The organism is Paraburkholderia phymatum (assembly GCF_038900715.1).
In the GTDB taxonomy this organism is placed as follows: Bacteria; Pseudomonadota; Gammaproteobacteria; order Burkholderiales; family Burkholderiaceae; genus Paraburkholderia; species Paraburkholderia phymatum_A.
Window position 1 is genome coordinate 170,108 of the sequence record NZ_JAYMRZ010000014.1, and the last position, 57,671, is coordinate 227,778.

Genomic DNA, 57,671 nt, shown 5'->3' on the forward strand with positions numbered 1-57,671 from the left:
TTCGTCAGCAGCGGGGCGCGCTTCGGCGCACCGAAAAGCGTCGTGCGAGCGGTCAATGATGTGTCATTCCTGGTGGAGCGGGGCAGCTCGATGGGCCTCGTCGGCGAGTCCGGCTGCGGTAAATCGACGGTCGCGCGTACATTGCTGCGCCTCATCGAACCCGATTCCGGCTCGATCGTCTTCGACGGGATTGATCTGAGGCAAGCCAATGCCGCGCAAATGCGGGCAGTGCGCCAGCGCGTCCAGATCGTGTTTCAGGATCCGTACGCGTCCCTCAATCCGCGCCGCACGGTACGTCAGACGCTGGAGGAGCCGTTGCGCGTTCATCGACGAGGCAACGCCCGCGCGATTGCAGACAAGATCGCGAAGACCTTGCTCGACGTCGGGCTTCCGCTCGACGCGCTCGACCGTTACCCGCACGAATTCTCGGGCGGGCAGCGTCAGCGCGTCGGTATCGCGCGTGCGCTCGTGCTCGACCCTGAACTCATCATCGCCGATGAGCCCGTGTCCGCACTCGACGTGTCGGTGCAAGCGCAGATCCTTCAACTGCTCGCGAAGTTGCGCAAGGAACGCGGGCTATCGTTTGTCTTCGTCTCTCACGACCTCGGCGTGGTACGTCAGTTCTGCGACACCGTGAGCGTCATGTATCTCGGCCGTATCGTCGAGAGCGGGCCGACGCGCCTGTTGCTGGACGCGCCCGCGCATCCGTACAGTCGCGTGCTCAGAGATTCGTCGCCGGTGCCGGACCCGGGCGAACGGATCCGCCTGTCGAAGATCGACGGAGAAATTCCGTCGCCTACGCGCCTGCCCGCCGGTTGCGCCTTTCATCCGCGCTGCCCGCGTGCGGACGGGCCGTGCATGGAGCATGTCCCGAACCTCGACGCGCTCGAACCGGAACGGAAGGTGGCCTGTCACTTTCCGCTGATGACTCGGGAGTACGCGTAGCCGGCGGCGCGGCAGCGGCCTTCGCAGCGCAGCCTTGCGTTGGGCTCACAGGTCACGGGCGCGATCGCGAGCTCATCGCCACGATTCAACGAATCAGGTCCTCACGTTATGGTTGCATCAAGCAAACGATCGCAGGCAGCGACTCAACTCGCGACAGGAGCCGGGGACTCTATCCGCGCCAACGGTATGGCGACGACGCGCATCGCCGAATACGTGGTGGCTGCGCGCGGACAGCGTGCGAATGAACCCGCGAGGCAAGCCGCATTCAGATGCATCCTCGACCTGTTGAGCGCGGCGGCAGCAGGTCTTCACGAGCCAGGTGCAGTCGCCGTGCGCGGCATGGCGCTCGAAACTTTCGGCGTAGGGCGCTCATCGATCTGGTTCTCGGGGCTGTCAGGGTCCACTATCGGCGCCGCGTGGGCCAATAGCGCTGCGGCGTCAGCGCTCGATCTCGACGACGGTCATCGTCTCGCGCGCGGGCATCCGGGAGCGGCGGTGATCCCGACCGCGTTCGCCGTTGCCCAGGAAACGGGCGCGAGCCTCGAAGAAATCATTAGCGCCATCGTCATTGGCTACGAGGTTGGCGTGACGATCGGCGCTGCGCGCCTCACGTATGGGAACACGGGCACGTGGTCAGCCTACGCAGTCGTCGCGACGGCCGCCGCATTGCGCCAGACGTCACGCGACGTGCTGGAATATGCACTCGCGATTGCGGGAGAGAGCGCGCCGAACCAGTCGTTCGCAAGCGCTCCCGCGCCTCGCACGCCCGACCCGGAGGGAAGCGATGTCAAGGAGGGCATCCCGTGGTCGGTTGTCACCGGTCTCATGGCGCTCGGTATAGCACAGGCTGGACATACCGGGCCTCGCAATATCCTCGACAGTGCACGCCACTACCGCTTTCCCGACAGGCTCCGACTGGGCGAAGCCGCGCACATCCGCAACGTCTATTTCAAACTCTATGCGTGCTGCCGCCACGTGCATGCGCCTCTCGATGCGCTATTGGCGCTGATCCAGCAACACGGCATCGACATGCATTGCGTCGACTCGATCGAGGTCGCGACTCATAGCGGGGCGCTGCGCATCCTGAACACACCGCGCCCGGCGAATCTCGTCGAAGTTCAATACAGCATTCCGTATTGCCTGGCCCTTGTGGGAATAGCCGGCCCATCGGCGTTGCTGCCCCTCACGCGTGAGCATTTGTTCCGTGATGACGTTGGCGCGTTGGCAGAGAAGGTGACGCTGAAGCAGGATTCTGAACTCGATGCCTGCTTTCCCGCGCAGACGCTGGCGCGTGTCACGGTGAAGAGTGCGGGACAGCGCTTCACATCGGATGTCACCGCGCCGGGCGGCGAGGCGACGAACCCGCTCACCTGGGCGGAGCTGGAGCAGAAATTCCGCGCAGCCACACGATTGATTTCAACCGTGGAACAGCAGAGTCAGGTGCTCGATGCCGTCGACGCGCTGGCTTCGGGTGATCTGTCCACCCTGATGGCTTGTCTGGGTACGCTGGTTCTGGACCATGGACTGTCGTCGAACGCGCCGGCGGTGAGCGCCCGATAGATCGGCGAGCGGGTTTCCAGCTTCGATTGTCCAGCGGACCGGCTGCACGTTGAATATCGCATTGCAGATGCCATAACGTTCGATGCATCATCCCACATTCAAGCACTAGCTCTTATAAATCGATTCGATAGGGTGATGCATGAAGCGTCAGGTGAACCTGCGACAGATCGAAGCGTTCAAGGCCGTCGTAGAACAAGGCACGGTGAGCCGCGCCGCCGAAATCCTCTACATCTCGCAACCGGCCGTCAGCAAGATGCTGACGCATCTCGAGTACGACTCCGGCCTGACCTTGTTCGATCGCGTGCGAGGCAAGCTCGCACCGACGCACCAGGGGATGCGTCTGTACGCGGAGATCGACCGGATCTTCGCCGGCTTGCGGCAGCTCGAGCAGGCCATCGATTCGATTCGCCGCGACGAGCAGCGCCACTTGACTGTCGGAAGCCTGCCCGCGCTGGCCGGCTCGTTCATACGGCGCGTCTCGCTCAATTTCCTGAAAACGCACCCTGACGTGACACTGGCGATCCACTCGCGCAGTTCGCAGATCGTGACGGAATGGCTCGTCACCCGCCAGCTCGATCTGGGCCTCGTGAACGGCCTCGTGGACAACACTTACCTCGTGCGAGAGCCGCTGATGGAACATGCACTCGTCTGTGCGCTCCCACCCTCGCATCCGTTGTGCAAAAAGAAGGTCATTCGCCCGCGCGATCTGGACAACGTGCCGTTCGTCACATTTTTCTTCATGAGCCAGACGCGCCAGCTGGTGGAAACGGTTTTCGAAGATCACAACGTCCGGCTGAATGTCGTGCTTGAAACCGACAATGCGCCAAGTGTGTGCGAATTCGTCGCCTCGGGCCTGGGTGTCTCATTGATCCATCCGCTGTTCGGCGGCGGCATGCAGGACCGCATCGTGCTGCGCCGCTTTGAACCAGAAGTATATTTTCGCTTCCAGCTTTGTCGTATGCCTGCATCGCAGAACTCGAGTCTTGTCGATGCGTTTTTTCATGAGGTCCGGCAAGTGGCCGACGAAGTCTTTCATGAAATGTTGAGCTCGTAAATTTACTGGCTGGAAGATTTCGTGCTGGAGCTCGGCGGCGATTTCACTTTCGTTGGGCACCAGCGTCGACTGCGCATCGGCGAAAGTTGGTTCCGCGTTATTTACTGTTTTTTCCACCGGCGTCTGCGCTGCCTGTTCACCATCGAACTCAAGCTTACCGAACTGAACCATCCCGACGTCGGACAAATGCACATGTACTGCAATTATGCCCGTGAGCACTGGGTGCTGCCCGATGAGAACCGGGTTTGATCCTGTGTGCTCGTACCAATGCAGCCTTCGCGAATAAAGACTTACATTGCCGTCGCCGCCGATTCGTAGGTCGTGCATCCACCTGAGCATGTGCTTGCCGCACCCGGGAGCTCGAGGAATGATCTGACTATAGCTTAGGGATGACGAAAAACTATCGAATAGTGAGGATCTCGTCATCGCCGTAAATCCCCTAAGATCGCGGTTTGCTGCAAACCGAATCGGGCTACATGATCTCGCCGTTTAGATTAGAAAATTACGTTAGTGCAGGTATTGTGTATTGCCCTTTGGGGTGAAAGCCGAACTTCAATGATCTGTGCATCGACGTAGCCATCGTCCAGATCGGCGCGTGCGTGCACTGTCCGATCTCGATGCGGGCGGCACTCACAAGAAGGCGGAAGCAATCGGTTGACAGACAACGCTTTGCTCGGTCGGCAGGATGGCGCCATCGATTCGGCCTGCCGCTCACGAGATAGCGGTACTGCCCGCAACCGCCGGCGATCACGCTCTCGCAACTTCTCATACGGAATCCAAAAGTCCGATTGAGGCTGGATTAAATCGGCCCACTCGGCATGTCGGATGCTGTCGTTATCTGGGTCACCGTCCGGTGACCGTGGAAGCAGACGATGCGCGCAATTGGTCGCTCCGCGCTGTGTGCTGAAGCGAGGAATGCCATGCCCGCCAAGTCCTATGCGCCATATCGCGGCTGCAAAATTGAAGTCCTCGTCACGCCAGCAAAGTGGCATGCGTTCGGTGGCATATGTCGGCGCTACCGCGTGTCGTGGATCATCTCTTCGCCTGGTAATCCAGATCAAGTGATTGCGAGTTTTCCAGAACAGTTCAACTTTCTTACTGAGCAAGAGGCGTTCAGGTACGGGGAGGGCCGAGCGCACACATTCATTGATTCCATCCTGTCTACCTCACCGCGGAGACGGATCGCGGGCAACAGTTCCGAGCACGCAGATGAAGCGCCCACGGTCTGATGGTTTCCTCGTTGCTCTCATTGCGACAGTAATCGGAATTTTGTGCGTACTCGCTTTGTGGGATCTCGCGATATCGCTCGGCGAGTATTAGGCGTCACCGGCACGCATTGCAGTAGGGCTGGTGACAGCACGTCGTCACCGTACAGCGATCACCATCGCGCGTTCGACGACGCGAAACAGCGCGGACGCTTCGCGCGAATCACGGTCTGCCTATCCACCATCCCCAGTTTTTTGGCTCGCGCATGTGAGCGAGCAGCCGTGACGATGAAAGCCCGCGAACTCCGATCGCCGAACCGGCGGTCGAATCCGACATTCCATGCGGCAAGCCGCAGGGATGTAAGCACGCGACCAGTGCGAGTGCGAGCCATACTTGCCGGGCGCATCATCCAGCATCGTACCCGCACCGATCGACAGCGGTGCGATCTGTGTTCTGTAGCGCACGGCGAGCCATCGTGTGCAAGCACGACCACTATGAGCCGGATTGCACCGGCGTTGCTGCGTACCACTTGTCCGGATCAATATACGGATCGCTCTCTCGTCGGATGCGAAAGCGATAACAACGCCGGCGTCGCCCGGGGCCACTGTCGCGCTTCATCCCGTCGAGCGTAACCGTGACCGTCTGCCCATCATGAGTCGCGCGTGGATACCGAGCCATCCGACCACGCCGAATGCGGCGAGCGGAACAGACCAGATCCAACCCGGCCACGCGCTGTCCGCCGCCGCAACAGGTGTGTGGTGCGGACGTGCGCCCGTCTGCAGGTGCTGCATGATGGCGACATGCTGGCCGTACAGATACCCGGCATGCCACTGTTCCTCGTCGAACATGCCTTTGCTGGCGGTGTATGGGCACCTGCGCGCCCGACCAGTAAAGCCTGTCTCGTAGCCCTCGCTGAAGCTACGATCGTAGAGCTTCGCCTCGGTCACTTTCCTCTCCGTAATACTGCGCAAGGTCGACGCGCCGTGCTCAACGACTGAAGTCTCTCGTCGTGTGCGCGCAAGCATGTTGCTCTCGCGCGCAAGCGGCTTACTCTAGCGAGCATGGCGCGTTCCCGGCACGCCAGGTCCCAGCAGACTCTTTGGCGCAAGCCTCCGACTTCATGCATCCTACGGCTAATGATGTGTACTCGATGGCGGGAATGCTCGAGCCGACGGGTGCGGCCAAAGCGCCTCCGGCTTTTGTACGCTATCTGTGATCGTAACGGCGAGCTACGCTGCGGCGCCTCTACTAGGGGCGAGAGATGTCGCTGCTCCGGTGAGCGAATCGGCGAGCTCGATAACGTTCCTCGCGAAGAGCGTGGGCGTCCAGCGACGGACTGTTGAAACGGCGTTCTGCGAGAATCGCTCTCGCAACGCATCGTCCGTCGACAGTTTTACAAGCCGGTCAGCCAGCGTTGCAGCGTCGCCCGGCTCGACGATGAAGCCGTTGATACCGTCGAGCACCAGCTCGTTTGCGACGCCACAGGTCTTGGTTACGATGGCGGATTTCGCTGCTGCGAACGCCTCGCTGATGCAAAGCCCCCATTGATCGTACGCGCTCGGCAGCACGGCGAATTCGGCCAGTGAATACAGGGCCGGCATTTCGCAATAAGGGACGCTACCAAGGATCTGGATATGCCTGTGCATCCCGAGTCGATCAATTGCGTTGCGGACTTCCGGGCCGCACGGCCCCTGCCCTACCAGCAGCAGGGACAGTCCCGCCCCGTGCAGTTGTGACCGGCAGAATGCCTCGATCAACAGATCGACGTTCTTGCGCCTTATGAACCGGCTGACGCAAATGGCGTAGCGCGCGGGAAGGCCGAAGTTGCAACGAATCGTCGACGCGCTCGCGAGGGCTACGCGTGAAGCCGCCGAAAAATACTCAACGTCGATCACATCAAAGCCCGTTCTGGACCGGCTCATCGGCATACCCAGTGATCGGGCGTAAGCGCGGTGTTTTTCGCCCGCGACCAGCGCCCCATCAAAGCCCGAGACCAGTGCCTGTTTCAGGCGCTCCTTGAGCGCATATCGCCTGCCGTCATCGGCTTTTGAGTCCGACATGTAGATAAGCGTAAAGCGTTTTCCCAGCACTTTCAGTAACCACAGGAAAAGAGAGTAGTACGTGTTATAGCCAAGCGTCACGACGACGTCTGGACTGTATCGACGTAGCGCCATGAGCAATCCGTTACCGACACGCAACCAATGATGATCTGTCTCGCTGGCACCTTCGATCAGCGTGACAGCATCCGGTGGGGAGCCCTGAAAAAATGCGATGCGACCCTCCTGCGGAAAGCAATAAGCACCAGACCTTCCAGCCACCTCGACTAAGGAGACCTTGTCTCCGCGAGCGATCGCGAGCTTGGCAAGCGCTTCATACCGCGGGACGTGGTAGTCGCTCAGATTGCCGATGACGAAAAGGAAGCGCATCTGGAACAGGGCAAACACGGTCGAACAACAGGGAAGGTCGGACGCGACAAGCATCCACCACGCAGCAGAAACCCTGCCTGAGGTGCATGCTGCCTGCACGATGGAGAATGCGCGCCAATGCTGCATCCTGAACGGGAGCGCTGGCGAAATCGCGGATCGGCAATGGGCGAGCAACAGACCCGCGACGCCTAGGCTCCGACCGGCGACGGACTCTCCCGGATTCGATTACCCGTGACTTGTAAAAAATAATCGATCCCCGGCCATAGGCGGCATTAGATCTGTCACCCCTTGGACGAAGATCGAGATGCGCGGCGCTAACGGCCCTGAGCGGTAATACTCGTTTCACTGCTTCCACCTTGAAGTCGGCGGACGGCATGATTGCCAGGATCTGGTCGAATTCGCCCGCTTTATCGCGTCGGCGGTGATGTGTGCCGCATCGTCGGAGATGTGAGCGCAGACCTGTAACGGCGGGTGAAAGCGTGACTCGTATTGCCGCGCAATCCCGCCAGACATTGTCTGGAAAGAACCGTACCGGCCTCGCCTCCGAGCAGACGGGACCGGCAATCTCCACAACGTCAGTCGAACAGCCTCCGTCGGCGCCCAGAACTCCTGCTCGCTCGGTCCGCCCGTTCCGGCTATGCCCATGCCATTCCCGTTAACGCTGAACGCAGGCTCCATGGATATCTGAAGATTATCTGGCGCAGGCATTGCTCGCGTCAGCCGCATCGCTGCTGTGTATATCCCGAGGACGTCCACGATACACGGCGTCAGATGAGGCGGTCAAAAATCATCGCTGACGATCACGGTCGACGATTTGCACGCGACCCAAAGCGATCAGCGCGAGAGGCAAATCGACGAAAAGGTCGAGCGACGAAGTCGCATTTGCTGCGATTCATGTGGTCCAGGAAACAGGCCGCGGTGTGCCTGTTTTGTCCACTGGTCGGCGGCCCTCGAACAGACCGGTGCGTCCGTAAGGTAGAAGATACGGACAGGCCAAGCGAACACGGGGCCACATAAAGTCAAACGTCCCACGATGTCAGCGCGCCGAGGCACAGCAGATATCGAATGGCACTGAAAAAGTGTGGCCTTTCTATAGGCAATGCGGGATCGATTTTCGACTGGAGCTGGCACTAGGCGCGTCTTACATCGAAAGCTGTCGGACAGAAAATCTGATCGTCGGCGGAAAGCGGAGAGAGCCCGGTTGGATGCCTCGCCAGCGTCGGGCAAGATAGGGCGAATGTGCCGGCGGCGAGGGCAAAACCGACCGCGCGGGACACCCGGTGAAGTCGTGTGGACATTGTTGACCTTGTTCCGCTGCACAAAATTGAGCCAAAGCTTAGGCCGCGAAACGGCGAAAAACACCGGACTCAGCCTGCAATTCGGCCCTTTGCGGGCGGATGCCTGTACCACCCCGGCACTTGCGTGTTCGCTTTTTCGTTGCGTAGGCCTGGAGCAAAGAATGTCCTGAATGCGATGCAGGCCGTCGTGGCCGGGCTGCTCGGTTCAGAGTGTGGGTTGGTTGTTGAACCCAAGCCCAGCCACCAGACGGCGAGTCCAGGGGCAGGGACGGAGCCCCCGCGTTCCCGCGCGCCGCGTGCGGGCCGCTCTTGCGGACGGTCGCGATCGTGCCGATCGCGCCAGTTGTCTGCTTTCGCACCACGTTGCGTTGCAAAAGAGGAAGGGCGAGCGTCCACTCGCCCGCGCAACATCGGGCCAGCCGTTTGCTCGATGCCCGATGAGGGGGCGCGGCGCGACGTCGACGGTAAGCGGCACGTCCGTCAGTGTCTCCCGAAGGGAGACGTCAGGTCCATCTCATTAAAACCGTCGCCGGCCTGGTCAGTCACACGGCGGTAGCAGCAGTGCTAGCTGCCATCGACGCGCCACGACGGCATCAGTGAAGCGTGCGGCCGGAACCAGCCGCCGCGCCCGTGACGATCTGCTCCAGCACACGGTAGCGGCATTCGTCCTTGATCTGGCGGGCAACCGCCTCGACGAAGGGGTGTCCACGAAACGGCGCGATCGCGGCGTCGATGCGTGCGTCCAGTTCGCCGAGCGCCGCCTCGATGCTGGCCCGGTCATCCGGGTCGAAGCTGAGCGTGAGGGTGACCTGTTCGAGTGCCGCGAGCGCGGCGGCCGCCTCCGCATCGGCCGGGTCGTCTGGCCATGCCCTGTAGTCCACGGCGCTCCTCTGCGTTGACCAGTTATATGTTGTAAGGACCTTATCACACATAGGCAAGGCAACACAGGCGTACAGGGAAACGCATTCAAAGCCGGGCTTCCCAGAACGGGGAAAACGATGTGGACAGGCACCGCCCAGGTCCGCCGTTTGCTATTGGTTCCTTGGACCGATCAACTGGCGAAAAGCGCTTTGAACCAGCCAACATCAAGGCGCGTCGTTCTGCTCGCCGAGGATGACGAGGCGACCGCACGCGCATGGACTGAGGCACTCCGCCTGAACGACGTTGAGGTCGTATGGGCTCGTGCCGGCGAGTCTGCACTTGCGCTCGCGATGAACGCACCTCCGGATCTTTTTGTCACCGACTGGCTCTTGCCGGAGATCGACGGTATAACATTGCGCCGTCTGTTTCGGGACACCCCGGCGCTCAATCATGTACCAATCATTCTCGCACTTGCTTCGCCGCTGGCGCTACCGGACGAACCTGCATCTGCGTCGGAAACTGTTTATCTCAGCAAGCCCGTCGATATCTCACTTCTGTGCGCGGCCGCCTCTGACCTTTTGGATAAGTCGAGCGGGGCAGGCAAGCCGCGGGCGGTCGATGATTGTGGGGCGCGTACGGATGGCCCTGAACCCATCGCGCGCGCTTCCCTGCGCACGTGAACGGTCCGTGCGTAGTCTGCTGCAGCGGTGCCGCCTGTTCCTCGGGTTGCTGTGACAGCTCTCCGGGCAGGCGTAGATAACTGGACCCGAGCGATTATCTGGACGCGATATTCGACCAGATTGAGCGACTGAAGGCCGGCATCCGCGCCGAGGTTGAAGATCCGCTCCGCGTGCTGAAGCAGCGGTTTGGCTATACGAAGACCCCATACTGACAGCACGTTCGAGCGCTCGAGATGCAGATTCAAACGTGGCACCACGACGACCCCAACAGCCGCAAACTTGCCGAGATTCCCGGGATCGGTCCCATCACTGCAAGCGCATTCGTCGCGTCAATTGGCAATGCCAGGAACTCCAGACAGTTTGGGCGGGGCTTCGGCGCGGACAATCTGGAATTGATGCGCCTGTTCTACCAGAGCTATCCGGCGGGCGACATATCCGAATCAGTGATTCGGAAATCCCGGACCCGGGCGTCCAGGGCAAATTCCGAATCGCTGGTTCGGCATTTTTCGCTCCAGCAACTCGCAGAGCGCTTCCCGCTGTCCTGGACGCATTACGTGCGGCTGATGCGACGGACGCGATCGCCCGAAGAGCGGGCGTTCTACGAAGCGGAAGCGCTGCGTGGCGGCTGGAGCGTGAGGCAGCTCGAACGTCAGATTGGCAGCCAGTTCTACACGCGCACACTGATGTCCAAAGATAAGCGCGCCATGCTCGAGAAGGGCGCCGTCGCGAAACCCGGTGACACGGTGTCTCCTGAAGAAGCGATCAAGGATCCGTATGTCCTGGAGTTCCTTGACCTGAAGGACGAGTATTCCGAAAGCGATCTTGAAGAGGCGCTCATCCACCGGCTGGAGGACTTCCTGCTTGAGCTGGGCGGCGACTTCACGTTCGCGGGCGGCAGCGAAGGTTGCGCATCGGTGACAGCTGGTTTCGCGTGGATCTGCTCTTTTTTCACAGGCGTCTGCGATGTCTGGTGATCATCGATCTCAAACTGACCGAGCTGAACCATGCTGACGTCGGGCAGATGCATATGTACTGCGACTACGCGAAGGAACACTGGACGCTACCCGGCGAAAATCCGCCGGTCGGCCTGATCCTTTGTGCGAGGACCAATGCAGCGATCGCACGCTATGCACTCGACGGACTGCCCAACAAGGTGCTCGCGGCGGAGTATCACACCGTACTTCCAGACGAGCAATTGCTCGCCGACGAATTGGCGAAAACCCGTCGCGAATGGGAAGCGCAACATCCCATCCTGCCGGACAGCGATTGCGCGCGACTGAGTAACCGGAATCCGTTCTAAAGACGGAGCAGGGCGACAAAGCTAACGCTTCGCAAGCGCTTACTTCGCGGCAGTGGAGCGCCTGACTGAAAACGAGTTGGCGCCAAGGCGCGAAATAGTGCGCACGCCATCGAAACCTCCGCCATGGTCTGAGCGAGACAGCATTTCGATGAATCCTTCCTCATGTATAGAAGCTCATGAGTCGAGTTATTCAATTATCCTGCGCACTGAATATTTGTCCCACATACGTGATAAGGAATCTAGTGCGGGAAATGCTAACCAACAGGAATCCATAACAAATATCGGATGCATATTTATTTATTCCAGCTTCATCGCTTAGATGTTTAATTGCCTGCCGAACCCTTCTCGTATTCGTTAGGTTTCTCCGGGTCCGTTGTCCGCCGCATCTTGAGGCCATGAAGCCGGTGGCAGCCTGGGCGTCGTCCGCCTTACGCGCGGCGCGTCGGTCTGCCAATCCGCTTCGTCGCGCACGTTTAACTGAGCTCCAGCGGCAGAATAGTCAAGAGAGCCTAGAGTGATTGGCCAATCTGTTGCGCAGCATTGCTGAGTAGCGGTAGGAATTTCTTTTCGAAGGTCTCGCGATTTGCGCGACTATCCATCGCACTGATATTGATTGACGCTATAGCCTGGCCTTCGCGGTTGCGTATAGGTACGGCAACCGACCGTCGTCCCTCATATACCTCGTCTTCTGTTATCACATAGCCTTTGTCACGTGTCTCGTTGACGATGCGACGGATTTCGGCAACGCTCGTGATTGTCCGGGGGGTCAGTTTCTTCGGCTGCAGCGCAGCGAAGTAGTCTTCAAGCTCTGCGTCACCCAATGCCGCCAAGAGCACACGGCCCATCGCGTTGACGTAGGCGGGCATACGTGAGCCTACCTGCATATGGATCGTGTAAATGTGTCGAGGTGGAACCCGCGCAATGTAGACCACTTCGCCTTCGTCAAGAACTCCGAGCGAGCACGACTCGTCAATCGTGTCGACGATCTCCTTCATGAAAGGCTGTGCCTTTTCCCACAAAGGAAGGGATGACAGATACGAGTAGCCTAGGTCCAGCACCTTGGGGCTCAATCTAAAACTATTTCCATCCTGGGTCACATAGCCCAGCGCCTCCAAAGTCAGGAGAAAGCGCCTTGCAGATCCGCGCGTCAGGTTGGTCCGGGCAGCTACCTGGCTAAGCGTCAGTCGATCCGCGCCGTGTTCGAAGGTACGGATGACTGCAAGGCCGCGTGCGAACGCAGTTACGAAATCTGCGTGATGTTCATCGATGGGCATGAGGCGAACTTATTCGAATGTGAGCAGATGCTTTTGGGATACGGCGAACGGTCTGATCTTACATGATCAGGAGGCGAGGGTTTTCCCCCGCTTGACCGGGTTAAGTCAAAGCATACATCATTGTCCGTAACACGTACATACGTCCGTTAGACGGACAATACCATAGAAACGAGCCATGAAGGTCGAAAAACCCAGTTTCTTCCAGTGGGAGAAGTATCCATTCGAAGTGCCGCCTGAGCTTGGTGATCGGCGCGGCAAGAAGTTCCAGGTCGCTGTCGTCGGTGCAGGCCCTGTTGGATTGGCGACAGCGTTGTCCCTGGCCCAGCAGGGCGTGAGCGTTGTCGTCCTGGAAGCGAGGGATCAGCTTTCTGATAGCAGTCGCACGCTAGCGGTATCGCGTCGTAGCGTACAGGTACTTGACCGTCTTGGCGTGGCTGAGCAGTTCAGGGCGTTGGCGGTGGTGAGAGAGCGCAACTACATCTATTGTGGCGAGAATCTGATACACAGCGCGCCTTATGAGCAGTCGCCCACCGAGAAATTCCCGGATGTGAGTGTGCTGCAGCAGCCGTGGACGGAAAAAGTTCTACTTGATGCGGTCGTGGCACATTCAGACATCGAGTTGCGTTGGCTGAGTGCTGTAACCGGCGTTCGCCAGGACGAGGGGTCTTTTCCGGCCGTGTCGGTGCAGACGGAGCGCGGTAACTACGAGTTGCAGGTCGACTATGTCGTTGCGGCTGATGGTGCGCGTGGGCAAGTGCGCCGCAGCCTTGGACTGGCATATGAGGAAGTCGGTGACGGGGTGGTGCAGCGTAACTTCGTGATCTGCGACTTCGAGATGAAGACTTCCCATCCCGTCGCACGGCGACTCTGGATCCGTCCTCCCTATAAACCGCAGTCGGCGGTCCTCCTGCACAAGCAGCCTTTTGACACGTGGCGACTTGACTACGCGCTGGAAGATGATGAGCAGTTGGAGGACGCCCTCAGACCGGAAAACGTTGCAGAAGTGGTGGCCGACCAGGTCAGGCTCCTGATGGGAAGCGACCCGCTGCCTGAATGGCGGATCGTGTGGATCTCCTCCTATCGCCCGATGTCGCGCAGCCTGACGAACTATCGCCATGGCCGTGTTTTTTTCGCGGGAGACTCGGCGCATCAGACGCCTATCTTTGGTGGTCGGGGAATGAACCAGGGGCTGCTGGACGCGAGCAACCTTGCGTGGCGACTGGCTACGGTGCTCAACGGTGGCGCGCCCGATGCACTCCTGGATCGCTATGACGCCGAGCGCCGCCCGACCATCGTGCGCAATCTGCACGCGATCGGACAGGCGACGCTATGCATGACTGCGCCGACGCCGGGCTCGGCGCTGATGCGAAAGGCCGCGTTCGATCTGCTGCCCGATGAACCGTTCATCTACCCACTGATTGATGCATTCAATGCCAACCGTGCCGAATCTTTGCTGACTCCGCCGCCGGAAGAGGATCCCGTTCGTGGCGCGCGGGAAGGTAGTCCATTACCCGACGCATCAGTGGACGACCGCGGTGATGGTCAGCCCGGCTTCCTGTACGACCGGCTCGCCCGGCACGCGTTCACGGGTATTTACTTGAGCGCCGACGGAAACGTACCACGGGAGCTGAAGCACACTTTTGACAACTTGCAGGCTGGCGGGGTGCCTGTATCGACAGTCGTGCTTGCGCGCACACATGCGCCGACCGTCTTCGAGAAACTCGACGGGCAAGATGGTACATGGGTACTCGTTCGCCCGGACGGGTATGTCGGCGCGCGCATCGATGCACCGTCACCGGAGACTGTCACAGCCGCTGTTGCCAGCGTGTTGTGCCCGCAGCAGCCGTCGGGGCAATGCGACGGGAATCGCACGATTTTCCGAGGCTCAAACCTGAATGCGGCGATGGAGCAATCGTTCCGTTCAGTCGCCTTGGCGCTCGACGAGCTTCAACCTGCGGATGCCGTTGACTTCCTCGCGAGATTGACGTTATTGCTCGCCGATGAAATCCGGGATGGGCAAAGGTTCGCGCACGCTGTCGATCGTGCTCGTGATATCCAGAAGCAGGGAGAACAAGCATGACGCAAACCGGGAACGATCTTCCGAGTCCTGACCGTTGGGGTGGCTATCGGATCAGTGAGTTGACGACCCCGCGAGTTCTGGCACGAAAAGCTGAGCAGAATGGCGACAAGGTATTCCTGCGCTATCTGCCCGATGGTACCGAACTGTCTTACCGTGATCTGGATCTCCAGTCCAACCGGTTGGCTCATGGGTTTTCCTCACTTGGCATCGGCCACGGCAGCCATGTGGCACTGCTGATGGAGAACAGTGTCGATCAGCTGCTGAGCTATTTCGCGTTGGGCAAACTGGGTGCGGTATCGATTCCTCTGAACACGGCCAGCCGCGGTCAGCAGTTGCGCTATCTGCTGACGCATTCGGAAGCATCGGTGCTGATCGTCGATGCAGCGCTCTGGGAGCAGTATGCAGAGATCAGTGCAGACCTTCCGCTGTTACAGCAGGTGATCGTGCTGGGCGAATTGCCGGAACAGCGTCTTGCTGAAACTGCACAAAGCGTGGAAATTCGCGCGTTCAAGACGCTTTACCCGGAAGTTTCTTTGCCGCCAGAGACGCAAGTCCAATTCAGTGACCTTGCATACATTATCTATACCTCGGGTACCACCGGTCCATCCAAAGGCGTCATGCTTTCACAGGCTCAATGTTTTCTATGGGGCCTCAGTCACGCTATGGCGTTCGGTCAACGAGATGACGACATCGCGTACATCTGCTTGCCGATGTTCCACGTCAATGCCTTGCAAGGTGCGACATACAACGCGCTGATGGTCAATTCGAGCATCGCCGTGCAGAAGCGTTTCTCTGCATCAGGCTTCTGGTCTGACGTTCGTAGCAGCGGGGCAACGCTGACCAATCTGCTGGGCTCCATGATCAATATCCTCTGGAGTCGGCCAGCCAGCGATGACGACGTGAACAACCGGCTGCGCATGTGTATGTCTGCGCCCATTCCTGACTTCGGGCGGGACTTCGAACGTCGTTTTGGGTTGCGGTTCATCCAGAGCTATAGCCTGACAGATTTTGGCCCGTCTCACGCTTTTAGCCTCATCGATCCGGTCGGCAAGCTGGGATCTTGCGGCCGGGCGCGCAAGGGCGTTCACGCGCGCATCGTCGATGAGAACGATTTCGAGTTGCCCGCCGGGTCCCGTGGGGAGTTAGTTCTCCGACACGATGTGCCGTGGGCGCACTCGATGGGCTACTACAAGATGCCGGACGCGACCGTCAAGGCATGGCGCAATGGCTGGTTTCACACCGGCGACTGCGGATATGTGGACGAAGACGGTTATTTCTGGTTCCTGGACCGTACGAAGGACGCGATTCGCCGGCGAGGAGAAAATATTTCGGCCTACGAAGTGGAAAAGATCTTGTTGCAGCATCCGGCAGTTCAGGATGTAGCGGTGTTTGCTGTCAGATCCGAGATGGCCGAGGACGAAGTGGCGGCAGCGATTGTCTGCAAGGCGGGCGCGCAACTGGATCAGGCGGCGCTGATCGAGTTCTGCCGCGGGGAAATGGCTTATTACATGGTGCCTCGCTTCCTGCAGGTCATGTCCGATCTGCCGAGAAATGCAAGCCAGAAGATAGAGAAGTTCAAGCTGCGTGACGCCGCGAATGCGGATCTTTCCCAACTCTGGGATCGTGAGCGCGCGGGGATCAAGGTTAGCCGATGAGGGGAAGCATGGAATCGCGTCGTCTGCCGCTTCTGGACATTGAGAATCACGCGTTCTGGACGGGTGGCTCTGTAGGTGAACTGGCCATATGCCGTTGCCAGCAATGCGGGCACTTCGTTCATCCACCAAGCGCTGCGTGTCCCGTTTGCGCGTCTGTTGATGTTGAAGCCGAAGCCGTCTCCGGGCGAGCGAGCGTGGTGTCGTTTTCGGTCAATCACCAGGCTTGGGTGGCAGGCCAGGCGGTGCCGTTTGTGTTGGCGATGGTCGAGCTTGACGAACAAGCCGGGCTATGGGTGATGTCGAATATCGTAGGCTGCGAGCCGTCGAAGGTGTTTATCGGACAGAGGGTACGCGTGTGCTTTGAGGCGCACGATGATGTCTGGTTGCCAATGTTTATTCCCGAGGATGTCGCGTGACTCAGTATCCGGAAAAGCAGGTTGCTATTACGGGAATAGGGCAGTCCGAGGTTAGCCGTGGCTCGCCGCTGAGTCCCCTGCGGTTGACCGTTGATGCCTGCAAGACTGCCGTGAGTGATGCCGGATTGTCACTCAGGGATATAGACGGTCTCGTCACGTACCCAAGTACGGCGGAAGGGGGGGCAGGATTTTCGCCTGTCGGAGTGCATGATTTGCGTCTCGCGCTCGGTTTGAAGCTGAGCTGGTACGAGACTCCGTCGCTGGAGTCACCGGCACAGATGAGCGCCCTGTTTGCGGGCATTCATGCACTGGTCGCCAGGACTGCGCGTCATGTTCTTGTTTTTCGCGCTACAGCCGAGGCATCGGCTCGCAAGCGCGCCCGGGATGCCGTAGCCTGGGGCGGTGCCAATTCCCGCGTTGCGGGGATGTGGCAGTGGGCAGTGCCATTTGGCGCTCATTCGCCTGCGCCATGGTACGCAATGTATGCCACGCGTTACATGTACGACCATGGAGTCAGCGAGGCGCAGTTGGGGGCGATTGCCGTGCACGCGCGCCGGATGGCCGGACTCAACCCTGCTGCCGTTTATCGTCAATCGATTACGCTTGACGACTACCTGGCGTCTCGCGTTATCGCATCGCCTTTGCGACTGTACGACTGCGATGTGCCTGTTGACGGTGCTACTGCTTTCGTACTTTCTCGTGTCGAGGACGCTCTTGACATGCCCAATCCGCTCCTGCGGTTTGAAGCCATCGGCAGCGCGTTTACGACAGGCGGACTGCGGCAGCCAACCGATATGAGTTCTTTTGGTGCCGAGGCCGCTGCAGCCATGCTGTGGTCGAGGACTGATCTCCGACCGGCTGACGTTGATGTCGCGCAAATCTACGACGGCTTCAGCATTCTCACCATGCACTGGTTGGAGGCGTTGGGACTGTGCGGCAGAGGCGAGGCTGGCGCGTTTGTCGAGGGTGGCAAACGCATTGATCTGGATGGTGACCTGCCGATCAATACGGGTGGTGGACAGTTATCGGCGGGCCGTTTGCACGGCTTCGGCCATACACACGAAGCCTGTATGCAGCTATGGGGGCGCGGGGGGGCGCGACAAGTGCCGCGAGATCCGAAAGTGGCGATTGTCTCCAACGGAGCTTACGGCCTGGGTTGTCTTTTGCTTACCAAAGAATCATGAAATCTGAATTCACCAATAACGATCGGCAGCCTGTTGTGGCCGAAAGCGACCATTCGAGCGCACTGTTCCAGCCGCTGAACTTGCGGGGTCTGGCCTTGCCCAACCGCATCGTGGTCTCTCCCATGTGCCAATACAGCGCGTCAGACGGATGTGCGACTGATTGGCATCTTCTACACTTCGGTTCGATGATGACGTCGGGCGCTGGCCTGTTCATCATCGAAGCAACGGCGGTTGATCCGCGCGGGCGAATTACGCCGGAATGTCTTGGCTTGTGGAATGACGACAACGAACAGGCTCTGCGCAATGTGCTCTCGCGCGTGCGCAAGTACAGCCAGGTACCTGTCGGCATACAGCTCAGTCATGCCGGCCGAAAGGCAGCATCACATCGTCCATTCGTGGGAAAAGGTCCCCTGAAGTCGGATCAGGGAGCATGGCCGGTCATCGGACCGAGCGCCATTCCGTTCGCCGACGGCTGGCAAATGCCTCACGCCATGAGTCGCGCAGACATGGATGAAGTGGTCAATGTTTTTGTGCAGGCGGCAAAGCGGGCGGACCGATTGGGTGTCGACCTTATTGAGTTACACGCTGCGCATGGATACCTGCTTAGCGCGTTTCTCAGTCCGCTTGCGAATCAGCGAAGCGACGAATACGGCGGCTCCCTTGAGTACCGCATGCGTTTCCCGCTGGAGGTGTTTTCGGCCGTCCGGGCGGTATGGCCTGAACATAAGCCGCTGGGGGTACGGGCGAACGGCACGGACTGGCATCCACAGGGCTTGCAGACTGAAGACGCCGTTATCTTCGCCACTGAATTGCGCAAGCTCGGTTGTGACTTTGTCGACATGTCGACAGGAGGGAACGCCTACACGAAGGTGCCGATCGGTCCGGGATACCAGGTACCGTTTGCCGAGGCGGTCCGTCAAGGTTCGGGGTTGACGACCGTTGCCGTGGGGCTGATTCAGAGTCCCCGTCAAGCAGAAAACATCGTAGCCAGTGGACAGGCTGATCTTGTGGCCGTCGGCCGTGCTCTGCTGAACAACCCGCATTGGCCGTGGCAAGCGGCAGAAGAACTCGGATGTTCGGTAGAGGTTCCGTGGCAGTACTTTCGTGCTGCGACCAAAGCCGGCGTTCCGCCGCCGTATGTGCGTTGATGATCAACAAAGGATAACAGTTATGTCCACACCTTCTTTTGCTGAGTTGCGTTTTTACAGCGTGGAACCTGGTCGCATGCATGACATGGGGGCGCGGTTCCACGGACCTCTGCAGCGTCTGTTTGAAAGGCACGGTATTTCGGTGGTGGGAGGATGGCAGAGTTCTTACGGCGCACGGTCACCGTTGTTTGTATACCTGATGCATTGGCCGAGTCTGGAGGTTCGCAATCACGCGTGGAATGGCTTTTATGGTGATCCGGATTGGTACCAGGTCCGTACCGAAACGAATCGAGGCAGCGAACTGGTCGAACGTTATGACATCAATTTCCTTCGTCCGATTGTTCCGCTCGGCTCTGATGAGCTGAACGAATTCGAAGAGATCGAGCTTTACGTCACTCGTCTGCGGGTCGGGACATCTCGACTGGCTTCCCAGTGGATCGAGGGCACGGCGCCGGCCCAATTGGCACGTTCAGGTGGTCGTTTGCTGGGCGCCTACGAATATCTAACCGGCGATGACTTGCCTCGGGCCGCGCTATTTCTCGGCTGGAAAGGGGCTCAAGACCGTAACGGTGCGTTGTCCACAATGGAGGTCGATCCGCTTGGACGAGCCGACCGCTATCTACTCCATCACATTTGATACGGAGGTTCACGAAACCATTGAAAAGTTCGGGCACGCAGCCCAACCCTGTCTGGACTGGCTCGACAGTAGTGAGCCTGAGGCTTCGCGGACACGAGAAGCATATAACACATGGTTAGGAGAACGGTATGATTGGTGGAGACCAGGGAGCAAACGTTTTTGATAGCAGGCCGATTGGCCTGATGCAATGGCGGATATTCTTTCTTCTTGCATTGGTCGCGATGGTTGACGGTTTCAATGCTCAGGCATTATCGATTATTGCGCCTGCCTTGGCGTCCGAATGGCACTTTGATAGCGCCGTGATGACAAGGCTCTTTGTCGCTGCGCTCTGCGGCACGGCGATCGGCAGTTGCAGCTTCGGATGGATCGCCGATCGCGTTGGACGCAAGCCAGTCCTTCTGAGCGCATTGGCGGTGATGGGCATTTTTTCATTTGCCGCAGCAAATTCTTCAACGGTTTTTGAGTTAGGATCATTTCGATTCATCGAGGGAGTTGGCTTGGGCGCCGCATTGCCGAACATCCTCACCCTGACCGTGGAGTACAGCCCGGAACGGCATCGAAACATCATGGTCAACGCGGTCATGTGCGGGTTTCCCGTGGGTGGCGCGGTGGGTGGGATGATCGTCGGCCACCTGCTTCACCACTACGGGTGGCGAAGCGCACTTGTTCTGGGTGGGGTTGCTTCGCTCATGCTTGTTCCTATCCTGGCGCTTGGGTTGGTTGAATCGCTGCGGTTCCTGTCGACCAGAAACGACGCCGGCGCGAAAATCGATTCCATCATGCAGAAGATGGGCATTCGAGAAGCGATCAAATTGCCCACTCTCCGTCCTCAGCATACGCGGGTTCCGGTGCGGGCTATCCTCAGTTCGGAGTTAAGGTTTGGCACGATCGTGTTATGGGTCATGTCAGCCTGCGCAAATATCATCCAGTATTTCCTGATCAGTTGGTCTCCATGGATGCTCAAGGCGACGGGTGTATCGGCTTCTGAGGCGGCCTACGGTGCCGTCGCGCTTGGAGTCGGCAGTACCTTGGGTGCCTTGGCAATTGGCCGCGTGATGGATCGTCTCGGGGCCTACGCGGTAGTTGCGATTGGATATCTGCTTTCTGTATTTACGATCGTCGGAATCAGCTTTGCGATTGGACTGTCGATGCAGGTTGTCTTGATAGCGATATTCGCGGCTGGGGTCTTTGTCGTTGGTGCAAGATTTGGCGTGAGCGCCCTGACAACCGGGTATTTTCCGACCCAGATTCGTGCCACAGGTGTGTCGAGCTGCTACGGGTTTTCTCAGGTCGGGTCAGTGTTGGGGCCGTTGGTTGGCGGCATGCTGATTTCCATTCCTCTTGACTACCCCTCGGTTTTTAGATTTGCAACTATTCCAGCCATTCTGAATGCGATTTTGGGCTATGCGCTCTATCGCAGGCTTCGCTCTGGTCAAGATCGCTCCATTCTCGTCGCAAATCTTGGTGGTGAGAGGTAAAGAAATACTCTGAAAAAAACCATCGACACCACGGTCGGTCTTTGCTCGACGAATTGCAAAGGTTCTGAAACGGCTGTACACGCGCTCGATGTGATTCTGAGGCGTATATATGGCACCTATGGGCCGAACCTGATAAATCTCAAAGGAATGGTGATGGCCGAGCGCGGCTTTGATGTCGATCATCAGACCGTGCCTCGGTGGGCGAGCAGCTGCTGCGCGCTTGAAAATGTGTTCCGGGTCCGCAAGCGCCATGTAGTCAGAAACTGCGGCGTAGACAGGGCGGACGACATGATCTTAGTTTTTTACTATTAAATAAGTACTACTATGTGAATATGCTTTGACGACGCAATAGAACCATTATTTTCGTATAGAAAAGCATCCACATACCCATCAACGTAATGAATGCCCAGTATGAAAAAGTTCATTTCATCAATCGTTCTATTTTCGGCCATTATCTCTGCTGAAGCTGCGCACGCACAAAGCAGCGTATCGCTATATGGCATTATCGATGAAGGCTTGTCGTACACGAGTAACTCTGGCGGACATAGTCTGTATAGCCTTCAGAGTAGCGTCATGCAATCGAGCCGTTGGGGTCTTCGCGGTACAGAGGATCTTGGAGGCGGGGTGAAGACGATCTTCGTTCTCGAAAGTGGCTATGATCCCAGCACCGGTAAGCTCGGGCAAGGTGGGTTACTATTCGGACGTCAGGCCTACGTCGGTCTGGGAAACCAGGTCGGTACCGTCACACTGGGACGACAATATGATTCGGTCGTTGATTTTCTTGGACCGCTCGCGGCATCGAACCAATGGGCTGGTGCCATTGCTGACCATGCTGGCGACATCGACAATTTCAACAATACTTACCGAACTAATAATTCAGTGAAGTTTAGTAGCGTGCCTTACGCTGGCCTCCGTTTCTCGGCACTCTATAGCTTCGGTGGAATTGCCGGTGACGCCTCTCGCAACCAGGTGTTCTCGGGCGGGGCCGGATACACCGGCGGACCCCTTACCCTTGGGATCGGCTATCTGAATGTCCGCAACCCCAATGTTAGTTTCTTTGGCAACAGCACATCAGGTACCGCATCGCCGACGACTGCCAATATTTCGTCGCCGATTTATAAAGGTTTCGCATCTGCGCACACCTATCAGGTGATTGGAGCAGGTGGGGCATACACCTTCGGAAAGGCGACTCTCGGTGCGACGTACTCGTGGGTTGCTTTTAGCAGTTTAGGCGATACGAGTTCTGGGCCTATTCCGGGTTCCGTGGCAGCCTACACAGGATCCGCACACGTCAACAACGTAGAAGTGAACTTCAAGTACATGTTGGCTCCCACATGGCTGATCGGCGTTGCCTATAATTATACAAATGTGAGTTCGGTTGCCGGAAAAGATGGCGCAAAATACAACCAGATCGACGCAGGTATTGACTACTTCCTGTCCAAGCGAACGGATGTGTACATGATTGGGGTCTACCAGAAGGCGTCGGGAATCAACTCTCTCGGTGCACCGGCGGTCGCTGCGATCAATCTCGCGACCGCGTCAACCAGTAACAGGCAGCTTCTTGGCCGCGTAGGTGTCCGCCATAAGTTTTGATAGTAGCTTACTTGCGGTAGCTGATCGGCTCTCCAATTTTCTTGCCAAACGCAATGTTAGTTTTCGGCGCTTGGTCGGTCCGTCAGCTGGGCCCGCAAGCCCAGCTGACGGACAACATCTGCGGCAAAAAAAATCCAACCGTTATATAAGAAAAGTTATCTAAATAGCCCGTGTTTCAGATGGCTGTGGTGCAAATAGAGATCTACGAATCGGTTAGAGTGGCGGGCTGACCCATTTGAGAGCCCGCGATGAGCAAACGGAAGAATCTGGACAGCCTGTTTGCGGGTCGCCACTTTGACCGCGACGTGATCATTCTTTGTGTGCGCTGGTATCTGCGCTACAAACTCAGCCTGCGCGATCTCGTCGAGACGATGGCCGAGCGAGGGCTGTCGCTTGCTCACACCACGATCCTGCGCTGGGTGCGACGCTCTACGCCCGAGTTCGTCAAGCGCTGGAACCGTTTCGCCCACCCCTGCGGGACGGTCGTGGCGGGTTGACGAGACGTATCTGAAGATCCGGGGTAAATGGGTTTATCTATATCGGGCGGTGGATCGGTGCGGCCAGACGGTAGACTTCATGCTCAGGGCAAAGCGCGATGTGGCTGCGGCAAAAGCCTTTTTCACCAACGCAATCAAACATCAGGGACGGCCACCGGAGACGGTCACGCTCGATGGGTATGCGGCGTCGCACCGGGCCGTGCGTGAGCTGGAAAATGATGGCCTGCTTCCCGGGGACACGAAGGTACGCTCCTCGAAGTACCTCAATAATCTGATCGAACAGGACCATCGTCACATCAAGTCCAGAACGAACGTGATGCTCGGGTTCAAACGATTCAGGGCTGCCGCGGCGACGATTTCGGGCATCGAGTTGATGCATCGCATTCGCAAGGGGCAATTCGACCTCACCGCTCTCGCGCTTGCGGACATCACTGCTTCCTCTGTCTGAAATGCCGTCCTTTTCAATCGATAAGGTATCCATATTTATAAGAGGCATCTTGGACGCGCCACCTGTTTGCACCAGATCCTCTGCGGCGTCGGCGTAAGAGACGCGACGCCGCCACCCTACCGGCACAGACCGTCAGTGAGATTTAAGCGCGCAACTTGAACGGCCAGCATCCGTCGGAATGCACTCGAGTGCATTCCGACGGATATTTCAACAGCCTGTCAGGGAAGGTTCTGCATTTGCCCTATAGCATTTTTATGTCAATTGGGTATCACAAAAGTTAGATTTTTTTTATTGCCTTTCGACCGCAGTGAGTATCGCTTGCGCCTGCTCAGGTCGGATGCTGTGAATGGCCGTAGTCACCTTGTCAACGTCATATCCAACGGGTACCCCGTTGGTGCTGAGTTTGTAGAGGAGAATGCCAAGAGCAGCCCGCCCAGCCTTTCGCTCTGCAAAAACTGAACTGCATACGGTCTTATATGGGTACTCGCGTGCCTCGAAGCTATCGCAACCTGTCATCCCTTGGGGGCCATAAGCCCCCCATTGCTGAAGGTCTCTTGAAGCGATAAACAACTCTCTCGAATCATCACGTGCAATTTGCGGAGGTGCTTCATAAATCCCCGCGATTTCCCAGTGCGCATCCATGTGTTTGAGCGTCACGAAAAGTGGAGATTTGATGTTCTTTGTCTCAAACACGTGCCACGCATTATTGACCTCTAATGCAGGCGATTGGCTGTCAGGCGATTGCCCTGCGCAAAATGCCGAGGAAGCCGTGAGCAAGACAGCCGCGCAAATTGCCCCGGCACTAAGCATGTTCATCTTCACTTAGCGCTCACAAGTTGGTCCAGGTGCTCGAACACACCTGCTTGGCGCAACGCTGCCCTTGGCGAGTCCACTCCGCGCAACAGGTTAAAGCGGGGGTCTTCCCATCGCTTGTGTGTCTCATAACCCATGCTACCGGCGACATAACTCTTCGTCACCGACGTAGGAACAAAAACGTAAGAAAACGCACTGCTGCAAGGGCTGTATTCCAAAGTCTTCTTCATCGCGCGACCTTGGCAGTTTGTGATGACTGTCTTCTCGCCGTAGTTGCCTGGGTCAGCATACGTGTAAAAGCCGGCAGCAGTGAAGTCCGGCGCGTAACGTGTCAAGTCGCTGTTAAATGCAACGCGTTCTTGCCGCTCATTCGCAATCGGTTGACGCGTTCGGGAGACGTTAGCGACCTTGTACTTGCCATCGGCAATGCTTTTTTCGAGAAGCACATAAATGCCATTGTCGCGCTCTGCTGGTCCAAGAATTGGTTCAGCGAATTTAATCGGCTGTCCCTTAGCATTCAGGGTAGGTGGTACCGTGACGCATGCGGTCAAGGTGAGTGCAGCAGCTGTAGAGAGCAGGATTGGGATGCGTTTCATTTCAAAGGTGATTTATAATAAAATTGAAAAAATTCTCAAATTTTGCAGTTTATTGTCCCCGGCCTTTCAGGCTCCACACTTCGATGGCTTTAGAACAGGATCGAGTTGATGAAGTGCGGCTCGGTGATTGGCGCGATTTCGTTCGGCTGGATGCCGTCGATAGCAGGTAGCAGGTTGACGCTGGCGTCTGTCGCGGGCTCAACTCGCGGGCGCACGTCCTCGGCACCCAGAACGCTGCCGATGGTCGTGTTCACGGTGGAAAGGGTGCCAACAAGGCCCTTACCCAGGTTGTTGCTAGTATCGAGATACGTCGGCTTCACGCCCATACCCAGAGTGAACGCCAATTCCACCGCCATGCGCGCGCCGATGTCATGCGCAAGGTCCGCTGAATCAATCGAGCCCTTACCACCAACCATGGTCGCCTTGCCCAGCGAAATCACTTTGCCTTCCAGCATGAACTTCACGCCGAAGTCATCTGCGCCGTAGGGGAGTCCGCGCTGATACCACGGGCGCTGGTGGAACCAGCGGACCTGAACAATCATCTCGCCACGTGGCTTGAAGTGATTGCCTTCACCCTCGAAGCCATTGATGAACGCAGCCACGGCCTTTTCGTAGTCAGAACCTTGGCAATCGACCGGGCAAGGCAACACCTTGAGCTTCGGCATATAGCCGATGACGCTGCTGACGTTACGTCCCGAGGCCTCGCCATTTTCAGCGTAGCCGCGAATCAGGTCTTCGTTGGTGATTTCGGGCATATTCTGGTTGGGCCGGAAGAGCGCGGGCTGAGCTTTCGACTTGGCCATGAACGCCACCTTGAGCGGGTTTGTCTCGGTCACCACGCCTGGGGGCATCAAGTTACCCGCCTGTCCAGCCGATGCGGGCTTTGCGGGTAGATTCGCAAGTTTGTCCGCTTCTGTGTCCTGCTCCGTTACCTTCGCGATTGCACCTGAAGCGACCAAATCCAATTCGGCTGCATTCGGGGCCGTCTGCGACACAGCCTGCGTACTCGCATTCACATCGCTTGCGGCCTCCTGAGCCATCGCACCCAGAGCCATCAGGCCCAGAATCACACCCATTCCATATCGTTTCATTTAGATTTCTTCAATTTCACTTCGCACGAGCTTAGAGATGTTGCATAAGGCCGGACTAGCAATTGGTTACGTTAGCCTGTCTATATATAACGGCATGTAATCTAGGAAATTAAGGGTTCCATCTTGACCGGCTGATGGCGATAGCTCGCTGATGGCAGGAGCTGCTGGGGGAGTCGTCGCTCGTTCGTGGTCCCAGCCACGAGAAGGACGCCCACCGACTGGCAGAGCGACGGGGACGATAGTCCCGCGCCCCACGCTACGCGCGGGGAAGGTAGTCAAGTCGGCGCACAGCAGAGACGGAAGGCCATCGGGCCGGAGCCAGCGGCGCGTTCATCGATGCGGGGTGAGTACCTTGCCCGCGCGCAGAGCGGGGCGCCGCCTTTGGAGACATGAGCTACGTCCAGTGGCGAAAATGCCCGGCAAAACGTCCAGTCCAGTTTTGCACAGAGGGCATGGTGGCTCGCCGCATAAGCGGCTACGCCTTCCGCGTTCGCCGTCCGCCTTCCAGGAAGGCGAACACGGGGTGTTGCATCTTTCGCGCTATACGAAATACCGACGCGTTATTTGGAGATACTTCGTGAAGGTACGCGACGGGCGCATCATTGCCAGGGAGCGAGACGAACGGCTGCTCAAATCGCTCGCACGCTTTGGGTTCTGGAGAACTCGAGATTGGGCAGCCTTGCGCCCGGCCTGGTCCAGCGGTGCGACCGACGAACCTAGGCTGGAAGCGTCGGTCGCCACGGCGTCCGACCTACGCATGGCGCAGCGCACGCTGCGGCGACTCGTCGATGCCCGGCAGGTACACTTGGACTTTCGCCTCTGGCGAATGGCATGGAGCAGCTCCAAAGTCGTCGGTCTTGTCGAGATCGATGTCGCGCTTTGCGGCTTTGCCCAGGCATTCTATGCCTCGATTTCCGAGGCTACGGACAGGAGGGACGCTCCAATTCGGCTACGGCGCGATGTCCGATGTCCCGGGCGCCCGCGAAGTGCGGCATGTATCATAACTGGGACGTTGCGCCTGGTGCGATGGCTTGCAACATGAAGCGGGTGATCAGGCTGCTCGGCGCAGACCGGACTATGGAAAATGGATATGCGGGCATGCAATATCGGCGACGTGCGGCGAATATTCTGCCCATCGCTCATCGCCTGCAATACGCGGCTCTGTTCTTGCCGCGAAACAGCAGATGCGCAGACGGCCAGGAGGAATGGTCCGGACCGCGCTTTCGTCATCACTAACTGACTTGTGAATTGCGGTGTCCGCCGGCAACGTGCGACGTGGCAGGAAGCGATATGGGTGCGGCTGTAACCAACATTTCGAGGCTGACCAGCGCGGCAACGCTCGCGACAAGCGCCTCATACGACTGTTCTGCGAGTCTGACGTCGGTTCCCCAGCTCCGGACCAGGTCAAGGCGCGCTGCCTGTTCGTGAACAAGCTCCAGTCCACGACGGACGCGCACCGCGCAGGCTTCAGCTCTGGCGGATACCTCCGGTCCGGAAAACAGTGCCTGAGCGGAATGGTGCTCTGGTCCGCGATACCGGGCTACTGTGGGCGCGTCGCCGACCTGTGTCGCGGCCTGAGACACAGATTCGAGTAGCACGGTTGGGTCGAATGGCTTCTTGAGTATGCGCTCCACGGGAACGCTGGCCTCGGTATCGACGCCCGACATCAGGATAATCGGGACGCAGGAAAGTCGCGGGATGGCTTTCAACATGCGAACCAGGTCCGTTCCTTCCAGGGCCGGCATGTGAATATCGGAGACGATGACCTGCGGAATATCCACGAGAACTGCGCCCAATGCCTCGAGACCATCATTTGCGACCGTCACATCGTGGCCCGCAGCTGTCACGACGGCTACCAGAGCCTCCCGCAGATTTGCGTCGTCGTCGACCAAAAGCACGCGGCTCATCACTATGCTCTCCGTACGAGAGCAATATGTGCGAGCATCCGGCATTCCCAAACGACGCGCCGCAAACGGCTGTCGACCGTCTAACGCCCGATGGGCATGCGCTCGCTATTCCCATCTCGTTCCGACAAATGCCCATAGCCCACGCAGTCGATACGTCCGACTTCCCACGGTTGTTACGGTACAAGGCTGAGCGTCGCTTCCTGCTATCGCACTGAGCATCTTTCACCCGGTTGCTGCCGCTTGAATACGCAGAGATGCCACTCGCGTTGGCTCGTGCATACATCGATAGTCACGACTAGCACCGCCAGCTACGTCCTACCGGTATTGCCTGCTCATTTCAGATAGATGTGGAGACGCAATCGGCGCATCAGTGCGATTGCCCAGGTAATCCTGGTCCACGCAGTGAACACCCTTTTGTTTCGATGACGAAGTACAGCGCGAGCGCCCCAACCACGCACGCGCTCATCATGTAGTACGCGGGGAACAATGCGCTGCCTGTCTTCTCTACGAGCCAGTCGCTGACGATCGGCGCCGTTCCGCCAAAGATCGTCGCTGAGATGTTGTACGCGATTGCCATGCCGGCATAGCGAAATCGCGTCGGGAACATCGCTGGGAACATCGCCGAAATCGTCGCGAGCTGCGGTACGTACAGCAAGCCCAAAACGGTGAAACCGATGAGCACGCCAGCCGGGCCGTGTGCCATCAGCGAAAACATCGGTATTGCCGCAACGAACAGCCCGATGAGCGACAGCCACCACATCGTCTTGCGGCCGAGCCGGTCCGACATCCAGCCCGCGAATGGCAGGAACACCATCATCGAGAGCATGCCGATCAGCGGAATCAGCAGCGACATGTTCTCGCTCACGTGCATCTGCCTATGCATGTAAGTCGGCATGTACGCAAGCAGCACATAGTTGACGATGTTGAGCGCGGCAGCGAGAGCACCGAGCAGGACCAGTTGCATGCCATAGCGCCGGAAGAGTTCCTTGAGCGAGACGGCCGGCCGATGCTTCGCCTCGAAATTTTCGGCCACTTCGCGGAACACGGGCGTTTCCTCCAGGCGCGAACGCAAATAGCAGCCGACAAGACCCAATGGCGCCGCGACGAGGAAGGGCAGGCGCCAACCCCACGCGTGCATCGCCTGGTCGCCGAGCAGCATCGAGCAGCCGAGCATCAGTAGCGCACCGAGCGAGAACCCCGACAACGTCGCAAATTCGAGGAAGCTGCCGCAGAAGCCGCGGCGGTCATCGGGCGCGTATTCGGCCATGAAAGTCGCAGCGCCGCCATATTCGCCGCCCGTCGAGAAGCCCTGGATCATCCTGAGTACGATAAGGAGCGCGGGAGCCACCCATCCGACGGACGCCCAGGTTGGGAGAAGCCCCACAAGCAGTGTCGCACCGGACATCAGGAGGACGGTCAGGGCGAGGACGCGCTTGCGTCCGAGACGGTCGCCGAGCGGACCCCAGAACAGGCCGCCGAGCGGCCGGATCAGAAACGATACGGCGAAGGTGCCCAGAGCGAACAGCGTTGCACTCGCGGCGCCGCCGGGGAACAATGCCGCCGAAATGTACACGAGACCGTACGCATAGATGCCGTAGTCGAACCATTCGGTCGCGTTGCCGAGTGCGGCGGCTGTAATCGCGCGCGTCAGCTGCCTTGATGAGATGACGTGGCTTTCGTCATGAAAAGCCGCGTCTTCGATGGAAGGAGTGATGGAAGCCTCGGACCACGATTCTGCGTAACTCATTGGTTTCCTCAACAAGGTTCGATATGTCGGGTTCCTAAGGTAACGTCGCCCAATACATTCGCCGATGTCATAGGACGATGTTCGCATCGGGATTTCACCAGGACCAGCGCGAACAAAAAACGAGGGGATGTACCCTGGTTTCGCACTTCGACAGAAGATCCATGCGTGGGTCGTGGTCCTGCAGCCGTTACTTTCGTTACTCCTGCTTCGATTCGAGATAGTGGCGCAGCCGCACGAAGCTCATCGACAGGTGAGTTCGATGCAGATAGCCGACCGATTCGAGATCGCCAATTTCCAGTGCCTTCAGCACATCTTCTATTTCGTGGCGGAATATATCGGCTTCGGTCTTTAGCCGATCGCCTTCGAGGGTCTTTATCCAGATCCGGATTGCGAGAAAGAACAGACGCTGAGCGGTTTCCTTCAGCGGACGGTTGCCGATCATCGACGTCAGTTCGAGTGAATAGTCGAGGTTGAGCTTCGCGAACTCGCTCATCGTCGGCGCGGCAGCGAGGCGCTTTCCGCGCCCGGCAAGCGCCCGCATCCGGGCGAGATCTTCTTCGCTGCGCGCAAGCGGGGTCAGCCGGCCCATCAACGAAGCGAGTTCGAGCCTGAAGTGATACACCTCTTTCAGTGTGTCGTCGTCGAAATCGGTGACGAAGGTGCCGACACCGTGCTGACTCTCAACCAGTCCCTCGGCTTCCAGCCGGCTCAGCACCCGGCGCATCGGCGTGCGGCTGACGCCGAACTGCTTCGCCAGTTCATCCTCGAATAACAGGGCACCGGGCTCGTACTCCAGCAGACAGATCTTTTCGCGTATCGCGCTATAGATCCGATCGAAGCGTTCGCGGGAACTGCTTCCTTTGCTATTACCGTTCTTTTGCATTAACTCTCGCAACGATTCATTTGAATAAGACCCAGTCGCGCGCGCAGGGTCATGAACCGGACAGTACTGCGCGCAGGAACTGTTTGGTCCGGTCGTGCCTTGGATCGCCGAATATCTGCTCGGGCGGTCCCTGTTCGGCAATGCGGCCTCCATAGAAGAAGCACACGCGATCGGAAAACTCACGGGCAAAGCCCATCTGGTGCGTCACCATCAGCATCGTCAAATCATGTTCTTTGCCTAACTGCCTGATGACTCCCAGCACTTCGCCGACCAGTTCCGGATCGAGGGCGGAAGTGACTTCGTCGAACAGCATCACCTTCGGGCGCATTGCGAGCGCACGCGCGATGGCCACGCGCTGTTGCTGACCGCCGGAGAGCTGGGCAGGAAAATGTCCGAGCTTGTTGCCGAGGCCGACGAGTTCGAGCAACGCGGTCGCGCGCTCCTCGGCCTCTTGCGCGCCCAGTCCGAGGACGCTCATCGGCGCCTGCATGCAGTTGCGCAACGCGCTCAGGTGCGGGAACAGGTTGAAGTGCTGGAAAACCATGCCGATCTTACTACGCATGCGCCGCAAGTGCCGTCCGTCGGCGGCCACCAGCGAGCCGTTGCGATGCATATGCGTAAGCGGCTCGGAGTCGATCCAGATCGAACCCGAGTCGACGCGTTCGAGTGTCATCAGCGTGCGAAGCACCGTTGTCTTGCCCGACCCCGATGGCCCGATGATGCTGACCTTTTCGTTCGGCCGGATGCTCAGGTCCAGATTGTCGAGTACGGTATGCGCGCCAAAACGCTTGGATACCTGCTCGAAACGCAACATCGAATCTTGAGTGTCTTTCGACATCATTTCTCTCCCCGGCATGAGCGCAGCCATGCCTCGACATGTCGTACGCCCGATGCAGCGATCAGGCTGAATAGCAGAAAAAGCGCGCCGACCAGCGTCACGGGCTCGACGTACCGGAAGTTCGTCGAGCCGATGACCCGGGCCGTCTGCATGAGTTCGATCACGGAAATCGCCGAAAGCAGCGGCGTGTCCTTGAACAGCGCAATCAGATAGTTGCCCAGCGCGGGGACGACGGGCGGAATGGCCTGCGGAACGATGATCTTGCGCATCGTGTCGACGGGGCTGAAATTCAACGCGATACAGGCCTCCCATTGCCCGCGCGGAATCGCCGAAAGGCCGGCGCGATACACCTCCGAGCAATAGGTGGCGTAGTGCAGGCCGAGTGCCATCACACCGGCTGGAAAGGCATCGATCACGATGCCCAGCTTCGGCAGGCCGAAGTAGATGAACATGATCTGGATCAGCAGCGGCGTGCTGCGCACCGCCTCGACAAACATTGAGACGGGCATCGCGACAGCGGGCGCCGGGACCATCCGGAGGATCGCAAACGCCAGCCCGAGCACGGCGGCCATCGCGAAACTGACGACAGTGGCTTCAATCGTGATGACCGACGCCTGACCGAGCATCGGCAGGATCTGCAACGCATAGTGCCAATCGAATACGATCACGATTTCCTCCTTATACCCAGCGACGCGCGGCCTTCCAGCGTGCGGAAGCCGAATGTGATCAGCACCGCGATGATCAGATAGATGAGCAGCACCAGCGTAAAGATAGGCACTGTCTTGAACGTGAACTGATTGAGTTGCTGCGCGCGGAACGTCAGATCGGCGACGGTGATCATCGACACCAGCGAGGTCGACTTAAGCAACTCGATGAACAGGTTGCCCCACGGCGGAATCATCGCGACGAACGCCTGAGGAATGATCACGCGGCGCATCGCAGTCGGGAAGCTCATGTTCAGCGCAATGGTCGCCTCCCACTGTCCGCGAGCGACGGCCTGCAACGCGCCGCGCACGACTTCCGCCCCGTATGCGCCAATGTTCAGGCCGAGCGCGATGATGCTGGCCGGCACCGGTTGCAACTCGACACCGAAATGCGGCAGCACGAAGAAAAGCCAGAACAGCTGAACGAGTGCCGAGGTGCCGCGAAATACCTCGATGTAGCCGATGGCCAGCCATCTCATCGGAAGCGGGCCATACATCTTCATCAATGCTGCGATGAGCGCCATCGGCACGGCGACGCATGCGGCGCCCGCCGTGATCTGCAGTGTCATCACGGTCGCCTTGAGCAAGGCGGGAAGAAACTGCCCGAGTTGCGGCTGCGTGGCGATGCAGCCGAATAGCAGTGCGGTTGCCACGAGGCCGCATGCCGCTCTTGTCTTGCTGATCCTCATTCCAGTCGTCTCCTGATCTCGATGCTGCACGGCGCACGAGCGGTGCGTCGCGGCGAGTATGTCAGATCAAAATTCCTGTCTCAACGATGTTGTGTACATCTAGCCAACGTCAAATCTTGGCCGTCGGTACGAGATGTATACCTCAAGCGCTTCAATCGGTGTACGTTTTCCGGGTTAACGCCTATATTTCAGCCTAAAAATGCCAAGAGACACCTGATGATGTGCACATCAGCACAAATTTTTTATTGACAGGGCTTGAAGCGCTGATTTGGTTGATCGATACTTGTGTACAACTGAGGTGGTGTGGTGATGCAACGATGAACGGAGACAACTGTGCAGCAATCCATTTTTGAATCGGCCGAATACGATGCACGTTTGCGCAAGGTGCGCGCGGCAATGGCCGCACGCGAGATCGACCTGTGTCTGGTGAGCAGCCCCGAAAACATCTTTTATCTGACCGGGCTCGATCACTGGGGCTACTTCGCGCCGCATGTCCTGCTCGTGCCGGCCACGGGCGAACCGACGCTGATCACGCGAGCGATGGAAGGCGTCACGATCGGCAATCAGGTGCGTAATGCGCAGTTCGTCGGCCATACCGACAGCGAGTCGATCGCCGACAAGGCGCTCGCCTGCATCGCCGGACACGACACGCGGCGCATTGGTCTCGAATGCTGGTCGGCAGGCTTGCCGGATGGCCTCGGTCAGGCGTTGCGTCGCGGCATGCCCCACGCGACGTGCGTCGATTTCTCGTGGGTCATCGATGACATCCGGCTCGTCAAGAGCGACGCCGAACTGGTGTACATGCGTTCAGCCGCGCGCGTGTCGGACGCGATGATGAACGCATCGATCGACGCGATCCGCGAAGGCGTGCCTGAAAGACATGTGGCCGCGCGTTGCAGCGCCGCGATGATCGAGGCGGGCGGCGCCTACCCGGGCTTCGGCCCGTTCATCCGCCCCGGCAGCCGCCTTGGCGAAGAGCACACGACGTGGGGCAGCGGCGGGCTCGTCGATGGCGATACGGTTTTTCTGGAGATGTCCGGCTGTGTGCATCGCTATCACGCGCCGATGGGACGTCTCGTTCATGTGGGCGCCGTGCCGCATTCCGCGCGGGCGATGGCCGCCGTCTGTCAGGAAGCGTTTGACGCGGTGGTCGACACGCTGCGCGCGGGCGTGCTGGCGCGCGATGTCTACGCCGCATGGCAACGCGTCGTGGATCGCGCGGGGCTCGATCACTACCGGCGCCATCACTGCGGCTATCTGGTGGGCATCGGATGTGCGCCCAGCTGGACGGGCGGCAATCGCGTAGTCGGCTTGCGGCACGACAGCGAGCGCGTCATCGAGCAGGGAATGACCTTCCACATCCTGTCATGGCTGATGGGAACGGGCAAAGGCGACTACTTCCAGTCGAACACCGTGCTGCTGTCGGCGGCGGGCGCTGAAGTGCTGTCGACTGTTCCGGCCGACCCCGTGGCCCGCTGAGCCATCCGTCCAGCGGAATCGACCATGACTGCCTTCAGCGGCTCGCTCAAACGACAACTCATCCGATCGAAATGAAAGAATATTCGGCACTTCAACTGGTACGGCAGGCGCTGCGCGGCAATCGCGGCTGGCAGCGCGCCTGGCGGGACCCCGAGCCTCAACGGGAGTACGACGTCATCGTGATCGGCGGTGGCGGTCATGGGCTGGCGACCGCCTACTACCTCGCACGCGTGCATGGGATCAAGCGTGTCGCGGTGCTCGAGAAGGGCTATCTCGGCAGCGGGAACATCGGCCGCAATACGACGATCGTGCGCTCGAACTACATGATCGACGGCAATACGCAGTTCTACGACTGGTCGATGCGGCTGTGGGAAGGGCTGAGCCAGGAGCTCAACTACAACGTGATGTTCTCGCAGCGCGGGCAGATCACGCTTGCGCACTCGCCCGATCAGCTGGACAGCTTCGCGCGGCGCCTGAACGTCATGCGCCTGAACGGCATCGATGGCGAGCTGTGGTCGCGCGATCAGGTGCGCAAGGTCGTGCCCTATCTCGAGTACGGCGACGCCGCGCGCTTCCCGATTCACGGCGCGATGTACCAGGGCAAGGCGGGCACCGCGCGGCACGATGCCGTCGCATGGGGCTACGCGCGCGCGGCGGACCGGCTCGGCGTGGACCTGATCCAGAACTGCGAAGTCACCGGCTTCATGTTCGAAGGCGGGCGCCTCGCGGGCGTGCAAACGACGCGCGGCGAAATCCGCGCAGCGCGTGTCGGTCTTTCCGTTGCAGGCAGCACGAGCCTCGTCGCATCGAAAGCGGGCATCACGCTGCCGATCGAAAGCCACGTATTGCAGGCGTTCGTGACCGAGCCGATCAAGCCGCTCGTCGATCAGGTCGTCGCATTCGGCGCCGCGCACTTTTACGTCAGCCAGTCCGACAAAGGCGGCCTCGTATTCGGCGGCGACCTCGACGGCTACAACTCATACGCGCAGCGCGGCAATTTCCCCGTGGTCGCCGAAGTCGCGTCGATCGCCTGTTCGATGATGCCGTGCATTTCACGCTTGCGCCTGCTGCGGCATTGGGCGGGTGTGATGGACATGTCGATGGACGGCAGTCCCATCATTTCGAAGACATCGATCGACGGCCTGTACCTGAACGGCGGCTGGTGCTACGGCGGCTTCAAGGCGACACCCGCCGCAGGGTGGACCTTTGCCCACATGATCGCAAACGACCGCCCGCATGAACTCAACCAGAAACTCGGTCTTGACCGCTTTCGCACCGGCGCAATGATCAATGAGTCCGGTGCCGGCCCATACCCTTACGCGCACTAGTTCGCACCATGCTGAGAATCCAATGTCCTTATTGCGGTGTGCGCGACCACACCGAGTTTCAGTACGGCGGCGACGCGTCGGTGAAGCGCCCCGCGCTGGACGATCCGTCGTTCGAGCACTGGTATGCATACGTGTTCGAACGGCAAAACCCACGCGGCCCGCACGACGAATACTGGCAGCACACGTCGGGCTGCCGCGCGTGGATCGTCGTCACGCGTGATACGGGCACGCACGACATTCTGAACGTGATTGCGGCGCGTGAGCATGCGACTGCGCGCAACGATGCGCCCGTCGCCGCGCTCGCCGTCGAAGGGATACAACAATGAGCGCACAGGTATTCAGGCACGCATCGGGCGGCCGTATCGACCGGCATGCGGAATTGAGCTTCACGTTCGACGGCCGCCGTTATCGCGGTTACGCGGGCGACACGCTTGCATCGGCCTTGCTCGCCAACGGCGTGCAGGTGATCGGTCGCAGCTTCAAATACCATCGTCCGCGCGGCATCGTCAGCGCCGGGGCCGAGGAGCCGAACGCGCTCGTTGCGCTCGGCAGCGGCGCTCGCACAGAACCCAATACTCGCGCGACCACGATCGAGCTGTTCGACGGCCTCGTCGCGAACAGCCAGAACGGCTGGCCGTCGGTGCGCTTCGATCTGATGGCCGTCAACAACGTGTTGTCGCCGCTGCTGTCGGCGGGCTTTTACTACAAGACATTCATGTGGCCGGCGGGCGCATGGGAGTGGTACGAAAAGCACATCCGGCGTGCTGCCGGCATGGGACGCGCGACGCATCACGCCGACCCCGACCATTATGAAACCGTCAACGCCTTCTGCGATGTGCTGATCATCGGTGCCGGGCCTGCTGGCCTCGCTGCCGCAAGCACGGCCGCGCGAGCGGGCTTGCGCGTGACGCTCGTCGACGAGCATCACGAATTCGGCGGCGCATTGCGCTTCGAACGCGATCAGGTCGGCAAGGAAAGCACGAGCCGCTGGGTGGAGCGCGTCGTCGCGGATCTGTCGGGCCGTCCGAACGTGACGATGCTTGCGCGCACGACGGCGTTCGGCTACTTCGACGGCAACACGCTCGGCCTGCTCGAAGCCGTGGCGAACCATCGGCCTGCACCGCGGCCGCACGAGCCACGGCAACGCGTGTGGCTGATGCGCGCGCGGAAGGTCGTGCTTGCGACGGGAGCGATCGAGCGGCCGCAGGTCTTCGTCAACAACGACCTGCCCGGCGTCATGCTTGCGAGCGCCGTGCGTGAGTACTGCAATGCGTACGCGGTGGTGCCCGGGCAGCGCGTCGTCATCGCGACCAACAACGACAGTGCATACCGTACTGCGCGCGATCTCGCTGACGCAGGCGTCCAGGTCGTGGCCGTCGTCGATGGACGCGACTACGCTGCGAGCCCGCTCGTCGAGGAGGTTGCGCGGCGCGGGATCGAGATCATCCGCGGGCACGTCGTCACCCGGGCGGAAGGAAGAAGCCGGCTTCGGGCAGTCCACATTGCACCTGTCGCCGCAGCGAACGCGCGAGGCACAGGCGCGCGGCGCATCGCATGTGATCTGCTGGCCGTATCGGGAGGCTGGACACCCGTCATTCATTTGCAGAGCCAGCGAGGGATCAAAGCCGTCTTCGAGGCGGAACTCGACACGTTCGTCGCGGGCCCCGACACCGCCGACTGCCTCTGCGCCGGCGCGATTCGGGGCGCGGCGGCGACCGTCGATGCGATTGCGGGCGGACTGAGGGCGGGTCATGAGGTCGTCGTGCAACTCGGACGAAAACCCTTGGATTCGCTCGCCTTGATCGAGCAGTTGCCGCGCGCGGATGCGCAGAGTCCGCTGCTGCCTCTGCATTCGATGAAGTTCGAAGGCGTGGTCAAAGGCAAGGCGTTCATCGACTTGCAAACGGACGTGACGCAAGCCGATGTGGCGCTGGCGCACCGGGAAGGCTTTGTGTCCGTCGAGCATCTGAAGCGCTATACGACGCTCGGCATGGGCACCGATCAGGGCAAGACGAGCAACCTGAACGGGATGGCGGCGATGGCGGCACACAGGCAGGCGCCGCTGCCCGCCGTCGGCACCACGACGTTTCGGCCGCCCTATACGCCCGTGCCGCTTGGCGCGCTCGGCGGAGCAGCCGTCGGCCAGCATTTTCGCCCGACCCGCCGCACGCCGATGCACGACTGGCACATCGCACACGGTGCCCACCTGGCCGAAGTCGGATTGTGGATGCGGCCCTGGTACTACCGTTCGAGCGGTGCGGACGTCGATGCCGCCTATGTGCACGAGATGAAGTGCGTGCGCTCGGGCGTCGGCATCGTCGATGTGTCGACGCTCGGCAAGATCGATGTGCAAGGGCCCGATGCGGCCGAGTTTCTCGATCGCGTCTATGTCAACGGCTGGCAGAAGCTCGCGGTCGGCAAAGCGCGCTATGGCGTGATGCTGCGCGACGACGGATTCGTCTTCGACGACGGCACGACGTCGCGGCTCGCGGAGCATCATTTCTTCATGACGACCACTACGGCGAACGCAGCCGCCGTCATGAGCCGCCTCGAATTCCTGCTCGAAACGGCGTGGCCCGACTTGCGCGTGCATGTCACGTCCGTCACCGATCAGTGGGGCGCAATGGCCGTAGCCGGACCTCGCGGCCGCGCACTGCTTTCACAGGTGCTCGAAGGCGATCTGTCGAACGAAGCGCTGCCGTACATGGGCTGTATGCACGCGAAGTTCGAAGACGTGACGGTACGTGTGCACCGGATCAGCTTCTCGGGCGAGCTGGCCTATGAAGTCTACTGTCCGGCCGGCGATGCGGCTCGCCTGTGGGACCGGCTGTACACGGCAGGGCAGTCGCTCCGCGTCGTGGCCTACGGCACGGAAGCGATGGGTGCGCTGCGTGTGGAGAAGGGGCACGCCGCCGGTCCGGAGCTCGACGGACGCACCACGCTCGACGACCTGGGACTGGGGCGGATGGCGAAAGCCAAGCCGTTCGTCGGCAGCGTGCTGCGTCAGCGAGCGGAGCTGATTCGCGCGGACCGTCCCGTGCTGATAGGTTTGCAGCCCGAGAATCCGGGCGAGCGATTGCATCCGGGTTGCATCGTGTTTGCCGAGGACGGTCCCCTCAAAGGACACGGAATCGGTCACGTCACATCGACGACGTATTGCCCGACGCTCGGTCGCTATCTCGCACTCGGACTGATCGAGAAAGGCAGGCAGCGCGAAGGACAAAGGCTGCGCGCCGTGTATCCGCTGAAAGGCGAAACGGTCGCTGTCCGCGTCGTCAATCCGATTTTCCTCGATCCGGAAGGAGAGCGTCTCCGTGCATAACGAACTGTTCAATACGCTGGCTGGGCAGACGGGCATCGGCAGACGCGATTCTGCCTCCCCATACGATTCGTATCCGCGTCACCAGACGAAGCTTCGCACCGTGCACGGCCGTGACTGGCTGCAGTTCGGCGGCTGGCAAGCAAACTGGGACGACGCCGTTGCCGCAGTGACGGCGGCGATCGGCTGCGCAGTGCCGCCGCTCGTCAACGCAGGAGCCGAGTCCGACGGTCTGCGAGTCATGCGGGTCGCGCCGCGGCGCGTGAGGATCTGCGCGCCATGCGGCGACCGTCGTCTGGACAGTCTGCGCGGCTTGCTCGACCCGTCGATAGGTGTCGTGACCGAGCTTGGACATTCCCGCGAGTTGCTGCGCCTGTCGGGTCCCGGCGTTCGCCACTTGATGTCCGTGCTGATGCCAATCGATTTTTCAGAGGCGGCGTTTGCGCTGCATGCAATCGCGCAGAGCCATGTGCATCACGTTCCCGTGCTCGCGATGGCGGTGCTCGACGACGACGGTGCGGAAGCCTTCGACCTGTATGTATCGCGCACGTTTGCGAAAAGCATCGAGGAGTGGATTACCGCGCGCGGTGCATCGCGGACACCGCAGGGATGAGCGGAATCGTTCACAGCGAAGGTCATGTCGCCGACCTCGCACAGCACCGGCGGCTATTTCTTCGCAACCGGCGCGTGAATCTGACCGATCCGGAACATGACGATCAGGAAGCCGCGTTTTTTATATCGGTTGATCTTTACGTGCCGTATGGCGCCTGCACGCCGGCTTCGGACTCGCTCGACGAAGTCGTGGATTACGAAGTGATGTGGCATGCGATCGAGGATTGCAGGCGGGCGCACATCGGAGGCGTCGCGGATTTTTGCGGCGCAGTCGCGCAACGGCTGATTTCGAATGCCGCTATTCGCGCAGTAAGAGTACGTGCGTGCAGACGCGGAGAAGACGCGGCCGGCACGCAAAGCAGCTACGAAACCGTTTACGCCATCCGGCATTGACGAAAGGAAATACGCATGTTTACAGCATCGACACGCATCGAGGAATTCGACCCGGAACTGGCGGAAGCCATTCACGGCGAACAGAGGCGGCAGGAAGAGCACATCGAACTGATCGCTTCCGAAAACTATGTGAGCCCACGCGTGCTGCAAGCCCAAGGCAGCGCGCTCACCAACAAGTATGCCGAGGGCTATCCGGGCAAGCGTTACTACGGCGGCTGCACGCATGTCGACGCCGTCGAGCGTCTCGCCATCGAGCGCGCCAAAAAGCTGTTCGGCGCGGCATGGGCGAACGTCCAGCCTCATTCCGGTTCGCAGGCGAACGCTGCCGTGTATCTCGCGCTGCTGCAACCCGGCGATACCGTGCTCGGGATGAGCCTCGCGCATGGCGGGCATCTGACTCACGGGGCGAAGGTCAATTTCTCGGGCAAGCTCTTTCGCTCGGTGCAATACGGCGTGAACGACGACGGGCTGATCGATTACGACGCGCTCGCGGCGCTCGCGCGCGAACACCGGCCGAAGCTCATCGTCGCGGGCTTTTCCGCTTATTCGCGCCAACTGGACTTCGCGCGCTTCCGGGAAATTGCGGATGAAGTCGGTGCACTGCTTTTCGTCGATATCGCTCACGTTGCAGGACTCGTTGCAGCGGGCCTGTATCCGAACCCCGTGCCGTTCGCCGACATCGTGACGACCACCGTTCACAAGACGTTGCGCGGACCGCGCGGCGGACTCATCTTCGGCCGCGCGAATGCCGAGCTGCAGAAGAAGATCGACTCGATGGTCTTTCCCGGCACGCAGGGCGGCCCCCTGATGCACGTGGTCGCGGCAAAGGCCGTTGCGCTGCTCGAAGCGTCGCAGCCGGAATTCGTCGAATACCAGCGGCATGTGATCGCGAACGCAAAAGCGATGGCGGCGACGTTCGTCTCGCGCGGCTACGGCGTGGTCTCGGGCGGCACCGACAACCATCTGTTTCTCGTGAGCTTCATCGGACGCGGATTGACGGGCAAGGCTGCCGATGCCGCGCTCGAAGCCGCGCACATCACGGTCAACAAGAATGCCGTGCCTAACGACCCCGAATCGCCGTTCGTGACGAGCGGCATTCGCGTCGGCACGCCTGCCATCACGACGCGTGGCCTGCGTGAAGCCGAAGCCTCACAACTCGCGCACTGGATGTGCGACGTGCTCGACGACGTCGACAACCGAGTGGCAATCGAAAAGGTCCGGGGGAAGGTTCAGGCGCTGTGCCAGAGCTTTCCGGTGTATCAGAGCGCGCAAACGCTGTAATCGCAAAGGTGCGGTGATGACCATCAGTGTGCTGGATCTGTTCAAAGTCGGCATCGGGCCTTCGAGCTCTCACACGGTGGGGCCGATGTGCGCGGCGGCGCAGTTTGCCGCGAAGCTGCTGCGCCGGCCGCATGGCGCGAGCGACGTGTCGCGCGTGACGGTCGAGCTTTTCGGTTCGCTGGGCGCGACGGGCAAGGGGCACGGAACGGACAAGGCCGTGCTGCTCGGGCTCGAAGGCGAATACCCGGATGCAGTCGATATCGATTCGGTCGATGCGCGCATCGCTGGCATTCGCGAGACGCGCAGCTTGCGCCTTGGCGGCGTCGTACCGATCGCGTTCAACGAAAGGTCCGATCTCACCTTCAATCGCCGCGCGCTCGCGTTTCACCCCAACGGCATGCGCTTCACCGCATTCGATGCGCAAGGAGAGCGCTGTGAGTCGGAGACGTGTTTCTCCGTTGGCGGCGGTTTTATCGTGACGGAAACGTCGGAGGAGGCGGAGGATGCGGATGAGCCGTCGTCCTCCACCATGGCATTCCCGTTCGAATCAGGCGCGCAGATGCTCGCGCTGTGCCGCGAACGAAACTGTTCGATCAGCGACCTGATGGTCGAGCACGAGCGCGCATGGCGCACCGACGAAGAGACGCGTTCGAGCCTGCTGCGCATCTGGCGCGTCATGCAGGAATGCGTGACGCGCGGGTGCTCACGCGAAGGCGTCATGCCGGGGCCGCTTCGCGTCACGCGGCGCGCAGCCATGCTTCACCGCAACCTCTCCGCGCGTCCCGAAGAGAACCTTCGCGATGCGTTGAATGTGCTCGACTGGGTTTCACTCTATGCGCTCGCCGTCAACGAAGAGAACGCAACGGGCGGCAGAGTGGTCACTGCGCCCACCAACGGCGCAGCCGGCATCGTTCCCGCCGTGCTGCATTACTACACACGCTTCGTTGCTGGCGCAAACGATGCGGGTGTCGTGCGCTTCCTGCTCACGGCGGGCGCAATCGCGATGCTCTACAAGCAGAACGCATCGATTTCAGGCGCGGAGGTCGGCTGTCAGGGCGAAGTTGGCGTGGCCTGCTCGATGGCCGCGGCCGCTCTTGCGGAAGTCATGGGCGGAACACCAGAGCAGGTCGAGAACGCCGCCGAGATCGGCATGGAGCACAACCTCGGTCTTACCTGCGATCCCGTCGGCGGGCAGGTTCAGGTGCCTTGCATCGAGCGCAATGCGATGGGCGCGATCAAGGCGATCAACGCCGCGCGCCTTGCGTTGCGCAACGACGGCAAACACTTCGTCTCGCTCGACTCCGTGATCAAGACCATGCGCGATACGGGCGCCGACATGAAGACGAAATACAAGGAAACGGCGCGCGGCGGGCTCGCGCTGAACGTGGTCGCATGTTAGGAGCGGACATGAAGGAAGCGTCAAAACCCATGCTGGCGAGCGACAACGCGTCCGGTGTGCACCCTGCGATCTTCGAGCGAATGATGGCGGCCAACGCGGGACATGCGATCGGATATGGCGCCGATGCCTGGACGGCGAGCGCCGAGCGGCTCTTTCGTCTTCAGTTCGGCGAGCAGGCCACGGTGTTTTTCGTCACCACGGGTACGGCGGCCAACGTGTTGGCCTTGCAGGCGATCGCAAGCTCGATCGACGCGGTCTTTTGCGCCGACTGCGCGCATCTGTACGTCGACGAATGCGGCGCGCCTGAGCGCATTGCGGGATGCAAGGTAGTAGGCGTTGCGACGACGGACGGCAAGATCGAACTGCCGGCGCTCGAACAGGCCGTGGCGTTTCATGCGGGGCTCGTGCATAGAAGCCGTCCGCGTGTCGTGTCGCTTTCGCAGGCGACAGAGCGCGGGACCGTCTACCAGCCCGACGAGGTTCGCCGCATCGCCTCGTTTGCTCACGCGCACGGCATGCTTGTTCATATGGACGGTGCGCGTCTTGCGAATGCCGCTGCTTCGCTCGGGCTGCCGCTCGCCGCGATCACGCGCGACGTGGGTGTCGACATCGTGTCGTTCGGCGGCACCAAGAACGGGCTGATGATGGCCGAGGCGATTGTCGTCATCGATCCCGCGCTTGGCGGCGCGTTGCCGCCGATCCGCAAGCAGGGTATGCAGCTCGCGTCGAAGCAGCGCTTTATCGCCGCCCAATACCTCGGCTATTTCGACGACGACCTGTGGCTGCACAACGCGCGCCACGCGAACGGAGTCGCGGCGCGTCTTGCGTCGAAGCTGCGCGAATTCGGCGGCGTGCGTGTCACCGCGCCCGTCGAAGCAAACATGGTGTTCGCGACGTTGCCGCCATCGTGGATCGCGCCGCTGCAACAGCGCACCGCTTTTCATGTCTGGAACCCACGTGTATCGGAAGTCCGTTTCGTCACGTCGTTCGATACGAGCGAGCGGGACATCGACGCGTTCACGGGTGAAATGGCCCGACTGGCAACAAAGGAGACTGTTTGATGAGCACGATCGAGTTGCGCAACCCTTTTACCGGGGAACAGGTATTTTCGATGCCGTCTGAAACGTACGAGGCCGTGTCGAGCCGCATTGCCGAGGCTCGCGCGGCGGCGTGCGAATGGCGCAAATTCTCTGCTAAGGACCGCGCTGGCATCGTGAGAAATGCATTGCAGTACTTTCGCGACCATCGCGATGCGATCGCACGCGAAGTTACGCGGGAGATGGGCAAGCCCGTATCGGCTGCCGCTGCCGAAGTCGACTACATGATCGAGCGGGCGGAGTTCATGTGCCGCTTCGCTAGCGACGGCGCACTCGCGTCGTATGGCCTGACGCCATACCACAGCGACGATTTCGAAGGGCGCATCGACTTCGTGCCTAAAGGGCTCGTGTACATCATTACGCCGTGGAATTACCCGCTGTTCTGCGCGATAAACGGTACTGTCTGCGCATTGCTGAGCGGCAGTGCGGTGTTGCTGAAGCACACGACTACGCCGTCCGTGGGCCGTCACTTCGAGCGTGCTTTCGGCGCACTCGGCGATCTCAAGCCGCTGATGGTGAACATCACGGTCGATTACGACGTCTCGGCGAGAATCATCGAGACGGCCGATATCGATCACGTAGTTTTCACGGGCTCTGTCCAGGGCGGGCGCGCAATTCAGATCAGCGTTGCGAAGCGCGCATCCAATACGTTGCGCAATCCGTTCATCGGTGTTTCGCTCGAACTCGGCAGCAACGACGCCGCCTATATCGCCGAGGATGCCGATCTGGAGAGCGCCGTCGAATGGACCGTGCGGATCGGACGCCTGCATAACTCCGGGCAATCGTGCTGCGCAGTCAAGCGCGTGTTCGTTCACGAGAAACTGTATGAGTGTTTCGTCGAGGCAGCCGCGCGGGTAATGGCCGAGCAGCGATGCGGAGATCCCACGGCGCCGGAAACCACGCTGGGTCCGCTATTCGGCGGCGACGCGGCCGTGAACCGTCTGCAGAGTCTCGTCGACGACGCTGTTGCAAAAGGCGCGACAGTGGTGACGGGTGGGCGAAGCGAGAGAATCGGCAACGCACTGTTTCTTTTGCCCACACTGCTGGCCGACGTGAATCCCCAGATGACCGTGCTGAAGGAGGAGACATTCGGTCCCGTTCTTCCTGTGATGAAAGTTAAGTCGGATGCAGAGGCCGCCGAGCTCGTGAACGCATCCGAATATGGACTCAGCGCGTCCATTTTCACGCGCTCGCGCGCGCGTGCGGAAGCATTCATCGACGCGGCGGAGACGGGCACGGTGTACGTGAACCGTTGCAACTTCGTCGATGCACGGCTTGGCTGGATTGGTCACAAGAACTCGGGTAACGGTTCGATCGCGCTTTCGCCGCTTGGCTTGCCCGCGTTCAGCAATCTGCGGTCGGTCAACATCGATCCCACTCTTCTCGTCTGAGGACAGGGCCGAGCCAATGAATACACTGCCGCTCTACCCGCACGCTGACCGCCTTGCACCGCTCGTTGCCACGCGCCGTGCGTACCACGCTTATCCCGAACTGTCGTGGACCGAGTTTCACACCACTGCAAAGCTCTGTGAAGAACTCGAACAGCTTGGCTTCACGGTGACGTGGGGCAAGACGCTATACGAAGGCGCTACGCGCTCGGGCTTACCCGCCCCGGCCATGCTGGATGCAGCGTTCGCCCGCGCAAGCACGGCACTGGGCGCCGGCAATCGATACCTCCCTGCAATGGAGGGCGGTTTCACGGGACTGGTCGCGACGCTCGACGGTATGTCGAGCGGGCCGACACGTGGCTTTCGTTTCGACATCGACGCGCTGCCTATCGCCGAAAGCGATGCGGCCGATCACGTGCCGGCTGTCGCGGGATTCCGTTCGCGCAACGACGGCGTGATGCACGCTTGCGGACACGACGGACATCTGACGATAGGTCTCGGCTTTGCTCGACGACTGGCCGCTTCGCGCGCGAGGCTTCGCGGCAGGGTGCATCTTTTCTTTCAGCCTGCCGAAGAAGTGGCGGGAGGCGGGGCGGTATTCGCCCAGTTGCCGCAACTGGCGGAAGTCGAGTCATTCGTTGCACTGCATCTTGGGATCGTATCGGAACGCAAGCTGATCTGTGACGCGACGTGGCTTGCAGCGCGGATCTGCGATGTGCATTTCTCCGGGCGCGCGAGCCATGCGGGGAACGCGCCGCAGGACGGACGTAACGCACTGCTCGCCGCGTGCGCCGCCGTGCAGTCGCTGTATGCGATCCCGCGACACAGCAAGGGGACGTCGCGAGTCAATGTCGGCAAGTTCAGTTCGGACAACGCGAACAACGTGGTGTCGGACGCCGCGAAGTTCCGGTTCGAAGTCCGCGGAGCGAACGACGAAGTCTGTTCGTACATGTATGAGCGCGCTATCGAAATCATCGAAGGCGCTGCATCGATGAACGGCGTGCAGGCCGAGATGCGGCCAGTCGCCCAGTTCGTCGGCGCGGAGAACAGCGAGACGCTCGTCGACGCGGTCGCTGAGGCGGCGCGAAGCGTCGGCGTGCCGGACAGCGGCGGAATATCGGTGTCGAACTATCTCGTGCCCGCGAGCGAGGATGCCACGTATATGGCGCGTGCCGTCCGGCAGCGCGGAGGGCATTCGACGTATCTGCTGCTTGCTGGTCAGACACGCGGCGGGCATCACAACGAGCGTTTCGACTTCGACGAAGACCTGCTCGGTTGGGGTGTGGATCTGTGTGCGCAGTTGGCCGGAATCAACCCGGGCGACTGAGTGCAGTGTGGTGGTGGCGACGGGGTGCAATTCATTCAATCGGCAAAAGGAGGCTGAAGATGTTCAACGGAAAGACTTTGCGGCAGGGCATTTCATTGGTGGCCGCGCTCGCAATAGCGGCGGTAAGCATGGCGGCGCAGGCGGAAACGACGCTCGAGAAGGCGATGCGAACAGGCACGATCAGGATCGGTTTCGCAAATGAAGCACCGTATGGCTATGCCGACATGGACGGCAATATCACCGGCGAAGCGCCGGAGGTTGCGAAGGCCGTGTTGCACAAGATGGGCATCAAAAACGTGGTGGGTGTATTGACCGACTTTGGCTCGCTGATTCCGGGCTTGCAGGCGGGGCGCTTTGACATCATTGCCGCCGGTATGGCCGTTACGCCGCCGCGCTGTCAACAGATTCTCTTTTCGGAACCGAGTTACGGGATAGGCGAGGCGTTCCTGGTCAAGAAAGGCAATCCCGACAATATGAAGGACTTTCAATCGATAGCCGCGAAACCGAATAGCAAGCTCGCGGTGATGGCGGGTACCGTCGAAGTCGGCTATGCGGAGCAGAGCGGCGTAAAGGCGAATCAGCTCGTGCAGTTGTCGGATCAGCCGAGCCTCGTCAGTGCGGTGCAAACGGGGCGCGCCGATGCGGCAGCACTGACGGCGCTTTCGATTCAGAACATGGCGAAGAAGGCCGACGACGTACAGGCAACCGAGCCTTTTCAGAGCGTCAATAACGCGTCTGTGACGTCCCACGGTGCGTTCGGATTCAGAAAGAGCGACAAGGAATTGCGTGACGCTTTCAACAAGACACTGGTTCCCTTCATCGGGTCAAGTGAGCACCTTTCCCTGGTCACGCCATTCGGCTTCGGTAAAGGGTTCTTGCCCACCAGAAAGACTGAGCAGATCTGCTCCGGCCAGTGAAGGAGTTGCAGCTTCTATTTTGATCCACGCCGTTCCCTTTAATCCGAACGATGCTCTGTCTATTCGACAAATAAGCAATACTAAATCATGAAAAAGACCATCATATTTGCGAGTCTGCTGGGGATTTGTGCGTCTGCCCATGCGCAGAATTCCGTGACGCTGTATGGATTGATCGAATCTGGCCTCACGTATTCGAACAATCAGGAAGGCAAAAAGTCCTATCAGATGGTAAGCGGCACGAACACAGGCAGCCGCTGGGGCATGAAGGGAACAGAAGATCTTGGAGGCGGCTACAAAGCCATCTTCACACTTGAAAATGGCTTTGATTCGTTTACGGGCGCGCTCGGTCAGGGCGGGCGTATGTTCGGACGCCAGGCGTTCGTGGGGATGACGGGGCCGTTTGGTACGGTGACGGTCGGTCGGCAATACGATGCGATCTACGACGGCATTGGACCTTACACGACGAACTACCTCTATGGCGGAGGCTATTTCGCGCATGCCAATGACGTCGACAACACGGACGGCGGGTTTCGCGTCAACAACGCCGTAAAGTATGTCAGCCCGAATGTGGCCGGTTTCACGCTCGAAGGCTTCTACAGCCTCGGGGGCGTGGCGGGCGACTTCTCGAACAGTCAGGTCTGGGGCGCGACGCTCAACTATGCACATGGACCGTTCAGCGGCGGTATCGGATACGAACGGATCAACAATCCTGCAACGGTCGAAGTCGACGGGTATCTGAGCGGCGGCGGATATACCAATGTTATCTACGGACCTTATCTGGCGGCGGCACGGAATCAGCAGATTTTCGGCGCAGGCGTCGCGTACGCGATAGGGAACGCGAATCTTCTCGCCAACTACACGCACGTGCTGTTTGCGGGCGGCCAGCTCGCAGGCGATGCGAAGTTCGACAACTTCGAGGTGGGCGCTGCTTACAGCTTTACGCCTGAACTGCAAGGCGTGTTGAGTTACAACTATACGGACGCCGTTGATGACGCGAACAGCAGCAGTTCGCGATATCACCAGTTCAACGCAATGGCGGACTACGCGCTTTCCAAACGTACCGATATCTACGCGCAGGCGGTCTATCAGCACGCAGTCGGCGCAGCGCAGCTTGCACAGATCGCGGGCCTCGATGCATCGAGCAGCCGGTCGCAGCTGGCGCTTCGCATAGCTTTCCGCCACCGGTTCTAATCTGGTCGGAGGTCGCTGTCTGTCGTTGCGATCGCAGACCAGTCGAGCATTTGACCAATCGGTGCCGGTGACACCAACCACTCTATATTCTGGAATACACATTATGAAACGTATCGCTAGTGTAGTGATGCTGTTCTCTGGTGCCGCTCTGATTGCTCAGGCTCAGGCGGATCAGACGGTCAAGATTGGTGTCGCCGGCCCGATGACGGGCTCACTCGCCCGATACGGCAAAGATGTCGACAATGGCGCCCGGCTTGCCGTTGACCAGTTGAATGCAACAGGACTCAAGATCAAGGGCTCACCGATCCATTTCGAAATCGTTTCCGAGGATGATCGCGCCGATCCGAAGACAGCAGTGACGGTTGCACAGAAGCTCGTGGATGAAGGCGTTGCCGGTGTGGTTGGGCACATCGAATCGGGAACGTCGATACCTGCGTCCAAGGTGTATGCCGACGCTGGTATTCCGCAGGTTTCACCTTCGGCGACCAATCCGATGCTGACGCGGCAAGGATTTTCAACAGCGTTTCGCGTGATTGGTGACGATGCGTATGTGGGCCGTGTCGTCGCGCAGTACATGGCAGGTACCGCTGCGTACAAAAACGTCGCGGTGATTGACGACCGGACAGCGTATGGTCAAGGGCTGGCCGACATTGTTGTAGAGGAGTTGAAGCAAAGCGGCGCGAATGTGGTGGATCGGGAGTATGTGACGCCCGCGACAGTCGACTTCCGTAGCATTCTGACGTCCATCAAGGGGAAGAACGTGCAGGCCATCTTCTATGGTGGCGTGGATGCACAGGCCGCACCGTTGCGTAAGCAAATGTCCGCGCTCTCGATGTCGATGCCGCTTGTCGGCTCGTCAATCGAATCCGACAACTTCATCGAACTCGCGGGGCCGGCTGCTGAGGGCACCATGTCGGCCGAAGCGGGCCAACCGCTGGAAAGCATGCCGGGTGGCAAGAAGTTCGTCGAACAGTTCAAGAAATACGGTCCCGTCGTGCTTTACGCGCCGGGAGCCTACGATGCAGTTTGGGCCTTGGCTCACGCGATGCAGCTCGCGAATTCCACGTCGCCCAAGGATTATCTGCCGGCAATGAAGAAGGTGGATTTCCAGGGCGTGACCGGGCCAATCGCTTTTGACGACAAGGGCGATCTCCGTTCGGTCAGCGTGACGCTCTATCGGGTGGAGGGCGGGCACTTTCAACCGGTGCAGACATTGCGCCTGAAGTGACGGCCAATAACTGCTGTGCGACACCTGTCGATTTCACAGCGCGGCGGTCGTACGACGTGAACGGAGGCACGGGCTTGTCTCGTATGAAGCGATCGCCAAAACGGTTCGTGCTTCTCATGCCCGTCGAGGCAGGCATCCGGTGCGCCATATGCAGTGAAACGCTGTCTGAACGGTCAGGGAAAGGTCGACCACCTCGATTACGCACAGATGGTAAAAACGGATCTGGTGCAAACAGGTGGCGCGTCCAAGATGCCTCTTATAAATATGGATACCTTATCGATTGAAAAGGACGGCATTCCAGACAGAGGAAGCAGTGATGTCCGCAAGCGCCAGAGCGGTGAGGTCGAATTGCCCCTTGCGAATGCGATGCATCAACTCGATGCCCGAAATCGTCGCCGCGGCAGCCCTGAATCGTTTGAACCCGAGCATCACGTTCGTTCTGGACTTGATGTGACGATGGTCCTGTTCGATCAGATTATTGAGGTACTTCGAGGAGCGCACCTTCGTGTCCCCGGGAAGCAGGCCATCATTTTCCAGCTCACGCACGGCCCGGTGCGACGCCGCATACCCATCGAGCGTGACCGTCTCCGGTGGCCGTCCCTGATGTTTGATTGCGTTGGTGAAAAAGGCTTTTGCCGCAGCCACATCGCGCTTTGCCCTGAGCATGAAGTCTACCGTCTGGCCGCACCGATCCACCGCCCGATATAGATAAACCCATTTACCCCGGATCTTCAGATACGTCTCGTCAACCCGCCACGACCGTCCCGCAGGCGTGGCGAAACGGTTCCAGCGCTTGACGAACTCGGGCGTATAGCGTCGCACCCAGCGCAGGATCGTGGTGTGAGCAAGCGACAGCCCTCGCTCGGCCATCATCTCGACGAGATCGCGCAGGCTGAGTTTGTAGCGCAGATACCAGCGCACACAAAGAATGATCACGTCGCGGTCAAAGTGGCGACCCGCAAACAGGCTGTCCAGATTCTTCCGTTTGCTCATCGCGGGCTCTCAAATGGGTCAGCCCGCCACTCTAACCGATTCGTAGATCTCTATTTGCACCACAGCCATCCGGCGCAGGCTGCGAAGTCATGGGTTCGCCGTTGCGTGTAATGTGCCGCGAACCCGTGCTATCATCGCTATGAATATCATACGTACACTCGTTGCGAGGTTCGAATGTCCGCGTTGTCCAAGAGGAGCGAGACGCTGTGCCCAGTCGCGCGGTCTCAGGTTGTCATCGGCGACCGCTGGACTGTCCTGATCGTGCGTGAACTGTTCATGGGCAATCGAAGGTTCGACGGCCTGCTTGCGCAGTCACAGGCAACACCACAGATGCTCTCGTCCCGCCTCAAACGACTGGAAGCAGACGGCATGATCGAGCGCAAGCGCTACATGAAAAAGCCCGCTCGCTACGAATACGAACTCACGGAGATGGGTCGAGCGTTCTATCCGGTCATCCTTGCGCTCCGCGAATGGGGGGAAACATGGCACAAGTCGCCGGACGAGGACGTCGCGGTCCGCTATATTCACGTCACCTGTGGCCACGATGCCGGGATTGGCACAGTCTGCCAGGCCTGTGGTGAACCGTTGCGGCGCGAAGATCTAAAGGCAGAACTGAGCCCTTCCTACGCGCAGGAGCGCGCGGCGCGACAGGACGCAGTGAAGACCGCCAAGCCTGCTTGATTCATACCCACCGCTAGTCCGCCAGTCCTGACTCCCCCCTCGATTGGCCCAAATTCGGGCGGCTTAAGTCAGAGAAGTCAGACCCGCATGTTCAAACCGGCCTAGCTTTCCGGCCAGCTGTTCCTGCATCCGGCAGACTGCGATGAGAGAGGACTGAAGTCACATCGTCGCTCACGTCGTCGGTCGCGACAGGCATCTCGCAAACACCGACGAGGTTCGGGCGCTTTCTCCGAACGTATCTCGCCCGATCAGATCGTCCCGCATGCGGTGCCAACGGCCCCGTTCAATGTCCGCGAATGGACGCCACAGCAATACGCCAGGTATGCGCTCATTCGCCGTTCTGGGCTGACTTGATAAGATTGTTCCGCAATGCCACGACCGCCGTTTGAATTTCTGCGAATTCATCGGGAGCGAGACCCGTCTCGACGAGTTTCATTTTCAGGGCTTTCTCGCGCAGTCGCCGGCCGCTCTTCGTGAGACTGATTCGCACCTGGCGCTCATCGCCGGGATCGCGCTGCCTTTCCAGATAGCCCATTGCCTCAAGTTTCTTCAGCATCGGCGTAAGCGTGTTGGACTCGAGAAACAGCTTGGCGCCCAGACCGCTAACGGTCTGGTTGTCCTCCTCCCACAGCGCAATGATCGCAATGTATTGCGGGTAGGTCAGTCCGAGTTCCTCGAGTATCGGCTTGTACGCCTTGCCAAAAGCCAGGTTCGCGGAGTAGACCGCAAAACACAAATAGTCTGACAGCGGCACGGCCGCAGCAGGCGCTTGGTTCGCAGTTTTCATCTGTATCCTCTTTGGCTGAATCCTGATGTTCCGCAAGACATACAAAGTTCGATATATCGCATGCGATTATATCGCAACGTCTGCCTGGCGCCATGGCCGCCGAACGTCTGGAGCGCCTTTGTCGCCGTCGTCCGCTTCAGCTGGCGCGCGATACAGGGCGCCAAGCTTGTTGCCATCCGGATCGCGCAGATAGGCGAGATAGAGGCTGCCAAACGCGGCCTCACGCACGCCGGGCGGGGCCTCAGCCGATGTTCCACCGTTAGCGACCCCGGCGGCATGCCAGAGATCGACCTGCGTGGTCGACTGACAGGCAAAGCCGATCGTTCCGCCATTGGCAGCGGTCGCCGGCCGACCATCAAGCGGCTGCGTGATAATGAAAAGCCCCGTGTCGCCGCGATAGGCATAGCGTCGACGCTGATCGTTGTCATCACGGAGACCTTCGCCATAGCCGATCGCGCCTAGCACGGCATCGTAGAATCGTTTTGCTTTTTCCAGGTCATTGGTGCCGACCACTACATGACTGAACATTGTTTCAATCTTCCTTGGTAAACCACGACCCATCCGATGCTGTGGCCGTCGCACATGAAGAGCGACAATGCGGGACGGCCCAGCTGCGGACGGACTCACGACCTAGTGACGGGAGAACAGGTTATCGCGCGGCGTTGCGGCGGCACGGCTGCCCGCCTGGGAGCGTCCGGAGACTGCACCGCCATAGGCCCCTTGCGAGTCCGTTGCGCCCTCGCGTTCGGCGGCGACGGTTCGCAGGCTCTGCCCGCTTTGGGAAGCCGGGGCGCCAACTGAGGGCTGGTAGAAGGGAGCCGGTCCATAACCGCTGGCGAACGCCGGTGCGGTGATGGAAGCGGAAACGGCGACGAGCAGTGCCACGATGAGCTTGGTCTTCATGATGGGAATTCCCTAAAAAGTTGTTCAGTGAGGGGCACGCGTCCCGCCGGGAGGCACGTGCCCTGACGGGTTACTGCGTGACGACGGCCGTGCTGACCTCGATGTTGCCGCGCACGGACTTCGAGTACGGGCAGATCTGATGGGCTAGGTGCGCGAGCTCTTCGACGACTGCCGTTGCCAGACCCGGCACGCGGACGGTGAACTCAGCGCCGAGGAACCATGCGCTACCGGTCTGGCCGACGTTCACCTTGATGTCCACGGAGTAGTCGCGCGGCAGCGTGACCTTCTTCATCTGGGCCACCATCCCGAACACCGTGGTGTAGCAGGCCGACCAGGCGCCCGCAAACAGCTGCTCGGCTTGCGGGTGGGGATCGATGCCGATGAGCTGGACGGGTTCAAGGCCGGGCGCGGTCAGCGTGAGGTCATAGGCGCCGAACTCGCCGGGCTGGACATTGGGGTCGCGGTTGACCGTCGAGTGAGTGTTGCCTGAAGCGAGGACTTTTTCGATCTTTTCCATGGTGGATTCCTGTGTGTATGAGGGTATCAAGCGTATTTAAAACGTTTGCGATGTAATCGTATGCGTGGTTTTGATTACGCTGTAACGACGTTCAGGCTCACTTCGATGTTGCCGTGCACGGCCTTCGAGTACGGGCAGATCTGGTGAGCGAGGTTCGCGACTGCCTCGACAACTTCCGCTGCCAGACCCGGAGCGCGGATGGTGAACTGGGCACCGAGGCAAAAGCCGTTGCCGACCGTCCCGATGCTGACCTTGATGTCCAGGGAGTAGTCGGTGGGCAGATTAACCTTCTTGATCCCGGCCGCGATCTTGAACGCGCTGATGTAGCAGGCCGACCACGCGCCCGAGAACAATTGCTCGGCTCGCGGGTGCAGCTCGGTTGCAATGAAATCACGGCTGTCACCGTCGGTTGCCGCCAGCTTGAGGTCGAGCACGCCGTGCTCGCCGCGCTGGACGTCGGGGTCGTGATTAACCGTGGTGTGGCTATTGCCCGAAAAGAGGACTTGATCGATCTTGGTCATGATGGGTTCCTGTGTGAGTAGGGGGTAAGCTTTTAAATCGCATGCGATGTAATCGCTTGCGTCGAATAATGAAGAAAGACACGCTCAATGTCAATCGCAAAAGATTTAATCGCATACGATTTTTCGATAGCTTGGACGCAGATCTCACTGTTGGCCAGTATGGTGGCGCCGATCCTATCAACCCGTCGCGCCGGGTGAGCGAACAAGCCACCTCCTGTCCGACCTGGGCGTCCGCGAATAGTGTGAATTGCTGCTGAGTCCTGTCGAGAGCAAGCGCGCGCCCCGTCTGGCTCGTGGCGTCCCTTGTCCTGCGGTGACGGCGCGCAGCACATCACGGGTGGGGAAACCGCTGCTACGGGGACGCCAGGACAAACTGCCGACTCCACAGAAAATCGTCGGCAAACTCACGCGGCGCTTGACGATATGAATTTCATAGTTATATCCTTCGCCATCGTCGTATGCGATGCGTGAGTGGTCACGAATCGTTCGACAAAAGCAATCCGGCGTCGGCTGCGCGACGCGATTAGCTGCGCCGGAAGGCACGGCGCAACGTGTCCGCAAGCGAATGCAGCATTGTTTCCACCAGATCTCACGCGCCCGGCGAGCCGACGCGCATGTGATTCCATCATGCGAAAGGAAGGACTATGAAGATCGAAGATGCTGTCGTTTTCGTAACGGGCGCGAACCGTGGGCTTGGCCTCGAGTTCGCGAAACAGGCGCTCAAAAGAGGAGCGAGGAAGGTATATGCGGGTGCACGCGACCCTGCCAGCGTGACGCTGCCGGGAGTCATACCCGTTAAGCTCGACGTGACCGATCCCGCGGCCGTAGCCGCGGCGGCGGACGCGGCGCAAGATGTCACGCTGCTCATCAACAACGCGGGTATCGCGCGGCTCGGTAGCCTGACGGACGACGGCGCAATCGATGCGCTGCGCGATCACTTCCAAACCAATGTGGTCGGCATGCTGGCGATGTCGCAAGCGTTCGCGGGGAGCTTCGCCGGTAACGGCGGCGGCGCAATCCTGAACGTGCTGTCGGTCGCGAGCTGGGTGAACCGGCCGATTCTGTCTGCCTACGGCGTGTCGAAGTCGGCCGCGTGGGCGCTGACTAACGGCTTGCGCCAGTCGCTGCGCGAGCAGGGCACGCAGGTCGTCGGCCTGCATGCAGGGTTTATCGATACGGATCTGGTGCGTGGATTCGAAGTTCAGAAGGCGACGCCGGCGGACGTTGTGCGTCAGGCGTATGAAGCCATTGAGGCCGGCGCAGAGGAAGTGTCCACCGACGAACTCACGCGGCAGGTGAAGGCCGGGTTGTCGTCTGGCATCTATCTGAAAGATGCGGCGCAACGCTAACAGCGCCAAACCGGTCGCGTGGCGTGCATGATGCCCCGGGACCCTTGCGGCTTGGTTTCGTCGATGCGTGCCAATACCTTTCATGGAGAGTAGCTGACATGAGAGCTCGACCTAATTGAGCTCGCGCATCACGCTGGTTTCGTCGTCGCGGACCGTATGTCCGTCAGGAAAAGTAAACTCTTATGCCGACTCTTTTTGATCCTCTCCAGATTGGCGACCTCACGTTGCCGAATCGCATCATCATGGCCCCGCTGACCCGTAAGCGCGCCGGTGACGAACGCGTGCCTAATGCGCTGATGGCAAAGTACTACGCCGAGCGCGCCTCCGCCGGACTGATCCTCACAGAAGCCACCTCCGTGACGCCGCAAGGTGTCGGTTACGCCGCGACGCCGGGTATCTGGTCGCAGGAACAGGTCTCAGGGTGGAAGCTCGTCACCGAAGCCGTGCACGCCGCTGGCGGCAAGATCTTCCTGCAACTTTGGCATGTCGGCCGCATGTCGGACCCAATCTTCTTGAACGGTGATCTGCCGGTTGCACCGAGTGCGATCGCACCACAAGGCAACGTAAGCCTCGTGCGTCCACAGCGGCCATATGTAACGCCGCGCGCGCTGAAGGTGGCCGAAATTCCGGGCATCGTCGACGCCTATCGCACGGCTGCCAAGAACGCCCAGGCCGCCGGTTTCGACGGGGTCGAAGTGCATGGTGCGAACGGCTATCTGCTCGACCAGTTCCTGCAGGACAGCACAAACCATCGCACGGACGCGTACGGCGGCTCGATTGAAAACCGCGCCCGCCTCCTGCTCGAAGTAACCGATGCGTGTATCGAGGTGTGGGGCGCTAACCGCGTCGGCATGCACCTCGCGCCGCGCGGCGACGTGGGTACGATGGGCGATTCCGACGCGGCGGCTACATTCGGCTATGTCGCTTCCGAGCTGGGCAAGCGCACGATCGCGTTTATCGCCGCCCGGGAATCGCTCGGCGACAGGCGTCTCGGGCCACAACTGAAAGCCGCGTTCGGCGGTCCATTCATCGCGAATGAGAAGTTCACCCGGGAATCGGCACAGCAAGCACTCAATGCAGGCGAAGCGGATGCCGTCGCGTGGGGTCAGTTGTTTATCGCCAACCCGGACTTGCCACGCCGCTTCGAACTCGACGCACCATTGAACCAGCCCAATCCCTCCACTTACTACGCCGAAGGGGAAACCGGTTACACAGACTATCCAGTGCTGGAAATAGGCGGCTGAACGCGGGCTCGACGTGATACTCAAGGGACTTGTCTCCGCGGTCACGAAGTACAAGTTGTCTTATGCGAAGGATGTGACTTTGCGGATGTTCCTATGGCGAGTAACAACGGCAGCTGCTCCGCGGTGGAAACAACGTTAAATGAAACGGGAGCGGTAACTACCGTCATGGTTAGGCTCTCCAGGTTTTTGTAGGTTGTTCCTTCCATGATTGTTTGATCTCCTGTCTTCACGCGGCTGAAAACTGGGCTGTGGGCGAGCGTCTATCTGAATGGAACGAAGCCTGCTCTAAACATATACCTAACGTCAACGGGCGTCCAAAGCACTTCGGAAGCGGTCATCGACGTCGTGTGCTCGCGACCGGTCGTTCAGGGTCGATTTCACCCACTGACCAGCAAGCGTCGGCACACTCAAGCCGGGCACTTCGCCTGCGCGGGCCACCGTGGTGCGTTTGGGTCCGGCAGTGGAACCGAACGACGCGACGGACCCTCAGTCACCACCCGTCATCTCCCGCGGCGCGAACACCCGAAGCGTACGGAGAATGTCGAGTTCGACGCCTTGTATGTCGTTCGCCACCACGCCGCGCGAACAACAACTTTTCGACGTCGCGGAGGTTCAACTGAAACCGGAAGTCCCAGCGCACCGCGTAGCTGACGACGGCCGCATGGAACCGGTGACTGCGATAGAGCGATCTGATTTCTTCATCTGGAGA

49 protein-coding genes and 4 pseudogenes (1 of these 53 cut by a window edge) are annotated in these 57,671 nt (G+C 59.8%); 34 read left to right on the forward strand and 19 right to left on the reverse strand.

Features of this window, described 5'->3' with window-relative positions; genetic code table 11:
* From VSR68_RS24785 to VSR68_RS24800, 4 genes and pseudogenes are all read left to right on the forward strand, one after another.
* A protein-coding gene (locus VSR68_RS24785; RefSeq protein ID WP_342942363.1) for an oligopeptide/dipeptide ABC transporter ATP-binding protein crosses the window boundary here: on the forward strand, positions 1 to 945 show its 3' portion. 39 nt of this gene lie to the left of the window's left edge; 945 of the gene's 984 nt are visible here — the last part of the coding sequence; its start codon lies off the left edge, out of view; its stop codon occupies positions 943 to 945.
* 186 nt (positions 946 to 1,131) lie between these two features.
* Complete coding sequence (locus tag VSR68_RS24790) at positions 1,132 to 2,505, forward strand: MmgE/PrpD family protein (RefSeq protein WP_342942364.1); 1,374 nt, start codon at positions 1,132 to 1,134, stop codon at positions 2,503 to 2,505.
* A gap of 139 nt (positions 2,506 to 2,644) precedes the next feature.
* The gene (locus tag VSR68_RS24795) at positions 2,645 to 3,559 is read left to right on the forward strand and encodes a LysR substrate-binding domain-containing protein (protein ID WP_428983578.1); all 915 of its coding nucleotides are present in this window, start codon (positions 2,645 to 2,647) and stop codon (positions 3,557 to 3,559) included.
* Positions 3,560 to 3,568: 9 nt separating this feature from the next.
* Positions 3,569 to 3,808 (forward strand): annotated as a pseudogene (locus tag VSR68_RS24800) (PDDEXK nuclease domain-containing protein); the annotation flags it as partial.
* A gap of 1,571 nt (positions 3,809 to 5,379) precedes the next feature.
* Here VSR68_RS24800 and VSR68_RS24805 read toward each other — a convergent pair.
* From VSR68_RS24805 to VSR68_RS24815, 3 genes are all read right to left on the reverse strand, one after another.
* Entirely contained in the window at positions 5,380 to 5,712 is a 333-nt protein-coding gene (locus VSR68_RS24805; RefSeq protein ID WP_342942365.1) for a hypothetical protein, read from the reverse strand.
* A 282-nt stretch (positions 5,713 to 5,994) separates the two neighbouring features.
* Positions 5,995 to 7,245 carry a glycosyltransferase family 4 protein gene (locus tag VSR68_RS24810; RefSeq protein WP_342942366.1) on the reverse strand — a complete coding sequence of 417 codons (1,251 nt, stop codon included), beginning with the start codon at positions 7,243 to 7,245 and terminating at the stop codon, positions 5,995 to 5,997.
* Between the two features lie 1,837 nt (positions 7,246 to 9,082).
* Complete coding sequence (locus VSR68_RS24815; protein ID WP_342942367.1) at positions 9,083 to 9,370, reverse strand: hypothetical protein; 288 nt, start codon at positions 9,368 to 9,370, stop codon at positions 9,083 to 9,085.
* Positions 9,371 to 9,487: 117 nt separating this feature from the next.
* Here VSR68_RS24815 and VSR68_RS24820 point away from each other — a divergent pair, with 117 nt between their 5' ends.
* The 4 genes and pseudogenes from VSR68_RS24820 to VSR68_RS24835 all read left to right on the forward strand — a co-directional run.
* Positions 9,488 to 10,030, forward strand: coding sequence for a response regulator (locus VSR68_RS24820; RefSeq protein ID WP_342942368.1), 543 nt, complete (start codon positions 9,488 to 9,490; stop codon positions 10,028 to 10,030).
* An 80-nt stretch (positions 10,031 to 10,110) separates the two neighbouring features.
* Positions 10,111 to 10,239, forward strand: a pseudogene (locus tag VSR68_RS24825) (IS5/IS1182 family transposase); the annotation flags it as partial.
* A 3-nt stretch (positions 10,240 to 10,242) separates the two neighbouring features.
* Positions 10,243 to 10,380: pseudogene (locus tag VSR68_RS24830) on the forward strand (transposase); the annotation flags it as partial.
* A pseudogene (locus VSR68_RS24835) lies at positions 10,381 to 11,330 on the forward strand (PDDEXK nuclease domain-containing protein); the annotation flags it as partial.
* 509 nt (positions 11,331 to 11,839) lie between these two features.
* Here the strand turns inward: VSR68_RS24835 and VSR68_RS24840 are convergent.
* The gene (locus VSR68_RS24840) at positions 11,840 to 12,604 is read right to left on the reverse strand and encodes an IclR family transcriptional regulator domain-containing protein (protein WP_342942369.1); all 765 of its coding nucleotides are present in this window, start codon (positions 12,602 to 12,604) and stop codon (positions 11,840 to 11,842) included.
* 175 nt (positions 12,605 to 12,779) lie between these two features.
* Here VSR68_RS24840 and VSR68_RS24845 point away from each other — a divergent pair, with 175 nt between their 5' ends.
* From VSR68_RS24845 to VSR68_RS24890, 9 genes are all read left to right on the forward strand, one after another.
* Complete coding sequence (locus VSR68_RS24845) at positions 12,780 to 14,684, forward strand: FAD-dependent oxidoreductase (protein ID WP_342942370.1); 1,905 nt, start codon at positions 12,780 to 12,782, stop codon at positions 14,682 to 14,684.
* A complete protein-coding gene (locus tag VSR68_RS24850) occupies positions 14,681 to 16,339 on the forward strand; it encodes an AMP-binding protein (protein WP_342942371.1) in 1,659 nt (552 codons plus the stop codon). Before VSR68_RS24845 ends, VSR68_RS24850 begins: the two co-directional genes overlap by 4 nt.
* Before the next feature lie 8 nt (positions 16,340 to 16,347).
* Positions 16,348 to 16,755, forward strand: a complete 408-nt coding sequence (locus VSR68_RS24855) for a Zn-ribbon domain-containing OB-fold protein (protein ID WP_342942372.1) — start codon at positions 16,348 to 16,350, stop codon at positions 16,753 to 16,755.
* The gene (locus tag VSR68_RS24860) at positions 16,752 to 17,939 is read left to right on the forward strand and encodes a thiolase family protein (RefSeq protein ID WP_342942373.1); all 1,188 of its coding nucleotides are present in this window, start codon (positions 16,752 to 16,754) and stop codon (positions 17,937 to 17,939) included. Before VSR68_RS24855 ends, VSR68_RS24860 begins: the two co-directional genes overlap by 4 nt.
* Complete coding sequence (locus VSR68_RS24865) at positions 17,936 to 19,087, forward strand: NADH:flavin oxidoreductase/NADH oxidase (protein WP_342942374.1); 1,152 nt, start codon at positions 17,936 to 17,938, stop codon at positions 19,085 to 19,087. The genes VSR68_RS24860 and VSR68_RS24865 overlap by 4 nt, the downstream gene beginning before the upstream one ends.
* Before the next feature lie 22 nt (positions 19,088 to 19,109).
* A complete protein-coding gene (locus VSR68_RS24870) occupies positions 19,110 to 19,724 on the forward strand; it encodes an NIPSNAP family protein (protein WP_342942375.1) in 615 nt (204 codons plus the stop codon).
* 128 nt (positions 19,725 to 19,852) lie between these two features.
* Positions 19,853 to 21,202, forward strand: coding sequence for an MFS transporter (locus tag VSR68_RS24875; protein WP_342942376.1), 1,350 nt, complete (start codon positions 19,853 to 19,855; stop codon positions 21,200 to 21,202).
* A 411-nt stretch (positions 21,203 to 21,613) separates the two neighbouring features.
* Positions 21,614 to 22,795 (forward strand): porin, encoded by a 1,182-nt coding sequence (locus VSR68_RS24885; RefSeq protein WP_342942377.1) that lies wholly within the window; start codon positions 21,614 to 21,616, stop codon positions 22,793 to 22,795.
* Positions 22,796 to 23,043: 248 nt separating this feature from the next.
* A protein-coding gene (locus VSR68_RS24890; RefSeq protein WP_342942378.1) for an IS6 family transposase occupies positions 23,044 to 23,740 on the forward strand; the annotation gives its coding sequence in 2 pieces (ribosomal slippage) (positions 23,044 to 23,265 and positions 23,267 to 23,740; 696 coding nt in all).
* A 288-nt stretch (positions 23,741 to 24,028) separates the two neighbouring features.
* On the opposite strand, the gene VSR68_RS24895 is transcribed toward VSR68_RS24890, so the two are convergent.
* The 9 genes from VSR68_RS24895 to ehuC form a co-directional block, all read right to left on the reverse strand.
* Positions 24,029 to 24,562 carry a hypothetical protein gene (locus tag VSR68_RS24895; RefSeq protein ID WP_342942379.1) on the reverse strand — a complete coding sequence of 178 codons (534 nt, stop codon included), beginning with the start codon at positions 24,560 to 24,562 and terminating at the stop codon, positions 24,029 to 24,031.
* The gene (locus VSR68_RS24900) at positions 24,559 to 25,149 is read right to left on the reverse strand and encodes a hypothetical protein (RefSeq protein ID WP_342942380.1); all 591 of its coding nucleotides are present in this window, start codon (positions 25,147 to 25,149) and stop codon (positions 24,559 to 24,561) included. Before VSR68_RS24900 ends, VSR68_RS24895 begins: the two co-directional genes overlap by 4 nt.
* Positions 25,150 to 25,238: 89 nt before the next feature.
* On the reverse strand, positions 25,239 to 26,225 hold the full coding sequence (locus tag VSR68_RS24905; protein WP_342942381.1) for a hypothetical protein: 987 nt from the start codon (positions 26,223 to 26,225) through the stop codon (positions 25,239 to 25,241).
* 1,247 nt (positions 26,226 to 27,472) lie between these two features.
* Complete coding sequence (locus VSR68_RS24910; protein ID WP_342942382.1) at positions 27,473 to 28,147, reverse strand: response regulator; 675 nt, start codon at positions 28,145 to 28,147, stop codon at positions 27,473 to 27,475.
* Positions 28,148 to 28,514: 367 nt separating this feature from the next.
* On the reverse strand, positions 28,515 to 29,894 hold the full coding sequence (locus VSR68_RS24915; protein WP_342942383.1) for an MFS transporter: 1,380 nt from the start codon (positions 29,892 to 29,894) through the stop codon (positions 28,515 to 28,517).
* Positions 29,895 to 30,090: 196 nt separating this feature from the next.
* A complete protein-coding gene (locus tag VSR68_RS24920) occupies positions 30,091 to 30,777 on the reverse strand; it encodes a GntR family transcriptional regulator (protein WP_342942384.1) in 687 nt (228 codons plus the stop codon).
* A 49-nt stretch (positions 30,778 to 30,826) separates the two neighbouring features.
* Positions 30,827 to 31,618, reverse strand: coding sequence for an ectoine/hydroxyectoine ABC transporter ATP-binding protein EhuA (gene ehuA / locus VSR68_RS24925; RefSeq protein ID WP_342942385.1), 792 nt, complete (start codon positions 31,616 to 31,618; stop codon positions 30,827 to 30,829).
* Positions 31,615 to 32,241 (reverse strand): ectoine/hydroxyectoine ABC transporter permease subunit EhuD, encoded by a 627-nt coding sequence (gene ehuD / locus VSR68_RS24930; RefSeq protein WP_428983582.1) that lies wholly within the window; start codon positions 32,239 to 32,241, stop codon positions 31,615 to 31,617. The genes ehuA and ehuD overlap by 4 nt, the downstream gene beginning before the upstream one ends.
* Before the next feature lie 38 nt (positions 32,242 to 32,279).
* Entirely contained in the window at positions 32,280 to 33,008 is a 729-nt protein-coding gene (gene ehuC, locus VSR68_RS24935) for an ectoine/hydroxyectoine ABC transporter permease subunit EhuC (RefSeq protein ID WP_342942386.1), read from the reverse strand.
* Between the two features lie 333 nt (positions 33,009 to 33,341).
* On the opposite strand from ehuC, the gene VSR68_RS24940 reads away from it, so the two are divergent.
* The 14 genes from VSR68_RS24940 to VSR68_RS25005 all read left to right on the forward strand — a co-directional run bounded on the left by VSR68_RS24940 (position 33,342) and on the right by VSR68_RS25005 (position 49,967).
* Entirely contained in the window at positions 33,342 to 34,487 is a 1,146-nt protein-coding gene (locus VSR68_RS24940) for a Xaa-Pro peptidase family protein (protein WP_342942387.1), read from the forward strand.
* A gap of 71 nt (positions 34,488 to 34,558) precedes the next feature.
* Positions 34,559 to 35,815 (forward strand): sarcosine oxidase subunit beta family protein, encoded by a 1,257-nt coding sequence (locus VSR68_RS24945; RefSeq protein ID WP_342942388.1) that lies wholly within the window; start codon positions 34,559 to 34,561, stop codon positions 35,813 to 35,815.
* Positions 35,816 to 35,823: 8 nt separating this feature from the next.
* Positions 35,824 to 36,141 (forward strand): sarcosine oxidase subunit delta, encoded by a 318-nt coding sequence (locus tag VSR68_RS24950; RefSeq protein WP_342942389.1) that lies wholly within the window; start codon positions 35,824 to 35,826, stop codon positions 36,139 to 36,141.
* The gene (locus VSR68_RS24955) at positions 36,138 to 39,137 is read left to right on the forward strand and encodes a sarcosine oxidase subunit alpha family protein (protein WP_342942390.1); all 3,000 of its coding nucleotides are present in this window, start codon (positions 36,138 to 36,140) and stop codon (positions 39,135 to 39,137) included. The genes VSR68_RS24950 and VSR68_RS24955 overlap by 4 nt, the downstream gene beginning before the upstream one ends.
* On the forward strand, positions 39,130 to 39,747 hold the full coding sequence (locus tag VSR68_RS24960) for a hypothetical protein (RefSeq protein ID WP_342942391.1): 618 nt from the start codon (positions 39,130 to 39,132) through the stop codon (positions 39,745 to 39,747). The genes VSR68_RS24955 and VSR68_RS24960 overlap by 8 nt, the downstream gene beginning before the upstream one ends.
* Positions 39,744 to 40,139: a dihydroneopterin aldolase gene (locus VSR68_RS24965; RefSeq protein WP_342942392.1), complete on the forward strand. Its 396-nt coding sequence runs from the start codon at positions 39,744 to 39,746 to the stop codon at positions 40,137 to 40,139. Before VSR68_RS24960 ends, VSR68_RS24965 begins: the two co-directional genes overlap by 4 nt.
* 15 nt (positions 40,140 to 40,154) lie before the next feature.
* Complete coding sequence (glyA, locus tag VSR68_RS24970) at positions 40,155 to 41,420, forward strand: serine hydroxymethyltransferase (RefSeq protein WP_342942393.1); 1,266 nt, start codon at positions 40,155 to 40,157, stop codon at positions 41,418 to 41,420.
* Between the two features lie 16 nt (positions 41,421 to 41,436).
* Positions 41,437 to 42,819, forward strand: coding sequence for an L-serine ammonia-lyase (locus tag VSR68_RS24975; protein ID WP_342942394.1), 1,383 nt, complete (start codon positions 41,437 to 41,439; stop codon positions 42,817 to 42,819).
* A gap of 8 nt (positions 42,820 to 42,827) precedes the next feature.
* Positions 42,828 to 43,880, forward strand: a complete 1,053-nt coding sequence (locus VSR68_RS24980; RefSeq protein WP_342942395.1) for a threonine aldolase family protein — start codon at positions 42,828 to 42,830, stop codon at positions 43,878 to 43,880.
* A complete protein-coding gene (locus tag VSR68_RS24985; protein WP_342942396.1) occupies positions 43,880 to 45,307 on the forward strand; it encodes an aldehyde dehydrogenase family protein in 1,428 nt (475 codons plus the stop codon). Before VSR68_RS24980 ends, VSR68_RS24985 begins: the two co-directional genes overlap by 1 nt.
* A gap of 16 nt (positions 45,308 to 45,323) precedes the next feature.
* Entirely contained in the window at positions 45,324 to 46,631 is a 1,308-nt protein-coding gene (locus VSR68_RS24990) for an amidohydrolase (RefSeq protein ID WP_342942397.1), read from the forward strand.
* Between the two features lie 59 nt (positions 46,632 to 46,690).
* The gene (gene ehuB, locus VSR68_RS24995) at positions 46,691 to 47,548 is read left to right on the forward strand and encodes an ectoine/hydroxyectoine ABC transporter substrate-binding protein EhuB (RefSeq protein ID WP_342942398.1); all 858 of its coding nucleotides are present in this window, start codon (positions 46,691 to 46,693) and stop codon (positions 47,546 to 47,548) included.
* A gap of 87 nt (positions 47,549 to 47,635) precedes the next feature.
* The gene (locus tag VSR68_RS25000) at positions 47,636 to 48,739 is read left to right on the forward strand and encodes a porin (RefSeq protein WP_342942399.1); all 1,104 of its coding nucleotides are present in this window, start codon (positions 47,636 to 47,638) and stop codon (positions 48,737 to 48,739) included.
* A 103-nt stretch (positions 48,740 to 48,842) separates the two neighbouring features.
* The gene (locus tag VSR68_RS25005) at positions 48,843 to 49,967 is read left to right on the forward strand and encodes a branched-chain amino acid ABC transporter substrate-binding protein (RefSeq protein ID WP_342942400.1); all 1,125 of its coding nucleotides are present in this window, start codon (positions 48,843 to 48,845) and stop codon (positions 49,965 to 49,967) included.
* Positions 49,968 to 50,240: 273 nt separating this feature from the next.
* Here VSR68_RS25005 and VSR68_RS25010 read toward each other — a convergent pair whose 3' ends face one another.
* Entirely contained in the window at positions 50,241 to 50,960 is a 720-nt protein-coding gene (locus VSR68_RS25010; RefSeq protein ID WP_342942401.1) for an IS6 family transposase, read from the reverse strand.
* A gap of 174 nt (positions 50,961 to 51,134) precedes the next feature.
* Between VSR68_RS25010 and VSR68_RS25015 the strand changes: the two genes are divergently transcribed.
* Positions 51,135 to 51,641 (forward strand): helix-turn-helix domain-containing protein, encoded by a 507-nt coding sequence (locus tag VSR68_RS25015; protein WP_342942402.1) that lies wholly within the window; start codon positions 51,135 to 51,137, stop codon positions 51,639 to 51,641.
* A 328-nt stretch (positions 51,642 to 51,969) separates the two neighbouring features.
* On the opposite strand, the gene VSR68_RS25020 is transcribed toward VSR68_RS25015, so the two are convergent.
* The 5 genes from VSR68_RS25020 to VSR68_RS25040 form a co-directional block, all read right to left on the reverse strand.
* A complete protein-coding gene (locus VSR68_RS25020; protein WP_342942403.1) occupies positions 51,970 to 52,428 on the reverse strand; it encodes a MarR family transcriptional regulator in 459 nt (152 codons plus the stop codon).
* 66 nt (positions 52,429 to 52,494) lie between these two features.
* A complete protein-coding gene (locus VSR68_RS25025) occupies positions 52,495 to 52,956 on the reverse strand; it encodes a VOC family protein (protein WP_342942404.1) in 462 nt (153 codons plus the stop codon).
* A 102-nt stretch (positions 52,957 to 53,058) separates the two neighbouring features.
* A complete protein-coding gene (locus tag VSR68_RS25030; protein WP_342942405.1) occupies positions 53,059 to 53,331 on the reverse strand; it encodes a hypothetical protein in 273 nt (90 codons plus the stop codon).
* Positions 53,332 to 53,401: 70 nt separating this feature from the next.
* A complete protein-coding gene (locus tag VSR68_RS25035) occupies positions 53,402 to 53,848 on the reverse strand; it encodes an Ohr family peroxiredoxin (RefSeq protein WP_342942406.1) in 447 nt (148 codons plus the stop codon).
* A 74-nt stretch (positions 53,849 to 53,922) separates the two neighbouring features.
* Positions 53,923 to 54,369, reverse strand: coding sequence for an OsmC family protein (locus VSR68_RS25040; protein WP_342942407.1), 447 nt, complete (start codon positions 54,367 to 54,369; stop codon positions 53,923 to 53,925).
* A 644-nt stretch (positions 54,370 to 55,013) separates the two neighbouring features.
* Between VSR68_RS25040 and VSR68_RS25045 the strand changes: the two genes are divergently transcribed.
* Positions 55,014 to 55,718 carry an SDR family oxidoreductase gene (locus tag VSR68_RS25045; RefSeq protein WP_342942408.1) on the forward strand — a complete coding sequence of 235 codons (705 nt, stop codon included), beginning with the start codon at positions 55,014 to 55,016 and terminating at the stop codon, positions 55,716 to 55,718.
* Positions 55,719 to 55,900: 182 nt separating this feature from the next.
* Positions 55,901 to 56,962, forward strand: a complete 1,062-nt coding sequence (locus VSR68_RS25050; protein ID WP_342942409.1) for an alkene reductase — start codon at positions 55,901 to 55,903, stop codon at positions 56,960 to 56,962.
* Positions 56,963 to 57,671: the final 709 nt, after the last annotated feature.

Bases quoted from the DNA above. Each gene is read 5' to 3' on its own strand.
- VSR68_RS24850 (WP_342942371.1), top strand. From the start codon at position 14,681: ATGACGCAAACCGGGAACGATCTTCCGAGTCCTGACCGTTGGGGTGGC.
- VSR68_RS24915 (WP_342942383.1), bottom strand. From the start codon at position 29,894: ATGAGTTACGCAGAATCGTGGTCCGAGGCTTCCATCACTCCTTCCATC.
- VSR68_RS25020 (WP_342942403.1), bottom strand. From the start codon at position 52,428: ATGAAAACTGCGAACCAAGCGCCTGCTGCGGCCGTGCCGCTGTCAGAC.
- VSR68_RS25050 (WP_342942409.1), top strand. From the start codon at position 55,901: ATGCCGACTCTTTTTGATCCTCTCCAGATTGGCGACCTCACGTTGCCG.
- VSR68_RS24795 (WP_428983578.1), top strand. From the start codon at position 2,645: ATGAAGCGTCAGGTGAACCTGCGACAGATCGAAGCGTTCAAGGCCGTC.
- VSR68_RS24875 (WP_342942376.1), top strand. From the start codon at position 19,853: ATGATTGGTGGAGACCAGGGAGCAAACGTTTTTGATAGCAGGCCGATT.
- ehuD (WP_428983582.1), bottom strand. From the start codon at position 32,241: ATGCTCGGTCAGGCGTCGGTCATCACGATTGAAGCCACTGTCGTCAGT.
- VSR68_RS24900 (WP_342942380.1), bottom strand. From the start codon at position 25,149: ATGAAACGCATCCCAATCCTGCTCTCTACAGCTGCTGCACTCACCTTG.
- VSR68_RS24885 (WP_342942377.1), top strand. From the start codon at position 21,614: ATGAAAAAGTTCATTTCATCAATCGTTCTATTTTCGGCCATTATCTCT.
- VSR68_RS24840 (WP_342942369.1), bottom strand. From the start codon at position 12,604: ATGCCCATCGATGAACATCACGCAGATTTCGTAACTGCGTTCGCACGC.
- VSR68_RS24865 (WP_342942374.1), top strand. From the start codon at position 17,936: ATGAAATCTGAATTCACCAATAACGATCGGCAGCCTGTTGTGGCCGAA.
- VSR68_RS24985 (WP_342942396.1), top strand. From the start codon at position 43,880: ATGAGCACGATCGAGTTGCGCAACCCTTTTACCGGGGAACAGGTATTT.
- VSR68_RS25045 (WP_342942408.1), top strand. From the start codon at position 55,014: ATGAAGATCGAAGATGCTGTCGTTTTCGTAACGGGCGCGAACCGTGGG.
- VSR68_RS25010 (WP_342942401.1), bottom strand. From the start codon at position 50,960: ATGAGCAAACGGAAGAATCTGGACAGCCTGTTTGCGGGTCGCCACTTT.
- VSR68_RS24845 (WP_342942370.1), top strand. From the start codon at position 12,780: ATGAAGGTCGAAAAACCCAGTTTCTTCCAGTGGGAGAAGTATCCATTC.
- VSR68_RS24920 (WP_342942384.1), bottom strand. From the start codon at position 30,777: ATGCAAAAGAACGGTAATAGCAAAGGAAGCAGTTCCCGCGAACGCTTC.
- VSR68_RS24945 (WP_342942388.1), top strand. From the start codon at position 34,559: ATGAAAGAATATTCGGCACTTCAACTGGTACGGCAGGCGCTGCGCGGC.
- glyA (WP_342942393.1), top strand. From the start codon at position 40,155: ATGTTTACAGCATCGACACGCATCGAGGAATTCGACCCGGAACTGGCG.
- VSR68_RS24975 (WP_342942394.1), top strand. From the start codon at position 41,437: ATGACCATCAGTGTGCTGGATCTGTTCAAAGTCGGCATCGGGCCTTCG.
- VSR68_RS24855 (WP_342942372.1), top strand. From the start codon at position 16,348: ATGGAATCGCGTCGTCTGCCGCTTCTGGACATTGAGAATCACGCGTTC.
- VSR68_RS25030 (WP_342942405.1), bottom strand. From the start codon at position 53,331: ATGAAGACCAAGCTCATCGTGGCACTGCTCGTCGCCGTTTCCGCTTCC.
- VSR68_RS24790 (WP_342942364.1), top strand. From the start codon at position 1,132: ATGGCGACGACGCGCATCGCCGAATACGTGGTGGCTGCGCGCGGACAG.
- VSR68_RS24820 (WP_342942368.1), top strand. From the start codon at position 9,488: ATGTGGACAGGCACCGCCCAGGTCCGCCGTTTGCTATTGGTTCCTTGG.
- VSR68_RS25040 (WP_342942407.1), bottom strand. From the start codon at position 54,369: ATGACCAAGATCGATCAAGTCCTCTTTTCGGGCAATAGCCACACCACG.
- VSR68_RS25005 (WP_342942400.1), top strand. From the start codon at position 48,843: ATGAAACGTATCGCTAGTGTAGTGATGCTGTTCTCTGGTGCCGCTCTG.
- VSR68_RS24965 (WP_342942392.1), top strand. From the start codon at position 39,744: ATGAGCGGAATCGTTCACAGCGAAGGTCATGTCGCCGACCTCGCACAG.
- ehuB (WP_342942398.1), top strand. From the start codon at position 46,691: ATGTTCAACGGAAAGACTTTGCGGCAGGGCATTTCATTGGTGGCCGCG.
- ehuA (WP_342942385.1), bottom strand. From the start codon at position 31,618: ATGATGTCGAAAGACACTCAAGATTCGATGTTGCGTTTCGAGCAGGTA.
- VSR68_RS24955 (WP_342942390.1), top strand. From the start codon at position 36,138: ATGAGCGCACAGGTATTCAGGCACGCATCGGGCGGCCGTATCGACCGG.
- VSR68_RS25000 (WP_342942399.1), top strand. From the start codon at position 47,636: ATGAAAAAGACCATCATATTTGCGAGTCTGCTGGGGATTTGTGCGTCT.
- VSR68_RS25015 (WP_342942402.1), top strand. From the start codon at position 51,135: ATGTCCGCGTTGTCCAAGAGGAGCGAGACGCTGTGCCCAGTCGCGCGG.
- ehuC (WP_342942386.1), bottom strand. From the start codon at position 33,008: ATGAGGATCAGCAAGACAAGAGCGGCATGCGGCCTCGTGGCAACCGCA.
- VSR68_RS24905 (WP_342942381.1), bottom strand. From the start codon at position 26,225: ATGGGTGTGATTCTGGGCCTGATGGCTCTGGGTGCGATGGCTCAGGAG.
- VSR68_RS24950 (WP_342942389.1), top strand. From the start codon at position 35,824: ATGCTGAGAATCCAATGTCCTTATTGCGGTGTGCGCGACCACACCGAG.
- VSR68_RS24810 (WP_342942366.1), bottom strand. From the start codon at position 7,245: ATGCTTGTCGCGTCCGACCTTCCCTGTTGTTCGACCGTGTTTGCCCTG.
- VSR68_RS25035 (WP_342942406.1), bottom strand. From the start codon at position 53,848: ATGGAAAAGATCGAAAAAGTCCTCGCTTCAGGCAACACTCACTCGACG.
- VSR68_RS24990 (WP_342942397.1), top strand. From the start codon at position 45,324: ATGAATACACTGCCGCTCTACCCGCACGCTGACCGCCTTGCACCGCTC.
- VSR68_RS24910 (WP_342942382.1), bottom strand. From the start codon at position 28,147: ATGAGCCGCGTGCTTTTGGTCGACGACGACGCAAATCTGCGGGAGGCT.
- VSR68_RS25025 (WP_342942404.1), bottom strand. From the start codon at position 52,956: ATGTTCAGTCATGTAGTGGTCGGCACCAATGACCTGGAAAAAGCAAAA.
- VSR68_RS24870 (WP_342942375.1), top strand. From the start codon at position 19,110: ATGTCCACACCTTCTTTTGCTGAGTTGCGTTTTTACAGCGTGGAACCT.
- VSR68_RS24980 (WP_342942395.1), top strand. From the start codon at position 42,828: ATGAAGGAAGCGTCAAAACCCATGCTGGCGAGCGACAACGCGTCCGGT.